Genomic DNA, 44705 nt, shown 5'->3' with positions numbered 1-44705 from the left:
AGCCATCATGCGCAAGCTCGTGATCCTCGCAAACGCCCTCCTCAGAGATCAGCGTCCATGGGTCAACTTTCCTTCTTGATCAACACGGATACTCTAGCTGCAACTGCTCGGCAGTCACGCGCTCGCAGACAGCAATCTCTTTCGTACCTTTTCCCGACCGATCAAGGGCAGCAGATCCTTGAGTTCTGGTCCGCTCTCGCGACCGGTGAGTGCCAGGCGCAAGGGCAGGAAAAGCTGGCGACCCTTGCGACCGCTCGCCTGCTTCACAGCGGCGGTCCAGTCCTTCCAGGTGCTCTGATCCCAGGGCTCTTGCGGCAAGAGCTCTGCCGCTGTCGCGCAGAACTTAGGGTCTTCGATGCGTGGGGCAATGCTCCCGCGCACGACCTGGTACCATTCCAGAGCGTCCTGCCGACGCGCCAGATTCCCTCTAACGGCCTCCCACAGTGCGGCACCAAAATCGGTGCGGCCGGCCTCGCTGAAGGTCTCCGCGACGGCCTCGTATGGCAGCTGCTGCAGAACACGGGCGTTGAGCGGCTCCAGTTCCTGGGGATCGAACTTGGGAGTCGCCCGACCGAAACGGCTGATGTCGTACCCCGCAACCAGGGACTCCATCTCGGTATGCGCCTCGATGGGGTCCGAGGTGCCCAGTCTTGCCAGGTAACTGTTGAGCGCCATGGGCTCGAGGCCCTGCTCTCGCAGGGAGGCCAACGAAAGCGAGCCGAGGCGCTTTGAGAGCCCCTGCCCGCTTGCATCGGCAATCAGCGGCAAGTGCGCGAACACCGGCACGCTGCCGCCCAGTGCCGTGAAGAGCTGAATCTGCACCGCCGTATTCGCCACATGATCCTCGCCACGCAGCACGTGGGTGACACCCAGCTCGATATCATCGACCACGGAAGAAAGCGTATAGAGCGGCCGGCCATCTTCACGCAGCAGCACGGGGTCGGAGAGATGCTGGCCGCCGAAATGCTGCGGACCGCGCACGGCGTCTGCCCACTCGATCGCGCTGTGGTCCAGCTTGAAGCGCCAGTGTGGCTTGCCCCCTGCGTCGAGCAGCGACTGCTTCTCGGCATCGCTCAAGCCTAGGGCAGCGCGATCGTAGATCGGCGGCCGTCCCGCTTTCATGGCGAGCTTGCGCTTGAGCTCCAGGTCTTCGGCCGACTCCCAGCACGGGTAGAGGCGCCCGGCCTCCTTGAGCCGTTCCACGGCATCGGCGTAGCGCTCCATGCGATCGGACTGGCGCGCCGTTTCGTCCCAGGTCAAACCCAGCCAGACTAGGTCCCTGCAGATGGCCTCTGCGTAGACCTGCGTAGAGCGTTCGCGATCGGTGTCGTCCAGCCGCAACAGGAAGGTGCCGCCTTCCTTGCGGGCCCAGAGCCAGTTCAGCAGGGCAACGCGGGCATTTCCGACGTGAAGCAGCCCGGTGGGGCTGGGAGCGAAGCGAACCTTCATCCTGTTCGCTCCCTCAGGCCGGGCCCTTGAAGGCATTGGTCACTGGATAGCGGCGATCGCGCCCGAAAGCGCGCGAGGTGACCTTCACACCCGGCGCTGCCTGCCGGCGCTTGTACTCGGCATTCTCCAGCAAGCGCCATACCCGGTTCACCACTGCACGGTCATATCCGCGCTCCACGATCGCATCCACGCTGGCTTCCTCCTCGATCAGGCCGCGCAGGATGGCGTCGAGGTCGGCATAGGGAGGCAGGCTGTCCTCGTCCTTCTGGTCCGGGCGCAGTTCGGCGCTGGGCGCCTTGGTGATGATGCGCTCGGGAATCACCATGCCCTCGGGGCCGAGAGCGTCCTTCGGCTTGTTCGCATTGCGCCAGCGCGAGAGCGCATAGACGCTCTGCTTGTAGACATCTTTCAGGACATTGTAGCCACCGCACATGTCGCCGTAGAGCGTGGCATAGCCGACGCTCATCTCCGACTTGTTGCCGGTGGACAGCACCATGTGGCCGAACTTGTTGGAGAGGGCCATGAGGCTGATGCCGCGCGCCCGGGCCTGGATGTTCTCTTCGGTCACATCGACTGGCAAACCCTCGAACAGCGGCTTGAGCATGGTGTCGAAGGCCTGCATGGCGGGCCCGATGTTGATTTCATCCAGACGGGAGCCCAGCAGCCGCGCGCACTCTGCCGCATCCTCCAGGCTGTCCTGGCTGGTGTAGGGTGAGGGCATCATCACGCAGTGCACCTGCTCCGCGCCGAGGGCATCCACTGCCACCGCAGCCGAGAGGGCGGAATCGATGCCGCCGGACATGCCGATCACAACGCCGGGGAAGCCGTTCTTGCGCACATAGTCGCGCAAGCCCAGTTGCAGCGCGCGATAGAGCGCCTCGTGACCTTCCGCCGGAGCTGCCTGCTCCCCTTCGCGGCAGACCCAGCCCTCGTCATCCCTATGCCAGTCCGTCAAGGAAAGCTGTTCTTCGAAGGCGGGAAGCAGCACGCGGAGGGAGGAGTCGGCCCCAAGCACGAAGGAGCTGCCATCGAAGACCAGTTCATCCTGGCCGCCGACCTGGTTCACGTAGGCCAGGGGGAGTCGGCTTTCGGCGATGCGATTGAGCGCCACTTGCTGGCGGACTTCCAGCTTGCCTTCCTCGAACGGCGAGCCGTTCGGTACCAGCAGAAACTCCGCGCCGGACTCCTCCAGACACTCGACGACTTCCGGGAACCAGATGTCCTCGCACACCGGCACGCCGATCCGCACGCTGCGGAAGTTGACGGGACCGGGCAGCGGTCCTTGGGTGAACACCCTCCCCTCGTCGAACACGCCGTAGTTGGGCAGATTGTGCTTGTAGCGCACCGCTTGGATACGACCGGCATCGAGCAACAGCGCTGCATTGAACACCTTGCCCCGCAAAGGCCAGGTGGCTTCGGCATCCTCGCACCAGGGCGCACCGATCAACAGCCCGGGGCCGCCGTCGGCGGTTTCCAGCGCCAACTCTTCGATCCCCGTGCGCACCGCGGCGAGAAAAGCGGGCTTGAGCACGAGATCCTCAGGCGGATAGCCGGATACGCAGAGCTCACTCCCGACCAGCAGGTCGGCCTGCTGCGCTGCGGCTTCTTCGCGCAATGCACGCAGGCGAGCGAGATTGCCGGGCACGTCGCCGACTGTCGGGTTGAACTGAGCCAGGGCGATGCGAAGGTGATCGGTCATAGGAGCCCGTGTCGCAGGTGAAGGCGGGTGGGTTCAAGCAGGAAAGATGTGCACTTCCGGCGGCACCAGTCGGCGGCGCACAGTAGCGTCCGGTCCATCAGCGGCGCAGGAGGAACTCGCGGCCAACCTTGACCCGCGGTTGACCGTCGTACTCGACAATGTCCGCCGTGGCGTAGGTTTCGGTCCAACGGATAGGGAGAAAACTACCGGTTCCGATCACATCCACCGGCACCTTTGCCTCGGACATGACCCGGCACTTCTTCGGCCCGAAGCCGCTGGATGCCACGATCTTCACCTTGGGGAAGCCGGCCTCATCAAGGACTTCACGCATCCGCCATATGGCGGCCGCCGACACGCCCGGTCCGACGAGATAGCGCAGCTCCTCCTCGGTGCGATAGCCGCGCACCGCCTCGGGCACATGACGTTCCAGCACCGCGTAGGAGGCGGTGGGATCGAGGCCTTCCAGATAGCGGCTGCCTGCCACGTCGAGGCGCACGGAGAGTGTGCCGGCCGCTGCTCTGTCAGCGAAGTGCCGGCAGACCTCCAGGCTGTCGGTCACTTCCTGCGCGAAGTAGTCGACCAGCACGGTCATGGGAGCATCGGGAAAGCAGCTGTCGAACATTTCGGCTGCGCGCAGCGTCGAACCGGCATAGCCGATAATGGCATGCGGCATGGTCCCCAACCCCTTGGGCTGGTCGAAATAGTGGGCCGTGGCATCGGTCGCGTTGCCGATGAAGCCGACGGCATTCACCTTGCGCTTCGCCCGGGCGGAACCGACTGATGCGGCGTAGGCCATCAGCTCCGCCATCTCCGTACCGGCACAGTGGCGCGCATCCATGGCAAGAAAGGCGACGCCCGGCAGATCGGCGCACATGGAAAAGGCATTGTGCGCGGCAACGCAGGCCGGCCCCAGCTTCTGCAGTAGCAGCGTTTCCAGGTCGACCAGGTGATAGAAGGGCCCGGAGACATAGAGGATCGGTTCGCCGGCCCCGACCCACTTGCCCTCGGGATAGCGCTGGTCGATCTCGAATGTCACCCCGCGCTCCCGTCCGATCGCCTCGAGCCACTCGATCGCCAACCGCGGCGCCGAGACAACGGGTCGGCGCATGAAAAGCGCATAGGTCACACGGGCATCGCCGAACTGACCGACCACCGCCTTGGTCTTGCGAAAGTAGACGTCGGTCCAGGCACCGATCTGCTCATCGGTCCGGGGCCAGACGGCGCCGTTCGTCGCCGCTTCCTGCGCCTTCACCTCGTCGGGCATGGACCCTGTCTCCGTGATCTGCGTCCGTTTATTCGCCGGCGACGCGCGCGACCGGCGTGTCCTGGCCGCGTGCCAGGCGTTCGGACTTCAGTTCCTCCGCGATGAGGAACGCCAGTTCGAGAGCCTGATTGGCGTTCAGCCGCGGATCGCAGTGCGTGTGGTAGCGGTCGCCCAGCATGGCATCGTCGATGGCCTGGGCCCCGCCAAGGCACTCGGTCACGTCCTGACCGGTCATCTCGAAATGCACGCCACCGGCATAGCTGCCCTCGGCGCGATGAACGGCAAAGAAGCCGCGCACCTCTTGCAGGATGCGGTCAAAGGGGCGCGTCTTGAAGCCGCTGCCCGACTTTACCGTGTTGCCGTGCATGGGATCGCAGGACCAGACGACATGGCGCCCCTCTTCGCGCACCTTGCGCACCAGCGCCGGCAGATGCGCCTGCACCTTCTCCGCGCCCATCCGCGAAATCAGCGTCAATCGTCCGGCTTCATTCTGCGGGTTCAGGGTGTCGATCAGGCGCAGCAGCTCGTCAGGATCCGTGGTCGGGCCACACTTCAGACCGATGGGGTTCTGTACGCCACGCAGGAACTCAACATGCGCGCCGTCGAGCTGCCGGGTCCGATCGCCGATCCAGAGCATGTGCGCCGAGCAGGCGTACCACTCGCCCGACAGGCTGTCGACACGGGTCAGGGGCTGCTCGTAGTCGAGCAGCAGCGCCTCATGGCTGGTGTAGAAATCGGTCTCGCGCAGCTGCTGCACCGTGTCAGGCGTCACGCCGCAGGCCTGCATGAAGGCCATGGCTTCGTCGATGCGCTGGGAGAGCTCTTCGTAGCGCCGTCCCTGCGGACTGCCGGCCACGAACTGCAGGTTCCACTGATGCACCTTGTGCAGATCGGCAAAGCCGCCCTGGGCAAAGGCGCGCAGCAGATTGAGCGTGGCCGCGGCTTGATTGTAGGCGCGCAGCATACGCTCGGGATCAGGGGTGCGCGCTGATTCCGCGAAGTCGATGCCGTTGACGATGTCGCCGCGATAGGCCGGCAGTTCGACACCGTCCTGCACCTCCACGTCCGACGAGCGCGGCTTGGCAAACTGCCCCGCCATCCGCCCGACCTTCACAACAGGGCAGGCAGCCCCGAAGGTCAGCACCACCGCCATTTGCAGGAGTACCCGGAAGGTGTCCCGGATGTTGTTCGGATGGAATTCGGCAAAGCTCTCGGCGCAGTCCCCGCCCTGCAGCAGGAAGGCCTTGCCTTCGGCCACGTCCGCCAGGGACCGTTTCAGGTTGCGCGCTTCACCGGCAAAAACCAGGGGTGGATAGTTGCTGAGGGTTCCGCGGACCGCTTCGACGGCTTGCGGTTCGGGATAGGCGGGCACCTGCCGGATCGGCTTGCTCCGCCAGGATTGGGGTGACCATGTCTGTGTCATAACGCGAACCTCAGTACTGTCCGTTCGCCGCCGAAACCGCAGGCAGGCGGCACTCCTCAAGCAGTCTTAGACACTGCGCCCCTGTGAATCCAGCGGGAATAGGAGCCTGCGGGGGCCTCCTCGGGGCTCCCTGGCTCCGGCATGACCTCAAAGGGGCCAGAACAAAGGTATCAGCGCGGAGGCGACGAGCCAGAGCAGTATGTTAAGTGGCAGGCCGACTTTCACGAAATCGCTGAAGCGGTAGTTGCCGGCATGATAAACGAAGGTGTTGGTTTGATAGCCAATGGGGGTCGCGAAACAGGCAGATGCCGCAAACATGACCGCAACGACGAAAGGGCGCGGATCGACGCCGAACTGCTGCGCCACGCCGACGGCAATCGGCACCATCAGGACAGCAATGGCGTTGTTCGACACCATCTCGGTGAGCAGAGAGGCCATCAGATAGATCATCGACAGGGCGATGAAGGGCCCGAAGGGGCCGGCCAGGGCCAGCATGCCCTCAACCAGCAACAGCACCGCCCCGGTCTGTTCCATGGCAACGCTCAATCCGAGCATTCCGAAAATGAGCAGCAGCAATCGCCATTCGATCGCTTCGTAGATCTCGTCCGGCCGCACGCAGCCGAGAACGACCACTGCCACCGTGGCGATAATGGCCAGCCCGGCGATGGGCATGATCCCCAAGGTCGCCAGCAGCATGACCCCGGCGATGGCCCCAACGGCCAGGGGGGCGCGCCGCCGGCGCAGAGGCCGTGTGTGCACCTCGTTCAGGTTCAGCAGCAGGCCGTCTTCCACCAGCCGGTGAATTCCTTCGGGTGGTCCCTCCAGGAGCAGCGTATCGCCGAAACGCAGCGACAGACGTTCGAAGCTCTGCGAAAGATTCTCGTGCTGCCGGTGGACCGCGATCACAAACACGCCGTAGCGGCGGCGCAAGTAGAGGTCGACGATGGAGCGGCCCACCAGTCGCGACCCCGGACCGACGATGCCCTCCATGACGACCGCCTGCTGGGTGGAGACAGGCTCCAGTTCCACCTCGCCGTCGCCCGGAAAGGCGAGTTTCCCGGCAGCGCGCAGCCCCATCACCTCGCGGGCATGGGTTTGCAGCACCACCCGATCACCCGCCTCCAACTGTACGCCGGTCAGATCACGCATCCGATGGCGCAGCGAGCGGTCATCCCGGATGATATCGATCACGACGCCAGCCGGATTGCGCATAAGTCCCGCTTCCGCCAGCGTCTTGCCGACAGCCTTCGACCCCTGCAACACCAGCCCTTCAGCAAGGAAGCGCCGCTGCGAGCCATCGCCTAGCAGTGCCGCCAGGGAAGGTCGGTCCGGCAGTAGAATGCGGCCGAACACCGCCAGGTACAGCCCGCCCACCGTTGCCATGATGAGCCCCAGACCGGTGATCTCGAACATGCCGAAGGCTGCCAGTCCCTGCGCCTGGGCGGCGCCGTCTGCCAGGAGGTTGGTGGAAGTGCCGATGAGCGTGCAGACGCCGCCTAGAATGGCGGCGTAGGACAGCGGGATCAGCAGCCGGGTCGGCGCAACGCCGATTGTGGCGGCCAAGCCGATCACCACCGGGGTCATCACAACGACCACAGGCGTGTTGTTCATGAAGGCGGAGAGCGGCATCACTCCGCCAAGCAGCACAACGATTGCCAAGCTGTGGGAATGCTCTGCCAGAGCCGAAACCCTAAGGCCCACCCACTCGATGACGCCGGTTCGATCCAGTGCGGCGGACAGCACAAACATGCAGGCGACCGTGATCGGGCCGCTGTTTGAAAACACGGGAAGCAGGTCGTCAGTGCGCAGCACGCCCGCCAGGAGGAGCACGGCCACGGCCGACATCGCGATGACGTCGGGCGGTGCCCACGCACGCGCGAAGGCCACGAAGACCCCTGCCGTCACCAAAAGCACGAAGAGGGCGTCGACACCGATACCGGCAATGGCCAATCCGCAGATTCCTTATTCGGAACCGGCCTGCGGCCGGCGAAACCCGACGAGCATGTTAAGTTCTTTTGTTGCTGTCGAGAGGATTCGGCTCAATTACCCTTGGGCTCGGCAACGGGCTCGCGCATAGTCACGAACTCCTCGGCCGCCGTCGGGTGAATGCCGACGGAGGCATCGAAATCGCGTTTGGTCGCGCCTGCCTTGATGGCGATGGCCACGCCCTGGATGATCTCGGCGGCGTCCATGCCGCCCATGTGTGCACCCATCACCTTCTGGGTTTTCCGGTCGACGACCAGTTTCATGATGGTGCGCTCGTCACTGCCAGACAGCGTATGCTTCATCGGGCGGAACTCGGTGCGATAGACGTCGATCTCGCGATGCTGCTCACGCGCCTGGGCCTCGGTGAGACCCACACTGGCCAGAGGCGGCTGGCTGAATACTGCCGAGGGAATGTTTTCGTAGTTCAGTTCCGTCGACTGTCCCTCGCAGAGCGAGCGCACGATAGCCATAGCTTCGGCAATAGCGACCGGCGTCAACTGCAGCCGGTCTGTCACGTCACCGATCGCAAAAATTGAAGCAACATTCGAGCGGAAATAGGGGTCGACCTTGACCGCTCCCCTGGCGGTCAGGGCGACACCGGCCTCTTCGAGACCCAACCCATCCGTATTCGGCTCCCGCCCAATGGCGTAGAGCACCTGATCGAACTCTTCTCGGGTGCCGTCGGAGAAATGCACCAGTCGTCCGCTCTGCGTCTCCTCGATGCGGGAGACATTGAGGTTGAAACGCAGATCCACTCCCTTTTTCGGCATCTCTCGGGCCAGAAACTCCCGCAGGTCCTCATCGAAGCCGCGCAGGAACAGGGGGCCGCGATAGACCACCGAGGTCTTGCTGCCGAGACCGGCAAAGATCCCGGCAAACTCCACGGCTATGTAGCCACCGCCCACCACGAGGATGCGCTCCGGCTGCTTGTCCAGGAAGAAGATGTCGTCGGAGACCAGCCCCAGTTCCTGACCCGGCTCGTCGGAGCGAGACGGCACACCGCCGGTGGCCACAAGAATGCACTCAGCGGTGATTCGGCGCCCCTGTACCGACACCGTGTGGGAGTCGACCAGAGTCGCCCGGCCCTCGACGATTTCCACGCCGACCTTGGTCAGCAGGTTCTCGTAGATGCCGTTGAGGCGGGCAATCTCGGCATTCTTGTTGGAGATCAGCGTCGACCAGTCGAAATCACTGTCCCCCACCGTCCAGCCGAAACCGGCTGCCTGCTCGAACTCCTCGCTGAAGTGGCTGGCGTAGACCATCAGCTTCTTCGGCACGCAGCCGATGTTGACGCAGGTGCCGCCCAGATGGCGCTCCTCGGCCACCGCCACCCGCTTGCCCGCGGCAGCGGCCATGCGGCTGGCGCGCACGCCACCGGACCCGGCCCCGATGACGAAGAGGTCGAAATCATAGCTGCTCATGGTCAAACTCCCGGCGGACAGGCTGCGATGGCTGAGGCAGTGGCGATCGCCCAAGGGGCGGTGCATTGCTCCAGCGGGCGCATCAGTAAGGGATGCGGTCTTCCTTTTCCAGCCATCGACGCATGGCCTGCTGCGCCTCGGCTTGAAGGTCACGGCGCGTGGTGAGCAGGCGTTCCTCCGGGGGCTTGGGAACTTCCTGGTATAGCCAGTCGTCATCGAAGCCTACGGCTGCGGCATCGTGACGATCTGCCGCGTAGGTCAGGCGCCCCAGACGGGCCCAATAGATCGCTGCCAGGCACATGGGACAGGGCTCGCAGCTGGAATAGATCTCGCAGCCCTCAAGATCGAAGCGCCCGAGGGCCTGGCAGGCGTTGCGGATGGCGACGATCTCGGCGTGGGCCGTCGGATCACACGACGAAGTCACCCGGTTCCAGCCTTCTGCGATGATCCGGCCATCCTTCACGATCACCGCGCCGAAGGGGCCGCCTTCATTGGCATCGGTCTCGTCGAGCGAAAGACCAATGGCCCGGCGCAGAAACTGCATTTCAGCGTCAGTCATTCTTCCAAACGCACCAGTGCCTTGCCATCGTTCTCGCCCGCGAGCAGCCGCAGAAGCTGGCGCGGTGCGCTTTCCAGGCCCTCGCCGATGTCCTCGCGCACGCGGATCTCACCCGCCCGATACCATTCGCCTAGCTGATCCACCGCTTCCTGCAGCCGGTGAAAGTGATCGAGCACGAGAAAGCCCTGCATGCGGGCGCGCTTGACCAGTATGGCACGGTTGTAGCGCGGCCCTTGTGGCGGCGGCGTGCTGGAGGGAATCGCCATGGTGCCAACGACGACGATGCGGGCGCCGACGTTGATCTGCTCCATCACCGCATCTGAGATCGCACCGCCAGTGTTGTCGTAGTAGACGTCGATGCCGTCGGGCGCCGCTGCGGAGAGGTCGGCGGCCAGATCCGGACTTGCCTTGTAGTCGATTGCGGCATCGTACCGGAACTCCTCGCGGCACTGAGCGACCTTGGCCGGACTACCGGTGAAGCCGACAGTGCGGCAACCAAGGACCCGTGCCACCTGCCCCACGATTGAGCCCACCGAACCGGCAGCGGTCGAGACGGCCACCGTTTCGCCGGCCTGGGGCTGGCCCACGGTAGTCAAGCCGAGATAGGCGGTAAGCCCGGTCATACCCCAGAGGTGAAGGTTGTATGAGAGGGGGCCGTCCGCGGGGTCAGCAATCCGGTCGATGTCGGAACCGTCCGACAACGCCCATTCCTGCCAGCCCTGACGGCCGCTGACCCACGTGCCTTCCGGGTAGTCGGGATGGCGCGATGCCATCACCTGACCGACAGTGAAGCTGCGCATCACCTCGCCCAGAGGAACCGGCGGAGAGTAGTTGGGGCCCTCGGCGATCCAGCCCCGCATGGCCGGATCGATCGACAGCCAGTGCACGCGCACCAGGAACTGGCCTTCGCCAGGTTCGGGAACGCTGCTTTCCTCCAAGCGGAAGCAGTCCTCGGCGACCGCGGGAACCGGCCGGCGGGCCAGGACCATTCGGCGATTGGTGGTCGTCATTATCCCCTCCCCCTTCGAACGAGAACCCGCCGCCCGACATGGGCAGGGCGGCGGGTGATGAAGGCCTTACAGGCCCATGCACATGTACTTGATCTCAAGGAAATCATCGATGCCGTATTTGGAGCCTTCGCGGCCGACACCCGATTCCTTGACGCCGCCGAACGGCGCCACTTCCGTCGAGATGATGCCGGTGTTGATGCCGACAATGCCGCTTTCCAGGCCCTCGCCAACCCGCCAAATGCGGCCGACGTCGCGGGCATAGAAGTAGGACGCGAGACCGAACTCGGTATCGTTGGCCATGGCGATGCCTTCCTCTTCCGTCTCGAAGCGGAACAGCGGCGCCACGGGGCCGAAGGTTTCCTCCTTGGTCACCTTCATCTCGGTGGTGACACCAGTCAGCACGGTGGGCTGAAAGAAAGTGCCGCCCTTGGAGTCGGCAGCGCCGCCGATGGCAACCTGGGCACCCTTGGCGACGGCGTCGGCAATGTGCTCCTTCACCTTCTCCACGGCGGCCCCGTCAATCAGCGGACCCTGGGAGACGCCCTCTTCGAGGCCATTGCCCACCTTCAGTTCCTTCACCTTGGCGGCCAGCTTTTCCGCGAAAGCGTCATAGACGCCCGACTGCACCAGAATGCGATTCGCGCACACGCAGGTCTGTCCGGTGTTGCGGAACTTGCTCATCATCGCGCCTTCCACGGCCGCATCCAGATCGGCGTCGTCGAAGACGAGGAAGGGCGCATTGCCGCCCAGTTCCATGGAGACCTTCTTCACGGTCGACGCGGACTGCTCCATCAGGAGCTTGCCCACCTCGGTCGAGCCGGTGAAGGTGATCTTGCGCACGATGGGGTTGGAGGTCATCTCGCCGCCGATGCCCTTGGCAGAGCCGGTGACGACGTTGAACACCCCGGCCGGAATGCCGGCCTGCTCAGCCAGTTCCGCCATGGCCAGCGCAGAATAAGGCGTCTGGGTCGCCGGCTTGATCACGATCGTGCAGCCTGCCGCTAGGGCCGGGCCGGCCTTGCGGGTGATCATCGCGTTGGGGAAGTTCCAGGGCGTGATCGCGCCGACAACGCCCACCGGCTGCTTCACCACGACAATGCGCTTGTCGCTTTGGTGCTGCGGGATCACGTCGCCGTAGATGCGCTTGGCCTCTTCGGCGAACCATTCGATGAAGGAGGCGCCATAGGCGATCTCACCTTTGGCCTCGGCCAGGGGCTTGCCCTGTTCCAGAGTCAGCAGGAGGCCCAGATCGTCCTGCTGCGCCATCATCAGGTCGAACCAGCGGCGCAGGATGTTCGAGCGCTCCTTGGCCGTCTTCGCACGCCAAGCCGGCAGGGCCCGGTTTGCCGCCTCGATGGCGCGGCGCGTCTCGTCGGCGCCCATATCCGGAATGCTGCCCAGGACTTCCCCGGTGGCCGGGTTGGTCACGTCCTTGACCTTGCCGCTGTCGGCATCAAGCCAGGCACCGTCGATGTAGCACTGCTGACGGAAGAGTTTGGGATTGTTGAGTTGGGGGGCGCCGTTCTCGGCAGCCTTGGCAAGTGTCGACATGGTCTTTCCTCCTTGGAAAAGCGAGGCTGAAACAAGCACAGCAGGACCAGCGCGGTCCCGACTGTTGGCGATGATAAAACGCGGTCGCGAGCCGGCAAGACCGGCGGTCAGCCGAGCAGCGCAGCGGTATCGGGTACGATGATTGCGAAACGATCCGATAAGGCTGCCAGCTCGGCCCGATGCAGCGCGTCTGCGCTCAGCACGCCGCCCTGGCCATCGGGAAGGTCCCGCGTCGCACAGGCATTGGCGACCACGGTGGTCCCGTAGCCATGATCGAGCGCCGAGCGAACGGTCGAACTGACGCACATGTGGGTCATGAAGCCCGCGACGATCAAGGTTTTTACCCCGGCTGCCTTCAGCCGTTCGTCCAGATCGGTGCCGGCGAAGGCATTGGGCAGGCGCTTTTCCACGATCGCTTCCGTCTCGCCGGGCGCGACAGCCTCGGCGATCTCAAACGCCGGCGTGGCCGGATCGAAGGCACCGCCGGCAGCGCCGCGGTGCTTAACGAGTATGATGGGGGAGCCTGCGTCGCGCGCGGCTTGGAGAAGACGGGCCCCTTCCTCCAATGCAGCCTCGACACCGGTCAGGCCCAGGGGGCCGCTGAGATACTGCTTCTGGGCGTCGATCATGATGAGCGCGCTCGACGCAAGCGCATGCGGCTGTGCGGCACCGCCAGCCATTTCCATCAGGGTCTTCGGTAATGCCACGATTTCCTGCCTTCCCCTTGCTGCGATTGCGGAAGGCTAGAGCAAAGTGGCCGGCAGGGAAACGGGGCAAAACGAGCGGCGCATGCGCCGCTCGCTCTTTCCTGCAAGCCCCTCGCGTCTGCCGGAAGAGCCGCAAGCTGCGGCTCCGGCAGGCGCTTTTGGGAAAGGCTCAGCGTTGGTTGGAGAACTCGTCGACCTCGCGTTCTGCCTCTTCCTTGCTTTTCCCGTAGAGCTCCTGAATCCGGCCCACGAGCTGATCACGCTGGCCCTCGATCACATCCAGATCGTCGTTGGTCAGCTTTCCCCACTTCTCCTGGGCCTTTCCGCGCAGCTGTTTCCAGTTTCCGGCAAGCTTGTCGCTGTTCATTCCGGTCTGTCCTCCATTGAATAAGCGGCCGGTACAGTGCGGCCTCCAAGTGGGAACATGCCTGAGCCCTTCGAGGTTCCATCCACGCACTCGGTGCCATGGCCCCGGCTGGAGGAAATTGCGGCGGTAGGAAACTGCGGCTGGATGACCCGGCTCAATCTGGTGCGATGGTCTCAGCCTCGATCCAGTCGAGAAACTCCTGATTCCCGCCGATCACGGGCAAGGCGAGCACACAAGGGCAGTCGTAGTCGTGCCAGTCCCGCACGAAATCGGTCACCTTCGAGACAAGATCTGCCCGTGTCTTGGCCAGCAGCACCACCTCGCTGCCCTCCTCGATTGCCCCCTGCCAGCGATAGATCGGTGTCATCGGGCCGAGCACGTTGGCGCAGGCGGCCAGCCGTTCTTCCACCAGCGACCGGCCCAAAGCGCGCGCCTTCTCCTCGTCGTCGTAGGTAATATAGATCAATGCGGCATCGGCCATTTTGCATCACACTCCTTCAACGCGGCATGGCGGCAATCTGCTCCAGCAGGCCTTTCGCGGAGGTGAGATCGTAGCCGGCGGCTTTCGCCTGCGTCATTATGGCCTCGGCGCTCTGGCTGCCGTAGCGGGCTTCGGCAAGGGCCCAGAGCAGAGTGCTGCGCATACCCGAACGACAATGCGCCAGAACCGGGCCGCCTGCCTGGTTCAGCACGGCGCGAAAGGCTTCGACCACCTCGGGACTCAGGGTGTCCATGGTCACCGGAACGTGATGGTAACTGAACCCCATGTCTTCAAAGATGCACCGCGCCTCGTCCGCACTGGGCTGGCCCGCTTCTTCGCCGTCCGGCCGATTGTTGACGATTGTCACAATTCCGTGGTCGCGCAGGACGTCGGCGTCGGCCTCAGTGATCTGCCCGGCAACGTAGAGGCCCTCGTCGAGTTTTGTCAGTGTGGTCATCGGCTCCCCTTCTCTGGGTCGGGTGGTTTGGATGCAGCCTCTCAGCCGGCCGGCTTTGCAGGACTGAAATACATTGGATCAGGCAACAAAGGCGAGCATGCGACATTTGGCTCCAGGGTCAAGGAAGGTCGCCCGCGCCCAGATGAGGGTCCTTGTAATGCGCCGGCGGCGGCGCATCTGAGCATTGTTGCGCTGCAACACAGTCTGTTGGCAGCCTGATCATACTGCGGAACGGCAGTGAAGGAGAAGACCTGGCATGGAGAACTTCACCCCTGTATCGGCTCTGATTGGTGGAGCTTTCATCGGACTTTCGGCGTCACTGTTGCTCCTGTCCTTAGGACGCATCGCTGGCATCAGCGGCATTGTCGGCTCGCTCTTCACAGCCGGGCGAAGTGGGGCGCCATGGCGCGTTCCCTTCGTGATCGGTATCCTGCTTGGGCCGTTCTTGGTGATGATCATCGGACCCGCGCTGAACGCGGCTCCACCCGAGATCATCATTGAAGCCAGCTGGCCGATCATTGTGCTGGGCGGACTGTTGGTGGGCTTTGGCACACGCCTTGGCAGCGGATGCACCAGCGGGCACGGCGTCTGCGGCGTTGCTCGATTGTCACCGCGCTCATTGGTAGCGACGGGCCTTTTCATGGCTGCCGGCGCTGCCGTGGTGTTTGTCGCACGCCACGTGATTGGAGGCTGACAATCATGCTCATCCCCTTTGTAGGGCTTTTCGCCGGCCTGCTGTTCGGCATCGGCCTGACCGTTTCCCAGATGGTGAATCCGGAGAAGGTGCTGGCCTTCCTCGATTTCGGCGGCATTGCGACCGGCACCTGGGACCCCAGCCTAGGCTTGGTGATGGGGGCCGCGCTGCTGTTCGCCGCACCGGGCTTCTATATCGCCCGGCGTCGTGAGGCACCGATCCTGGGCGATCGATTTGAGATTCCTCAGCGCCGTGACCTCGATGGCCGATTGATTGGCGGTGCGTTGCTGTTCGGTGCGGGGTGGGGTCTGGTCGGCTACTGCCCCGGACCGGCGATTGCCGGTCTTGCCTTCGGGCGCATGGAAACAGTGATCTTCGTGGTTGCCATGCTACTGGGCATGCTCGCCTATCGGCGTCTGTCCGCTCCGGGACGGGATGTCGCCTACGGTCAATGACAAAAAACCCGGCAGGGATGGTCCTGCCGGGTTCTTCGTTGGTCGGAGCGGCGGGATTCGAACCCACGACCCCCAGTCCCCCAGACTGATGCGCTACCAGACTGCGCTACGCTCCGTCACTTGGGGGCCGAACACGATGTCGTTCGGCTGGCTTCTATATAACGACCCGGCCCCGGTCTGACAACGCTCGCCCTGCCGCTTTTCCGGGGTGTTTGATGGCTAATGCAGAAAACTAATTACGTGCCCTAACACGCTAAAAACAGGAAATATCCAAGATGTGAACCCGGCCTCGGGTCCCAGGCGTTTCAGCGCGCGGCCTGCAACAGGCCCTGGACCTCTTTAAGTTCACGCAGCACCTCGCCCAGTTTCGCGCGCTTGTCGTCCTGCGCCGGATCCGTTTCGGGCGGCGCCACCGGGCGTTTCTCCTCGCCCTTGACGATGGCCTGAACCCCGTTCTCCTTCAGAAGCTTCTGTACGCCGCGGATGGAGAATCCGTCTTCACGCAGCAGGTCACGAATGCGACGCAGCAGTTCGATGTCTTCCGGGCGATAGTAGCGGCGGCCACCGCCGCGCTTGAGTGGTTTGACCTGCGGAAACTTGGTTTCCCAGAAGCGCAGAACGTGCTGCTCTACCTCCAGCTCCCTCGCAACCTCGCTGATGGTGCGAAAGGCGGCGGCGGATTTTCCGTCTTGGCGTAGGGCGCTCATAAACTCTCCGGCCTTCAGGCCCGACGGCCACTGTTGATGCGATTCTTCAACACATGAGAGGCGCGAAACACCAGGACCCGACGGGGCAGAATGGGCACTTCTTCACCAGTCTTGGGATTTCGTCCGATTCGCTCACCCTTCTCGCGCGATGTGAATGTGCCGAATGAGGAAATCTTGACCAGTTCTCCGCGCACCAGAGCGTCGGACATCTCGTCCAGAACCATTTCAACCAGTTCCGACGATTCGTTGCGGGACAACCCCACCTCCTGGTAGACGGCTTCCCCCAAGTCTGCACGCGTGATCGTTCGCCCAGCCATGCCCGCCTCCGTGTGACTTTTCAAAACGTTATCGCAAGGCGTTATAGCGGTCAATCATGCTTGAGGCCCGTGACTTTTCCGGGAGCACAGGATGACCGCAGGTACCTGATCGATGGGAGAGCCGGTTGTTACCAGCGAATGACGGCCGAGCCCCAGGTGAAACCGCCGCCCATGGCTTCCAGAAGCACCAGATCGCCCTGTTGCAGACGGCCGTCTCTGCTCGCTTCGGCCAGCGCCAGGGGAATGGAGGCTGCCGAGGTGTTGGCGTGCTTGTCCACTGTCGCTACCACGCGATCACGCGGCAGGTTGAGGCGCTTGGCCATGGCCTCGATGATGCGGATGTTCGCCTGGTGCGGCACGAGCCAGTCGATGTCGCCCGGGGTCAGGCCATTGTGCTCCAGTGCCGTGTCGATGGCTGCCGCCATCTTGACCACGGCATGGCGAAACACTTCGCGGCCCTGCATGCGCAGCAGGCCGGTGGTCTGTGTCGAAGATGGGCCGCCGTCCACGTAGAGGGCGTCGTGATGCCGACCATCCGAATAGATGTGGGTGGAGAGAACGCCGCGCTGGCGATCGGCGCCATTAAGCGGCTGAGCGGAAAGCACCACGGCCCCTGCCCCGTCACCGAACAGCACGCAGGTCGAACGGTCTTCCCAGTCGAGGATGCGGCTGAAGGTTTCCGCGCCGATGACCAGGACGTTGCGGGCCTGACCGGCGCGCACGAAGTTGTCCGCCACAGCCAAGGCATAGACGAACCCGCTACACACGGCCTGGACATCGAAGGCCGCCCCACGGGTCATGCCCAGCCGGGCCTGCACCCGTGTTGCCGTTGCCGGGAAAGTCTCGTCCGGCGTCGATGTGGCACAGATGATAAGGTCCAGATCCTCGACCGGCATTCCGGCGGATTGCAGGGCATCCTTGGCGGCTGCCAAAGCAAGATCCGAGGTCACCTCGCCTTCAGCCGCAATGTGGCGCTGGCAAATCCCGGTGCGATCGCGGATCCAATCGTCGGAGGTATCGAGGCGGGCTGCCAGATCCTGGTTGGTCAGGATGTTTTGTGGCAGGTAGGAACCACAACCCACAATAACGGAACGCTGGGTCATCAGACAGCTGCCGCCTGTACCTGTGGATTGCTCAGCACGTCTGCCACCCCCTCAAGATCCTTACGCATCGCGTCCAGAAAACCGTGCCGGGCCAGATCGACGGACACGCCGATGGCGTGGGCAAAGCCCAGGGCGTCGGTTCCCCCATGGCTTTTCACAGCTATGCCGTTCAAGCCGAGAAAGACAGCTCCGTTATAGCGCCGCGGATCGACACGCTTGCGCAGCTTGTGCATCGCCGGCCGGGCCAACAGATACCCCAACCCCGCCAAGAGCGAACTCCGGAAGGTGCGCTGCAGGAACTCGCTGTACAGCGTTGCCGTGCCTTCCGCGGTTTTCAGCGCCACATTGCCGGTAAAGCCGTCGGTCACCACGACGTCCACCGTGCCCTTGGCGATGTCATCACCCTCGACAAAGCCGACGAAGGTGCCTGGCAGCGACAGGTCGCGCAGAATGGCGGCCGCTTCCTGCAGGGTCTCTCCGCCCTTCATGTCCTCCGAACCGACGTTGAGGAGCGCATAGGTGGGCTCAGGGATGCCGAGCACACTGCGGCAGAAGCAGTTCCCCATGACCGCGAACTGGACCAGGTTTCGTGCGTCGCAGACCACGTTGGCGCCCAGGTCGAGCATCACCGTTTCCCCACGCAATGTGGGGAAGAAGGAACTGATCGCCGGCCGATCCACTCCCGGAAGCGTGCGGAGCGCGAACTTTGCCATAGCCATCAGCGCACCGGTGTTTCCACCGGAGACGACCGCATTGGCCTGGCCATCGCGCACGGCATCGATTGCAAGCCGCATGGAGGACTTGCGCCCGCTCCGCAGCGCCACGGAGGGCTTTTCATCGCTCGCCACCACAGAGTCGGTGTGCACGATTTGAGAGACACCGCGCAGCTTCCGCATCCGGTCGATCAGGGGGCGCAGATCCCCTTCCCGTCCGAAAAAGAGAAACTCCGTATCCGGATGGCGCCGCAGGGCCAAGTTGGCGCCGCGCACAACGGCGGACGGGGCATGATCCCCGCCCATCGCGTCCAGTGCCAGAGTGAGCCGACCACCCACGACCATGGCCTAGTGCTGCGGCGTCCGTGGCATCACACCGGACCGATCAAAAATCGCTCTTGGGCTCCAGAACCTGACGGCCCCGGTACATACCCGATTTCAGATCGATGTGATGCGGACGCCGCAACTCGCCGCTGTCCTGGTCCTCGACATAGGACGGAGACTTGAGGGCGTCGTGGGCGCGACGCATGTCGCGCCGGGACTTGGAAACTTTTTTCTTAGGTACTGCCATGATTCTACTCTCGCAATAAGCGCAGACCACCCCAGCGGCGGCGCGCCGTTAGTTACAGAAAATACTCCGCTGTCACAAGCCCGACGCTGACAGCCTTACGGGCATGCTGCTACTGCTTCAACTTCCGGGCAAGCTCTGCAAAGGGACTGGCTTCGCTTTCCCCGTTTGCGGCTGCGCCCCACTCACCCTCAGCCGAGGGAGCATCGGCATGCCGCGGATAGGGATCCAGTCGTTCGGCGAGAAGTTGCACCAGAAGCTCCCCAAGGTCAAAGGTGCCGTTGGCATAGAGTTCCGGTCCAAGCGGCTCGATGCCATCTTCTTCCGCGAGGGAGAGATCAATCTCAGTTGCCTCGGACCCTTTGTGCTCCAATGCAAAACTCTCGAGGAAGCTGTCCTGCACCTGCACAGGGAGCGGCGTGAGCGTCGCAATGCAGGTCTGCGTGACGTCGGCGGTCAGGGAGCCGGAGACCTTCAGCGCAGCGCCTCCGCGAACGCGCCGCACCGCCAGTTCCCCTTCCAGGCGATCTATGCCTTGAAGCCTAAGGCGTTTGGCCAGCGCTGAACGCTCCTCTTCCTCGGCGGCGATCTTGTGCCGGCTCTCGCGGTCACCGATCTGGGCCAGTACGAGTGGTCGGGTGAATTCGTTGGATTTGGTTTCTGACATGATCCTTGCTCGTGATCCTTGGCTCGGCTGTGCCTGCGCCGATCCTCCGACACACCTCGATCCCCAGATGCTCTGCGTCAAGACGTGAGGGCTTGTTGTGCCACAGCCTCTGGGGCTGGCGGAGCGGCGAAATGAGGCTTGCCTTGCAGAAGGGCAGCTCGATCCTGCTGGGCGAGCAGCCCGTCCGTCTTCCTCATGTAGTGCGCCAGTTCCTCGAGCACAGCATCGGAGGGCGCTGTCGTGGTGCCGTAGACGTTACGGACGAGCGCCTCCCGGAGGCCGTTCATTTCAGCGCTGTCCAGGCCGTCGTCATAGGCCTTCGAGCGCCCATAAAAGGCTTCACCCATCCGCTTGAGCTTGGGGCCGACCTTCAGGTCGCCAACCCCGCTTTGTCGCAAGGACTGGTCCATATCGAAGATCAGCGTGTCGAACAGCGTCTGGCGCAGCCCGGCGGCCGCTTCACCGTCCTGCCGCAGCCGGCGCATCACCAAGGCGGTGTGCAGCAGCAGCATCTCGAAACGTCCGTCGGTCGAATCCGGAACGCCGCATGCTGTATAGAACTCCGGGCAGCGCGCTTGATGGACGATGCTCTCGTACAGCGCACGCGCCGGCTCCTCTACCGGATTGCCGGGAAATACGCGCTGAAACAGTGATCGCATCATGACGTCTGGGCCCTTATAGTCTTGCCGAACCTTGAAATGGCCGAGCGGCCGGGGTTAATCAAGCGGCGTAACAGTCATTTTGCGGCCGCGGTGGCGGCGGAGTAGAGTCCATGACATCTTCGAGAGGTCCAGCTTCCACACGAGGGTTGGTGCGCGCCGGCCTTGTCGGCCTTGCCCTGGCGGCAACGCTGGCAGCCTGCAGCCCCAGGGTGGACAACCGCGGCATGCGCTTCGATCCGGACGTCGTGGCCGAGGTCAGACCCGGCATGTCCACCCGCGACGATGTGCTCTACATTCTCGGCACCCCCTCCACCATTTCGAGCTTTCAGGGTCCGGTCTGGTACTACATCGGACAGCGGACCGAGAAGGTGGCCTTTTTCGATCCGGAGGTGACGGAACGGCAGGTCGTGGAAGTGCTGTTCGACGAGACCGACCGCGTGTCTCAGGTGAACCTCTTTGGCCTGGAGGACGGCCAGGAGGTTGAACTCGTCGAGCGGGAGACCCCAACCGAGGGCCAGGACATCACCATCGTGCAGCAGCTCCTGGGCAATCTCGGCCGCTTCAACACCGACTGACCCCGGCCTAAACGCGCAACCGGGCGGCGGCGATCGGTCCCCGATGGGCTTCGCTGAGGCCGTCCGGCAAGGCATCGGGCGCAAACCAGCCCGCCTCGCGGATCTCGTAGTTCAGGGAGATCGGCTCCGGCACGCCGACCGTTCCGGAGAAGAAGAGCTCGAGGTGCTTGCGCTTGGCGATCGTCCTGGCTTCCAGCAGACGCAGGCTCGCGCCCTCGAGGCCCGTTTCCTCCCGCAGTTCGCGTAGCAGTCCCGCTTCCGGCGTTTCTCGCGCCTCGATGAAGCCGGACGGCAGCGCCCAGCCGTTCCTGGCGTGCCAGAGATGGCGCAGCAGCAGTACCCGGCCGCGGGGATCGAAGAAGACGCCCAGAACCGCTACGGTGAAACGGTCGTTCAGTCCGGCCACGGCCGTGCGGCGCAGGCCCGGCGGACAGGCCAACCAGAGCCGGCGGGCCAGGGTGTGGCCCCGAGACGTGTTCTGTGCCATCGGCATTTCCTCCAAACCCTCACACCCCTATGTAGCAGCGGTCCGGCCTTTCAGGAGACAAGAGACATGACGGAGCCTTCATCTCGAACCGAGCCTCCGCTCGCGCCGCGCCGGCGCCAGACCTCAGTGGTGCACGGGATCACCTTGGTCGACGACTATGCCTGGCTGCGCGATCCGTCGTGGCAGGAGGTTATGCGTGAACCGGAGCGGCTAGACCCGGAGATTCGCGCGTACCTTGAAGGGGAGAACCGCTGGGCCAATGCGGTGCTGGCACCGACGGACGGATTGCGCCAACAGCTGTTCCAGGAACTCAAAGGCCGCCTGAAGGATGATGACGCCTCCGTGCCCCTCTCCGACGGGCCCTGGCAATATTATTCCCGCTTTCGACAGGGCGGGCAGCACCCGCTGCTTTGCCGTCGACCACGCGATTCGGAGTCTGGAGAAGAAATGCTTCTCGACTGTGATCGCCTGGCCGAGGGAAAGGCCTTCTTCGACCTGCACGCAGCCGCCCACTCGCCCGATCACCGCCTTCTCGCCTACGCGGTCGACGAGGCCGGTTCAGAGTATTGCCGCATTCGCATTCGCGACCTGGCAAGCGATCGGGATCTTCCCGAGGTGCTGGTCGATGGCAGCGGCGATCTGGCCTGGAGCAGCGACGGTCGCTTCCTCTTCTACGTGATGCTCGACGCCCAGCACCGGCCGTGCAAGGTGCTGCGCCACCGCATTGGCAGCGAACCGGCCGAGGATGTCCTGATCTATCAGGAAGCGGATGCCGGGTTCTTCGTCGGCCTCTCCACAACCAGCTCCCGGCGCTTCATCGTCATCTCGGCTCACGATCACGTGACCAGCGAACTCCATCTTATCGATGCCGACCTGCCGGAGTCCTCACCCCAACTGGTCGCCCCCCGGGTCGCAGAAGAACGCTACAGCCTGGAGCATGACGCCCCGCGCAACCGCTTCCTGATCCTGACCAACCGGGAGGACGCCGAAGACTTCAAGCTAATGGAAGCCCCGGAGGACAGCCCGGGACGGGAGTCCTGGAGCGAGATCCTGCCGCACGAAGCCGGGCGCCTGCGACTCGATCTGTTGCTTCTGCGCGACCATCTGGTGCTGCTCGAACGCCGTCATGCACTCCCCTGCCTCTTCGTCATGCGCCTATCCGACGGCGAGAGCCATGAGGTGGCCTTCGATGAAGCTGCCTACGCCCTGGGACTGGTCCCGGGCTATGAGTACGACACGGCGAGCCTGCGTTTCGTCTACTCTTCTCCCACAACACCTCAGCGCACCTGGGACTACGACCTGAACACCAGGGCACGCGTGCTGCGCAAGGAGCAGGAAGTCCCCAGCGGGCACGATCCGGCAGACTATGTGGTGGAGCGGCTGGAAGCGCCGGCTGAGGACGGGGAGAAGATCCCCATCACTCTCCTGCGCCATCGCAGCACTGCACTGGACGGCTCGGCGCCGCTGCTGCTTTACGGCTACGGTGCCTACGGACTTTCGATTCCCGCCGCCTTCCAGCCCAATCGGCTGAGTCTGGTCAACCGTGGCTTCATCCACGCCGTCGCGCACATCCGCGGCGGCACGGACAAGGGCTGGGCCTGGTACCGATCGGGCAAGCTGGAGCACAAGGAGAACACCTTCTCCGACTTCACGGCCGCGGCCCGGCACCTGATTGAGCAGGGCTATACGCAGCAGGGACGGATCGCCATCCAGGGCGGAAGTGCCGGCGGCATGCTGGTGGGAACCGTGCTCAACCGGGCGCCAGAGCTGTTTCATGCCGCCGTGGCCGAGGTCCCCTTCGTCGACGTCCTCAACACCATGCTCGACGCCTCCCTGCCGCTCACGCCGCCGGAATGGAACGAATGGGGCAATCCTCTGGAGTCCCCGCAGGCCTTCGAGCGCATCCGCAGCTATTGCCCCTACCAGAACGTGGCCGAGCGCCCCTATCCACACATTCTGGTGACGGCCGGCCTGACCGATCCGCGGGTGACCTATTGGGAGCCGGCGAAGTGGGTGGCAAAGCTGCGGAGTTGCATGCCGGCCGAGCGCCAGCTCCTGCTCAAGACCTATATGAGCGCCGGACATGCCGGGGCCGCCGGTCGTTTCGACAAGCTGGAGGAGGTGGCTCTGGTCTATGCCTTCCTGCTACTGGTCTTTGACATGACCGAGCAGAGGGCGCTTAGACCGGATCGCATTCAATCTGAACCACATGGTTTCAGATCGAATGCGTGAATCCGGTCTAATGTCAAAGAGGTAGTGCAGATTCACGCGTTCAACTTGGATCGCAAAGCGATCCTTATTGAACGCGATCTGCACTACGCCGTAGCGGGGCGTTCGCGTCCCGGCGCGTCGTTGTAGCCTAAGGCGCGCAGAGCGGTGGCGGCGATATCGTCCGCCGTCAGGCCCGCCCAGGCCAGCTGCTCTGCCGGCTTGCCGTGATCGATGAAGCGATCGGGCAGGCATAGGGGCCGCAGCTTCAACTGCCCGCTGTCCAGCAGACCCTCGGTAGCAAGCTGTTGCATCACCTGGGTGGCGAAACCGCCCACGGCGCCTTCTTCCAGCGTGATCAGGACTTCATGCTCGCTTGCCAGGCGGCGCAGCAGGTCGTGATCAATGGGTTTGGCAAAGCGGGCATCGGCAACCGTGGTCGACAGTCCCTTGGAGGCCAGGGTTTCGGCGGCGGCCAGGGCCTCACCCAGGCGTGCGCCATAGGAGAGAATGGCGATCTTGGTGCCCTCGCGCAGCACCCGTCCCTTGCCGATGTCCAGGACCTGACCGCGCTCAGGCAGGTCCACTCCACTGCCCTCCCCGCGCGGGAAGCGCAGTGCCGAGGGACCCTCGTCCAACGCCGCCTGGGTCGCCACCATGTGCATCAGCTCGGCCTCGTCAGCGGCCGCCATGAGGACGAATCCCGGCAGACAGGCGAGATAGGAAATGTCGTAGGATCCCTGGTGCGTCACACCGTCCGCACCGACCAAGCCGGCGCGGTCGATGGCAAAGCGCACGGGCAGCTTCTGGATCGCCACGTCGTGGACCACCTGATCGTAGGCCCGCTGCAGGAAGGTCGAATAGATGGTCGCAAAGGGCCTGTAGCCCTCGCAGGCCAGACCGGCGCAGAAGGTCACGGCGTGCTGTTCGGCAATGCCGACATCGAAACAGCGCTCGGGAAAGCGACTGCCGAACTTGTCCAGGCCGGTCCCCGATGGCATGGCTGCGGTCACAGCCACGATTTTCTCGTCCCGCTCCGCCTCGCCGATCAGAGCCTGCGCAAAGACCCCGGTGTAGGAGGGTGCCTGGGGCTTGGGCTTGGCCTGCTTGCCGGTGACCACGTCGAACTTCACAACACCGTGGTACTTGTCGGCGGACTCCTCGGCCGGGGTGTAGCCCTTGCCCTTCTGCGTCACGACGTGCACCAGGATCGGTCCGTGGCGCTCCAGATCACGCACATTGCGTAACACGGGTACGAGCTGTGACAGGTCGTGCCCATCCACCGGCCCGACATAGAAAAAGCCGAGTTCCTCGAACAGCGTCCCCCCGGTGATCAGTCCGCGCGCGTACTCGTCGAAGCGCTCCGCCGCGCTTTTCAGCGGGCCAGGAAAACGCCGCGTCAGCTGCTTGCCCACGGAGCGAACCGAGTGGAAGGACTTGGACGAGATGATGCGAGAGAGGTGGCCGCTCATGGCGCCGACCGGGGGCGCGATAGACATGTCGTTGTCGTTGAGCACGACAATAAGCTTCGAGCCGCTGGCCCCGGCGTTGTTCATCGCCTCGTAAGCCATGCCGGCTGACATGGCGCCGTCGCCGATCACTGACACCACCCGCCAGTCCCCGCCGGCCATGTCGCGGGCCACGGCATAGCCAAGGCCGGCCGAGATCGAGGTGGAGGAGTGGGCGGCGCCGAAGGGATCGTACTCGCTCTCGGCCCGGCTGGTGAATCCCGAGAGACCGCCAGCCTGGCGCAGACTGCGGATGCGATCACGCCTGCCGGTGAGAATCTTGTGCGGATAGCACTGATGTCCCACGTCCCAGATCAGCTTGTCGCGGGGCGTGTCGAAGACGTAGTGGAGCGCGACAGTCAGTTCGACGACGCCGAGACCGGCGCCTAGATGCCCGCCTGTCACCGACACGGCATCGATCAACTCGCTGCGCAGTTCGTCCGCCAGACGCGGCAGTTCGCCTTCCTCCAGCGTGCGGAGATCCTGGGGCAGGCGGACGGTATCGAGTAACGCTGTCTTGCTCATGCTCTCGTATCGGTTCGTGTCTCAGAGGCCCAGAGGGCGCACAATCGCACCTCTTGGCCCCTCATGCAAAGAAGAGCGCGGACGCGCCGCTCGGTTTCCCCGCGCACCCGGCTGTGCAGCATTCAGGCCTGGCGCGTGAGAACGAAGTCTGCGGTCTGGCGCAGTGTTTCGGCCGACGGACCGAAAGGCGTCAGCGCCTCCTTGGCCCGGTCCACGAGCGTTTCGGCGCGGCGACGCGCCCCCTCCACTCCCAGATGGCCGACAAAGGTGGCCTTGCCGGCGGCGGCATCCTGGCCCACCGGCTTGCCCAGCGCGTGGGCGTCGCCCTCGGCATCTAACAGATCGTCAACGATCTGGAAGGCGAGCCCCAGCGCCTGTGCATAGCGTTCGAGAGCCTTTGTGTCCGAATCCTCGGCTGCGCCGAGGATGGCCCCGGCGCGGCAGGCTTCCACGATCAAGGCGCCAGTCTTGAAGGCCTGCAACTCCTCGATGCCCGACAGTTCAAGTTCGGCCCGCTCGGCTGCGAGGTCGATGGCCTGTCCGCCGATCATTCCCCCCAATCCGCCGGCCCTGGCAAGACTGGCGACCAAGCGGCAACGCAAGGCAGCGTCAGGATGGGTGGCGGGGTCCGCAAGCACCGCGAAGGCCTCGGTCAGGAGGCTGTCACCCACCAGCACGGCGGTCGCCTCGTCATACGCCCGGTGTACCGTCGGCCGCCCGCGACGCAGTTCGGAATCGTCCATGGCAGGCAGGTCGTCATGCACCAGCGAATAGCAGTGCAGCATTTCGAGGGCTGCGGCCGTCCGCAAGGCGCGGGCATCCGGGACTTCAAAAAGCCGCGCTGACTGAAGGAGCAGAAACGGCCGCAGACGCTTGCCGCCACCCAGCGCTGCATAGCGCACGGCCTCCTGCAATCGGCGCCTCGGCCCGCGCTCCGGCAGCGGCAACAGGCGGTCCAGTTCCGCCTCGACCAGCGCCGCGTCGTGCCTCAGGCGTTCCAACATACGCGGCTGCCTTTCCCCCTATTGGCTTTCGAAGGGCGAGGTGGTCGGCGTGCCGTCAGACCCAAGCCCAATACGTTCGATCTTGGCCTGGGCTTCCTGCAACTTCTTTTCACATTGCTGCTTCAGGTGGGCGCCACGTTCATAGGCCTCGATGGCCTCGTCCAGTCGGCCTTCACCGCTTTCCAGCCGCTTCACGATATCCTTCAGCTCTTCCAGAGCCTCTTCGAAGCTCAGCTTGGTAACGTCTTCCTTCGCCACGGGCGCGGCCGTTGCAGGGGTTTCAGCCATCACTCGGCACTCCCGGATTGTCGCTGTGTCCTTCAGGGTTCAGGCGGCAAGCAGCGCACCAACGTGCGCCGCGGCGCTGCGCCCCAATGCATCCAAGTCGTAGCCCCCCTCCAGCGACGACACAAGACGCCCCCGGCAGGCATGGTTGGCGACCGCGAGCAACTCCGAGGTGGCCCAGGCGAAATCCTCCTCGAGATAGCGCAGGCTGGCCAAAGGGTCGTCTTCATGGGCGTCGAATCCGGCGGAAATCATGATCAGATCGGGATCGAACGAGACCAGGCGCGGGATCGCCTCTTGCGAGAAGGCACTGCGAAAGGCTTCTGAGTTCGCCATTGGGGCCATGGGAATGTTGAGGATGTTCTCGGCGCAGCCGCGCTCGCTGCGCAGCCCGGTCCCCGGATAAAGCGGCGACTGGTGCAAGGAGATCAGCAGCAGGTCCGGGTCGTCCCAGAAGGCCGCCTGGGTTCCATTGCCGTGATGAACGTCAAAGTCGATCACGGCAATGCGATGCAGATTGTGCACGGCGCGCGCCTGCTGGGCGCCGATCGCGACGTTGGAAAAGAGGCAGAAGCCCATCGCCTTGCTCGGCTCGGCATGATGACCGGGTGGCCGCACGGCACAAAAGGCGTTGTCGGCCTCGCCAGCGATCACCGCATCGACGGCGGCACAAACGGCCCCCGCCGCACGAAGGGCAGCCTCGCCGGAGCCGGGAGACACGGAGGTGTCATTGTCCAGTTCGACCACGCCGTCGCTTGGAATCAGGGCCAGGAGTCGCTCGACGTAGTCTGCTGGGTGCACACGCTCGAGCTGTTCGCGGGTGGCCCGGGGTGCTTCGCGTCGCTGCAGGGAGGAAAACTCCCGCCCTTCGAGCGCACTCAGGACAGCCTTGAGTCGTGCGGGGCTTTCAGGGTGGAAGCGCCCCATATCATGCCCGAAACAGGCCTCGTGGGTGTATAATAATGTGCTCACTGTTGCCTCACTGGAGATACCTGCCGCGCCTGGTGCAGTTTACGCTGCTGGCGCCGTCTTGAGCCACCTGCTAACACGATGCGCTTTCTTGTCACAGCGCAGTCAGGATCGGGAACAGGCCGTTGGCGGAAGGAACAGCAGTGAAGGGCGCGGGGATTCTCCCCTCCCAGGCGATCCGCGCCTTGATCGAGAGCCGCGAGATCACTTCGCCACATCCTGGCCTAGCCGAACAGGTGCAGCCCGCCAGCCTGGACTTGCGCCTGGGCCCCCTGGCCTATCGCGTGCGCGCGTCCTTTCTTCCGGGGCCCGGCCGCAAGGTGGCCGAGCGGATCGACGAACTGGCGATGCACGAGATCGACCTCCGGCGCGGGGCGGTGCTGGAGACCGGGTGCGTCTACATCGTGCCGCTGCAGGAGCGCCTGGCGCTAAACGGGCGGATCGCCGGCATGGCCAATCCCAAGTCCTCCACCGGCCGGCTGAACGTCTTCACGCGCCTCATCGTCGATGAAGCCGGCGCCTTCGACATGGTGCCGGCCGGCTATCAGGGGCCGCTCTATGCCGAGATCGCGCCCAACGCCTTTCCCATCCTGGTGCGCGAGGGCGCGCGGTTGAACCAGCTACGCCTGCGCCGCGGCTCGCCTAACGTGGGTGATCGGGCGCTGGAGAAACTGCATGAGGAGGTGGGGTTGCTGGGTGACGAGGCCGCCGCGCAGATCCGCAAAGGCCTCGTCTTCACCGTCGACCTGCAGGCGACCGAGGGCGCACCCGTGGGCTATCGCGCCAAAAGCCACACCGGCGTCATCGACCTGGATCGAATCGGCCACTATGACCCGCGCGACTTCTGGGAGGCCCTGCCCGGCAGCCGTCGCGGCGACCTCATTCTGGATCCCGACGAGTTCTACATCCTAGCCTCACGGGAATCGGTGCGCATTCCGCCGGCCTATGCCGCGGAGATGATCCCCTACGACACCCAGATCGGAGAGTTCCGGGTGCACTATGCCGGCTTCTTCGACCCCGGCTTCGGTTGGAAGGCCGAGCGTGCCGGCACCCGGGCGGTGCTGGAAGTCCGCTCGCACGAGGTGCCCTTCGTGCTTGAGCATGGCCAGGCAGTGGGTCGACTGGTCTACGAACGCCTCGCGGCGGAGCCAGACCAGCTGTACGGCGCCGGCATCGGCTCCTCCTACCACAGCCAGGGGCTCACCCTGTCCAAGCACTTCCGCAGCTGGAACGGGGCCTGATCGGCGCTGCCCCTGTCAGCGCAGGCGCAGCGCGAACCAGGCCAGGGCGACCCAGCCGCCGAGGAAGGCAAGCCCGCCTAGGGGCACGACGGCCCCCAGCCAGCGCGGTGCGCCCAGGGCCATGGCGTAGAGCAGGCCGCAGAACAGCAACGTCCCGACGGCAAAACTCCAACCGGCAATCTGCAGGGCCAACTGCGTGCCGTCCCGGCTCAAGAGCGCAACGCCGATGAGGGCCAAGGCGTGGAACATCTGGTAGCGCAGACCGGTGTCGATCCAGCCCAGCGCCTTGGCATCGAGGCGCCCTTGCAGCCCATGGGCCGCAACGGCGCCCAGACCCACGGCGAGGAAGCCGCTGATTGCCGCCAGCAGCAGCCAGATGCGCATGGCAATCGCCTCTTAGCGGCTAAAGCGCCCCGGTGAGAGGGCTTCGGGGTCGACACCGGCGGCGGTCAGATAGCTCGGCAGGGCTTCCTTGCGCACCAGCGCGGCCGCAAGAGCGGAGGCTCCGGGCGAGGTCTGAATGCCGTAGCCGCCCTGCCCCGCCAGCCAGAAGAATCCCTCGGCCTCGGGATCGAAGCCGATCACCAGCGAGCCATCGGGCGAGAAGCTGCGCAGTCCGGCCCAGGAGTGCTCAATGCGTCGCACCGGCAGGTCCACTGCCTGCTGAAAGCGGTCCACGGCAAGCGCGACATCCAGTTCCTCAGGCCGGGCATCGCAGGGCTCGGTCGGGGTGGCATCCGCCGGTGAGACCAGCAGTTTGCGGGTTGCTTCAGGGCGGGAGTACCAGGTCTCTCCGCAGTCGGCCATCAGCGGCCAGCGCGCCGAGCCAGGCTCTCCCGGCGCTCCGTCGATGATCAGCGCGGTCCGACGCTTCGGCTGGATGCCCAACGGCCTGACACCCGCCGCCTCGGCGGTCAGGTCGGCCCAGGCGCCCGCCGCATTTATCAGAACTGGCGCCTCGAAGCGGCCCGCGGGTGTCGTCACTTCCCAGACGCCGCCCTTGCGCACCGCCGATTCCAGTGGGGCACGAAGCTGCATCTGGCCGCCGCGTGCGCGGAAGAGGCGCAGGAAGCCCTGATGCAGCGCCGCAACGTCGATGTCCTGCGCGTCCGACTCGTAGCCGGCCGCAGCGACCGCTTCGGGGCGCAACAGGGGCACCAGTTCGCGAGCGGTTTCGGGACTGATTGCCTCCATGCCGACCGAGGCGGCCAGTTCCTTCTCAAGAGTGGCTTCCTGCCCAGGGTGCGCCAGCATCAGCACCCCGCGTGGGCTGACCAGCGGCGTGTCCGCGAAACCCTCCGGCGGGCCGAGGAAGAACTCCCGGCCGGCGATGGAAAGCGCGCGCACGTCGGGCGGACCGTAGTTCACGATGTACATGGCCGCTGAACGCCCGGTGGAGTGATAGCCGGGCTGCTCCTCGCGTTCGAGCAGCAGGACCCGTGCATCCCCGGCCAGGCGGGCGGCGGCGGAGGCGCCGGCAATGCCGGCGCCTACGACGATGATGTCATAGCTTTCGCTCATAACGTCCTCAGAATGCGACCTGATCGCCGCCCTTGAGATCGAGCAGGGCGCGCGCCTCGGCCGGCGTTGCGACCTCAAGCGACAGGTCCTCGACGATACGGCGGATCTTCGCCACCTGGTCTGCGTTGGACTTGGCCAGTTCGCCCTTGCTCACGTAGATCGAGTCCTCGAGGCCGACGCGCACGTTGGCGCCCATCACCGCCCCCATGGTGCAAAGCGGCATCTGGTGCCGGCCTGCGGCAAGAATGGACCACTGGTAGTCCTTGCCGAAGAGTTTGTCGGCGATCCGGCGCATGTGCATGAGGTTCTCGGGATCGGGGCCGATGCCGCCCAGTATGCCGAAAATGGTCTGCACGAAGAGCGGCGGCTTGACCAGCTTGCGGTCGAGGAAGTGGGCCAGATTGTAGAGGTGACCCACATCGTAGCACTCGAACTCGAAGCGGGTGCCGCATCCCTCGCCCAATCGCTCAAGAACCTGCTCAATATCCTTGAACGTATTCCGGAAAATGAAGTCCCGGCTGTTCTCAAGGTGCTTGCGCTCCCACTCGTGCTGGAAAGAGGGATACTTGTCGAGCAGCGGGAAGAGACCGAAGTTCATCGAGCCCATGTTGAGCGAGCACATTTCCGGACTGGCCTTGAGCGGGGCTGCCAGGCGCTCTTCCAGGGACATGCCGTGACCGCCGCCGGTGGTGATGTTCACCACCGCATCGGTGGACTGCTTGATGCGCGGCAGGAACTCCATGAAGACCGCCGGATCCGGAGTCGGCTTGCCGTCCTTGGGATCGCGGGCGTGCAGATGCAAAATCGACGCGCCGGCCTCCGCCGCGGCCACGGCCTCCGTCGCGATCTCGTCCGGCGTGATGGGCAGATGCGGAGTCATGGTTGGCGTGTGGATCGAGCCCGTCACGGCGCAGGTGATAATGACCTTGCGGCCGGCAGGCTTGGCGGTTTCGGCGGTGGTGGACATGGGCGACCTTTCGTTTCCTCAGGAGTCTTTTGACAGCAGCACGCAATCGCGTGCGCGGATGCGCAGTTGCACGGCCGCGCCGTCACGCAGGGGCTGCTCGTCGATCGGGTTGATGACCTGCAGACTGGTGCCCAGCGCGTCGACAAAATAGCGTGCCGCCACACCCTGATAGTCCAGGGCCCGCACCTTGCCGTCAACGACGGCCGTGCCGGACTCGGGCGTATGATGCTCGGCCAACAGGATCCGTTCGGCCCGGATGACCACATCGCACAGGGTTCCGGGCGCAAATCTGCTTTGCTCTTCGACCGGCAGCAGCGTTCCATCCGGCAGCCGGATGCCCTCAGCCTCCACGGTTCCCTGCAGCAGATTGGCATTGCCCAGGAACTCGGCGACGAAGCGCGAGGCGGGATGATTGTAGATCTCCTCCGGATGCCCCTCCTGCTCCTTCAGGCCATTGCTCATGACCACGACCTTGTCGGACAGAGCCAGGGCCTCCGCCTGATCGTGGGTCACGAATATCGTGGTGATGCCCAGCTCGCGCTGGATGCGCTTCAACTCGACCCGCATCTCCTCGCGCAGGTTGGCGTCCAGGGCGCTGAGCGGTTCATCGAGGAGCAGCACGTCCGGCTCGATGACCACCGCACGCGCAAGTGCGATGCGCTGCTGCTGCCCGCCTGAAAGCTGTGCGGGGAAGCGCTTCTCCACGCCGGGCAGGCGCACGATTTCCAGGGCACGGGCGACGCGCTCGCGAATCTCGGACTTCGGCACATTGCGATAGCGCAGGCCGAAGGCGATGTTGTCGTAAATGGTCTTGTGGGGAAACAGGGCATAGTTCTGGAACACGAGTCCCAGGTTGCGCTTGTGGATCGGCACAGAATCGATGCGCCGCCCCTTGATCCATATTTCGCCGCTGCTCGGCTGCTCCAAGCCGGCCACCATGCGCAGGATGGTGGTCTTGCCGCAGCCCGACGGGCCAAGGAGTGTGAGGAAGGAACCGGCTTCCACCGTCAGATCGACGCCTTTGACGGCTTGTACTTCGCCGAAGTTCTTGATGACGCGCTTTAACTCGACGGCGCCAGCGCTGCTCTCGGCCATGCCAGGTCCTCAACTCAGATCGATATGTTCACACGGGAAGGCGCTCGCCCTGACCCGCCGGGAACGGTCGGTCCAGGGCGAGCATTTCTGGCTTCCTCAGGCGCCGCGTTCGATGCGGCCCCAGGTCCGCTTCCAATCGGCTTCGTTCGACGTCCAGTACTCGGGGTCGGCGAAGGTGAGATTGTCCAGCGTGCCAGTGGGATCGTAGGCGGGAAGTCCCTCCACCTTCTCGGTCATCTCGACCTTGTTCGGATCGAGAGACGGTGGATAGTTCTGCCCTTCCGCGACGGCGATCGCGGTCTCCGGCTCCAGCATGAAGTTCAGCAACACCTCGGCCTCTTCCACCGGCGAGCCCTTGAGCACCAGCATGGATTCCATCCAGGCATAGCTGTTCGGCGGGTCGATGTAGCCGATGTTGTGGCCCTGCTGCTGCAGCGCGGCGACGCGGCCGGACCAGGCCTCGGTGACCACGATTTCTTCCTTGGCCAACAGGTCCATGAGCTCCGCGCCCGAGCCCCAATACTTCAGCAGGCCCTCACGGTGCTCGCGCAGCTTCTCCCAGACAGCATCGATATCCTCGATGTTGTTGGGATCCTGGTCGGTCTGCAGCGCCGCATACCAGACGCGGGTCTGCCAATCGGACCAGCCGCCGATCTTGCCCTGATGGTCCGGGTGCAGCAGCAGATTTGCGCCCATCTCCTGTGCTTCTTCGTCGGAGATGTAGTCACGGTTGTAGGCGATGCCGGTGGTGCCGTAGTCGTAAGGCACGGCCGAGAGGAAGTCCGGCGACACCTTCCGGAAGGGGGCGACCAGCGCATCCATCACCAGTTCCATGTTGGGGATGTTGTCGAGGTTCAGGTCGACGCCCATGTCGGTGTCGATCCAGCGCTTGTACCAGGCCACGCCGGAGGAGTGGACCAGGTGATAGTCGCCGACCTGGCCTGCCCGCACGCCGGTCAGGACCTCTTCCTCACCGCCGAAGGTGCGATCGAGAACGGTGTTGCCGGTGGCCTCCTCGAAGGGATTGAAGGCGTACTGCCGCAGCGCTTCGGAGACGACACCGCCCCAGCCATCGAAGCGAATTTCCACCCCTTCAGCGAAGGCCTGACGGCTGACGCCGCCCAGCACGCCGCCGGAGACACCTGCGGCAACGCCGGCCAAACCCAGCATCCGCATGAAGCTGCGGCGCTCGAGATCGCCGTTCAGGTAACGCTCACGCAGTCTTTCCAGACGCTTTTTACTATCCATTTCAGCCTCCTGTTATTGGACCGGTTCAGTATCGCCCGCGGTACGGCATCACAGCCGCCCCCGGGCAAAAGCACGGGCAGCCGCCCCGGCAAGCAGCGGCAGTCCGACGGTTATCACGATCATCACCGTTCCCAACGCATTGATCTCCGGGCTGATGGAATGACGCAGCATGCCGAAGATCTGGGTCGGCACCGTCTCCACGCCCGGCGGGCGCCAGAACAGGGTGCCGGTGATGTTGTCGAAGGAAATGGTGAAGGCGAAGAGCAGGCCGGCGAAGACCGCCGGCATCAACAGCGGGAAGGTGATCTGGAAGAAAGTCTGCACGGGATTGGCGCCCAGGGAGCGCGCCGCATCCTCATAGACCTTGCGAATCCCCACCAGGCGCGCCTGCACCACCAGGACCACGAAGGGCAGCGCGATCAGCACATGCCCGGCCAGCAGCAGCACCAAGCTGCGCGGCTGATCCAGCCAGCGCATGAAGAGCAGTAGGCCCACCGCCAGCACGGTCTCCGGTACGAGCACCGGGGAAATCAGCAGCGTGTTCAGGAAGTTGGTGCCACGCACGTTGTACCGCATCAGCGCCAGCGAGGCGAGAATACCGAGGGTTGTGGCGATGACGGCGGCCGCGATGCCCATCAGCATCGAGGTGCGAAATGCGCGTACCACGGGCTCATTGTCGGCCAGGGCCTCGAACCAGCGCAGGGAGAAGCCCTGGATTGGAAAGCCGCCAAACTGCGCATCGTTGAAGGAAAGCACCACGACGATGGCGATCGGCGTGAACATGAAGAGGTAGACCAGCAGGGTGTAGAAGCGAATAAGACTCCAGGTGCGCATCGTTCTGCCTCCTCAGTTCAGGCTCTTGTAGAGCCGGCTGAGGCCCATGAAGCGGCCGTAGATCACCACCAGCGATCCGAGCAGGACCAGCAGCACCACGCTCAGCGTCGCACCCATCGGCCAGTTCAACTCCATCATGATGGTATCGTAGATCAGGTTGCCGAAGAGGAAGTTGTCGGGTCCGCCGAGAATGAGCGGCGTGACATAGCTGCCGCCGGCCAGCACGAAACAGAGCAGCGAGCCGGCTGCCAATCCCGGCAGCGAGAGTGGCAAGGTGACTTCGCGAAAGGCCTGCCATTCGGTGCAGCCAAGGGTGCGCGCCGCGGAAACCAGGTTCCGATCAATGCCTTCGAGGCTCACGTAGATGTTGAGGATCATGAAGGGCAGCAGAAAGTGCACCAGGCCCATCACCACCGTGGCCTCGTTGTAGAGCAGGCCCAGCGGCTCATCGATGATGCCCAGCCAAAGCAATGTGGCATTCACGATTCCCTGGGATCCGAGCACATGCACCCAGGACAGCTGGCGGATGATGAAGCTGACCCAGAAGGGCAGGATCAGCAGCAGCATCAACAGCCACTTATGGCGGTAGGTGGTGTTGGCGATGAAGTATGCCGGCACAAACCCCAGCAGCACGCAGACCAGGGTCGTGATGGCGGAGATCCGCAGAGTCTGCCAGATGGCGTAGTGGTAGAAGCTGTCCTGGAAAAACCAGCGCCAGTTCTCGAACTGAAAGGCCGGTCGGTCGACGGCAACGTCGATGTACTCGTAGAAAGTGAAGACGAAGATGATGGCCATGGGCACGACCATCAGCAGGAACAGCGCCAGCAACGCCGGGGCCAAAAGCACCCACGGCCGCGCGTCAAACCCCTCGTCCTGCGCCAAGGCTTTCGCCATTGCGCTCCCCATTCCTTCTGACGGTCTCTTGCGGACCGCAGCCCCATTACAGAACGGAGCCTCGACATTCTGCAAATAGATAGCAAGAATGCCTGACATAGCGTTAGGCTATGAGGGTGGTATGCAGGTACAGGAAACTTCAGGGGAATCGATTCCCGAGCGACTGAGCCGGGAGTTGGATTGGAACCTGCTTCACACCTTTATGGTGATCGTCCAGGAAGGCAGCATCACCCGAGCAGCCGACCGCTTGCTGCTGCGCCAGCCGAGTGTGAGCAACGCCCTCAAGCGCCTGGAGGCCCAGCTTGAACGGCGCCTGATCGATCGCAACCGTGGGCGGTTTCAGCTGACCGAGTCAGGGCGACTGCTCTACCGTGAGTGTGTGGAAATATACGGCAGCGTCTCCCGCCTCGCCGTGATGCTGCGCGACTCCCGTGAAACCGTGGCCGGCGAGATCTCCATCGCAGCGGCAAGTCATGTGGTCTGCCCCTTCTACGACCAGGTTCTCAGCGGCTTCCAGGCTGCCCATCCCCAGACCAGCTTCTCCGTGGAGATCTCGACCTCGTCGCTGGTTCAGCACGCCGTGTTGCACAAGGGTGCGGCGCTCGGTTTCTGTCTGGTCAGCGACCCAAGCCCGCGGCTCAACTACGAGCATTTCTTTCGCGAGCACTTCGGCTTCTTCTGCGGCCCCAGCCACCGGCTGTTCGGGCGCCGGGGTCTCTCGCTTGCGGCCCTCAGGGGCGAGGCCTTCGTATCCTTCAAGACGGATCAGCTTTCCGACGCCTTGCGGCCCGTGGCTCTCTTGCGTGAACGGGCAGGGCTTGGCGGGCGCATCGTCGCAACCTCCTCCCACCTCGAGGAGGTGCGTCGCATGATCGTGGCCGGGCTGGGTATCGGCCCGCTGCCCATCCACGTGGTGGAGAAGGACATGCGCGACGGCCTGCTCTGGCGCCTGCCGCCCTACGAGGAACCGCCGGCCATCGACATCTACCTGGTGACCAACCCGCGCATGCATCACAGCCGGGCCGAGTCGCTTTTCCTGCAAAGCCTGCGACAAAGGATCACCAGCCTGCCGCTGTCGGCACGCACCTACCCGCCGCAATAGTCCGGGTCAGTCCAGTGGTTTGGCATCGGGAGCAAGGAAGGCCCGGCTTTCGGCAATGGCCTCGGCCAGGCCAACGCGTTGCGGCGTCACACCTTCGGGAAAAGCGCCAAATAGCCGTGAGGGCATCATCGGGTCGAGCAGGACGAACACCCCATGGTCATCGGCCCGGCGCACCAGCCGCCCGAAGGCCTGACGCAGTTTCAGGCGGGTCAGCCGATCGTCATAGCGCCGGCCGTCGAACTGCTTGCGCCGGGCCTTGTGACGCAAATCCGGGCGCGGCCAGGGCACACGATCGAAAACAATGAGCCGCAGAGCGCGCCCCGGGACATCGACGCCGTCTCTCACCGCATCGGTGCCGAGCAGGCAGGAGTCGGGCTCCGCCCGGAAGATCTCCACGAGGGTGGAGACGTCCATCCCGTCCACATGCTGCGCCAGGAGCGACAGGCCGGCCTGTTCCAGTGGCGCGGCAATGCGCCGGTGAACGGCGCGCAGGCGGGAAATCGCGGTGAACAGGCCGAGTCCCCCGCCGCCGGCCGCCAGAAAGAGTTCTCGCAATGCGGCTGAAACCTGGTCCAGATCGTCCTTGCGCACATCGGTGACAATGAACACCCGGGTCTGGGAGGCATAGTCGAAGGGCGACGGCACACCCGCGCGCACCGAAGGATTGGGCAGATGCACCGCACCGACGCGCATCTCAGCCGCATGCCAGTCGGCTTCAGGCTCTCCGCTGCGGTCGGTCAGCGTGGCTGAGGTGATGAGTGCCCCGTGAGCGCGGGACAGCACGCTGCGGGCCAGCGGCAGCGTCGGGTCGATCCAATGGCGATGCAGCCCAAGGTCGATTTCGTTGCCTTCGATCCGGTCGACGGCAAGCCAGTCGACGAAGGTCTCGGAGGGTGGCTGCTCGAGGGCTTCCAGCATGGCGCACCAGGCCTGCACCGGCAGCAGCAGGCGCCGTTCCAGGGAGCGTGCCAGGCCCTCGATCCGCCGGCGCTGATCCACCTCCAGGGTTTCGGCCTCCTCGTCGAGGCGGCGCTGCAGTTGGGTGGCGATGCGCTTGGCGGGGTCCAGGATGGCCTGGAGGTCCGCCAGCAACTCATGGGCCGCCGTGAGCAGATCTTCCGATACCGGATGAAGCTCGCATTCCAGCGAATAGCCCTCACCCGCCTTCTCGGCGCGCGCAAAGACCTGGCTGCGCACGGCGAGAAGGAAATGCTCGCAGGCGCCATCGGCCCCGCCGTCCGCAAGACGTCCGTGCCAGCCCTCCTGGGGCAGGCACCGGGCGGCGCGCACTAGGAAATCGAGCGACTGCTCCAACGGCCCCCCGTTGTCCAGCATGTCCTCCATGCGCCGGCGCAGCCCGCGCATGCGACTTGCACCGCCGCCGCGCCGGGAGTCGGCTCCGAGCAGCCATCGTCGCAGTTCGGCGGTTTCCTGGCCGGAGAGGTGCGCGGCAAAGGCATTGTCGGCGGCATCGAAGAGGTGGTGCCCCTCATCGAAGACATAACGCAGCGGAATGCCGCCCTCCTCGCCCCCACCGAGCGCGGCCTGCACCATCACCAGGGCATGATTGGCCACCACCAGCTCCGCCGTGCGGGCCCGGCGGATCGACTTCTCGATGAAGCACTTGCGCCAGAACTCGCAGGCGGAATGGATGCACTCGCCGCGTCGGTCCACCAGACCGGCCAGCCGGCCGCGCCCTATGATCTCAACCAGCCAGCCCGGGAAGTCTCCGCCGGCGATGTCGCCATCACGGGTGCGCAAGGCCCAGCGGGCAACGAGGCCCAGGGGAATCGCCGCCTCGCCAGCCTGCGCCCCGCTGACCTGGGGCACGCGTTCTGCATAGTTGAGCAGGCAGAGATAGTTCTCCCGGCCTTTGCGGATCACCACCTTGCGGCGTTTCTCGCTCGTCTGGGGGTAAAGTCGATCCAGTTCGCCATCGATCTGCTGCTGCAGATTGCGCGTGTAGGTCGACAGCCACACCGGCGCTTCGTTGCGCTCGGCCCAGAGGCTGGCCGGGGCGATATAGCCGAGCGTCTTTCCCACGCCGGTGCCTGCTTCGGCCAGAACCAAGCGTGGCTCTCCCTCTGCTTCCCGCGGCGCAAAGGCGGCGCAGGCCGACGACGCATAGTCCGCCTGCTGGGGCCGCGCCTCAGATTCGTCGCCCAGGAGCTCGGCCAGGCGCTGCCTGGCCGCGGCCGGCTCCACGGGAAAGTGCCCGGCTGGCTGTTCGGGGGCATGTTCCGACCACTCGCCCAGCCTCTCCCAGACACGAAAGCCTGCGCCAATGCGCGGCGCCTCGGCGCTGCTGCCAATGCCCAGCATGCGCATCACCCAAGGTCCCCACAGCCAACCGGCCCGGGTCATTGTGAAGGCAATCCCCGCCGCCTGAGGATCCCCGGAAGGCCCGCGTGCCTGCAGCTCTCGCAGCAGCAGGCCGGCCGCCTGTCGCAGGGACAGCGCCTGTGCCTCCTCGTCCTTTGGCAGCGGCAATCCCAGTGCCAGGGCGAGCCCGCGCGGGGTCGGCGCGCAGAAAACGGCCGGCCGCGTGAAAGCAAAAAGCTCGAGCAGATCGTAAGCGTGCAGCCCATCGAGGTTGAGCCGTCGCGCCGTGGCCCGAGCGTGAACCAGCAGCACCGGGTCTGCCACCGCCCGGCGCGCCGCCTCCGGCAGCGAGAGGGTTTCCAGCACGCCCTGCGGCGTCAACCAGACAGCGGCACTCACGCCGGCAATCAGCACCGGCGGAGGAGCGGCAGAGGGGGGCGTGGGCTCCAGGGACATGAGAGCGGGACTATACTGTGCCGTTGTGCCCTGGTCAGGTGCAGATGTTCAGTCGGGCCAGGGTATCGCTCAACCGAAAACCTGTCCGTCGCGCAGCTGCAGCGTTCGATCCATGCGGCCGGCGAGTTCGAGATTGTGCGTGGCGATCAGGGCAGCCACGCCGGACCCCTTTACCAGCTTGGTCAGCAGATCGAACACCTCGTCCGCCGTTTCCGGGTCGAGGTTGCCCGTCGGCTCATCCGCCAGCACCAGCGATGGCCGATTGATGATCGCCCGGGCCAGGGCGACGCGCTGCTGCTCGCCGCCGGACAGACGGCCAGGCCGATGCTCGATGCGGTCGCCGAGGCCAACGAGATGCAACAACTCCTTGGCATCATTGGTGGCGTCGCGGCGTTTGCGCCCGGCGATCATCTGCGGCACCACCAGGTTCTCCAGCGCCGAGAACTCGGGCAGGAGGTGATGATACTGGTAGACGAAGCCGATACGCCGGCGCCGGATGGCAGTGCGCTCACGATCGCGCAGCGCGGCGACGGCTTGACCGGCGATCTCCACTTCGCCGCTGTCCGGCGTTTCCAGTAGGCCGGCAATATGCAGCAGGGTCGATTTCCCCGATCCCGAGGGGCCGACCAGGGCGGCCAGTTCGCCGCTGTAGAGGCTGAGGTTGATGCCCTTCAGGATCTCCAGGCGTTGGTCGCCCTGGGCATAGAACTTGGTCACCTCCACCAGGCGCAGGCGCACCTCTGCCCTACTCATAGCGCAGTGCCTCCACCGGATCGAGGCGCGCCGCCCGCCAGGCCGGCAGCAGGGGTGCCAGGAAGGAGATGAACAGCGCCATCGCCACCACCTCGAGCACTTCCCGGGGGTCGCGCTGTGCCGGCATGCTGGTCAGGAAATAGACCTCGGGATTAAAGACCTGGGTGCCCACCACGGCTTCCACCCAGCCCTGGATGGTCTGGATGTTGTCGGTGAAGACGATGCCCAGGGCGACGCCCAACAGCGTGCCGAAGAGGCCGACGGCTGCACCGCTCATGAAGAAGACGCGCAGGATCGTGCCGCGCGTGGCTCCCATGGTGCGCAGAATGGCAATGTCGCGGCCCTTGCCCTTCACCAGCATGTACTGGCCCGAGAGGATATTGAAGGCGGCCACCAAGATGATCAGCGACAGGATGACGAACATCACGTTCCGCTCGACGGCGAGCGCGTTGACGATCGACGAGTGTGCTTGCTGCCAGTCAACGGTGCGCCAACCGGGGCCGAGTTCCTCGTCGATCACCCCGCGCAACTCCCAGACGCGCTCGGGATCGTTCACGAAGATCTCGATGGCGTTGGCGGCTTCCGGGTAGCGGAAGAAGATCTGCGCCTGATCCAAAGGCATGTAGATGGTCGAGAGATCGAACTCGTACATGCCGATCTCGAAGAGCCCGGCAATGGGGTAGGCCTTCATCCGAGGCACCGTGCCGATGGCGGTCTCCGACCCCTGCGGACTCAGCAGGGTTATGTCCCCCCCTGCCCCGACACCCAGTTGCTGGGCCAGGCGGCTGCCGGCCAGCAGCCCGCCGTCACGGCCGAAGTCCGAGACCCGGCCGGCGATCACCTTGCTGACGAGCTGCTGGCGCCGTTCCAGGTCTTCCGGCGCCATGCCTCGGACCTGGGCACCCATGGCCCGGTCGCCGGACGTCACGATCACCTGCGACTGGATGAGCGGCGTGGCAAGCCTGACCCCCTCCAGATCCTCCAGGCGCTGTGCGACGTCTCGATAATCGCTGATGGCCTGGGAATCGTAGTAGGCCGTCAGATGGCCATTCACGCCGAGAATCCGGCTCATGAGCTCGATGCGGAAGCCGTTCATCACCGCCATGACGATGATGAGAGTGGCCACCCCCAGGGCGATGCCAAGCAGCGAGAAGACCGCGATGACCGAGATGAAGCCTTCCTGCCGGCGGGAGCGCAGGTAGCGCAGTGCCAGCAGACGCTCGACGGCGCCAAAGATCATCCGCGGGCCACCGTTAGGTTGTTGGCCGTGATCTTGTTGATCGCAGCTTCGAAGCTCAATTCTTCCTTCTCTCCCGAGGCGCGGCGTTTCAACTCCACGGTGCCGGCCTTGACGCCGCGCGGGCCAATGGTGAGCTGCCACGGCAGTCCAATCAGGTCCATCTCCGCGAACTTGGCGCCGGCCCGTTCGTCACGCTCATCATAGAGCACATCGAGACCGCTGCGACCCAGAGCAGCATAGGCATCCTCGCCCGCCTTCGCGCAGTCGCTGTCACCCGGCTTGAGGTTGATCAGCCCCACGTCGAAGGGGGCCACCGCATCCGGCCAGATAATGCCTGCTTCGTCGTGGCTCGCTTCGATGATGCCGCCGGCCAGGCGCGACACGCCGACGCCGTAGGAGCCCATGTGCACCGCGACCTCATCACCCTCGGGCGTCGCGACGCGTGCGCCCAGGGGTTCCGAGTACTTGCTGCCAAAGTAGAAGATGTGTCCCACCTCGATGCCCCGACCTTCATAGCGCCGGGCCTCCGGCACCTCCTTTTCGAAGGCCGCTTCCTCGTGCTTCTCGTCGGTGCGGGCATAGAGCTTGGTGAAGTAGTCGACGACCGAGCCCACTTCCTCCGGATTGGCGTAGTCGATTTCCCGGCCCAGTACGTCGACGTCCAGGAAATCCCGGTCACAGAAGACCTGACTTTCGCCCGTGTCTGCCAGGATGATGAACTCGTGGCTGAGGTTGCCGCCGATCGGTCCGGTATCGGCCTCCATGGGAATGGCCTTCAGGCCAAGGCGCGCAAAGGTCCTGAGATAGGCGACAAAGAACTTGTTGTAGGACTGCCGTGCCGCCTCGAAATCCAGGTCGAAGGAATAGGCATCCTTCATGAGGAACTCACGGCCACGCATGACACCAAAGCGCGGCCGGACCTCGTCGCGGAACTTCCACTGGATGTGATAGAGCAGCTTCGGCAGGTCGCGATAGCTCCGGACCGAGTGGGCGAAGATGTTGGTGATCAGTTCCTCGTTGGTCGGCCCGTAGAGCATGTCACGCTCGTGCCGGTCCTTGATGCGCAGCATCTCCGGACCGTAGGCATCGTAGCGGCCGGACTCGCGCCAAAGGTCGGCCGACTGGATGGTCGGCATCAGCACTTCCTGACACCCCATGCGATCCTGCTCTTCACGCACGATCTGCTCGATCTTCTTCAGCACGCGAAAACCCAGCGGCAGCCAGGAATAGATGCCGGCCGACGCCTGGCGCACCATCCCGGCGCGCAGCATCAGGCGGTGGGAGACGATCTCCGCCTCCTTGGGAGTCTCTTTCAGGGTCGGCAGGAAGAACGCGGAACGGCGCATGGATGCCTCGGATGGACGCTGTTGAAGGGTGGTTTTCCGTACTGCGGCGGAGAGTAGGCAAGCTCCCTTATCTTGTCCACGCATCCCTGGACTCGACCCACGCCTTTGAACGCCCCCCATACTAGCGGGCTACTGCAGTTTGTCCCGCCGCCACTGCGCCAAAACCTCCGCGGACTCTGCCTCCTGCAGTGGCGTGCGCCGCGCCGGCGGTTGGCCATCGATCCAGCCGCCAAAGCCGATTTCCACCAGCGGCCCACTGCCGTCCGCGCCACTGACGTTCACCTGTCCGCGGTCCCGAACCTGGGGATGTGCCAGCACCTCTTCAGGCCCCAGGAGCGCCTGAAAGCAACAATCGACCGCATTGAGAAGTGCTTCCCAATCGCGGAGCGGCCGGCTCTTGAACAGAGCGGCGACTTCCTCGATCAAGCCGTTCTGTGGCAGCGGTTCGTCCTGGCGGGCCATCCAGTTCTCCTGCCCGACCGCCGTGCAGAAGTTGGCCCAGAACTTGGGCTCAATGGCGCCGAGGGAGACAAAACGGCCGTCCGCACACTGATAGATGCGATAGAAGGCCGCGCCGCCGTTCAGCACGCCGGCTTCCCTTTGCGGGGCTTCGCCGCGCAGCGCACTGGTCATGGGGATGGCCTGCCAGGCCAGAACTGTCTCGGTGAGGCTGATGTCCAGGCTGGCACCTTGCCCGCTGCGCGTCCGGCGAAAGAGTGCGGCGAGGATGGCGCTCACCGCCTGCAGCGCCGAGGCGTGATCGGCGACTGGGGGAAAGGCCGCCACAGGCCGCTCGGCCGTACCGCTGGCGATCAGCCCGCCTCCCAGGGCGAGATAGTTGATGTCATGGCCGCCGCGCGTGGCCAGCGGTCCGGTCTGTCCGAATCCGGAGAGCGCGCAGTGGATCAGGTCGGGCCGCAGAGCCTGCCGGCGCTCAGCGCCAAAGCCCAGCTTGTCCAGGGTCCCCGGGCGATAGCTTTCCAGCAGCACATCCGCCGTGGCCAACAGCTCCGCAAAGCGGGCTTTGCCCTCCTGGCTTTTGAGGTTGAGGCGCAGCACGGTCTTGCCGGTGTTCACCAGCTTGTACCAGGCCGAGATACCATCCGGATCCTGCGGCCCCAGCCTGCGCATGGGATCGCCGCCGAGCGGCTCCACCTTCACCACGCTTGCGCCGAGATCGGCCAGCATCTGGCCGGCGGCTGGCCCGGGCAGCCACTGCGACAGATCGATGACGCGCAGGCCCTCCAGCAGGTCGCTCATTGCCGAACCACGTCCTGCAGCGGCTCGAGGCCAGCGTCCCAGGCCGGCTCTGGTCCGAAATGCTCTACCAGGAAATCGATGAAGGCCCGCACCTTCGGCGCCAGATGACGGGCATGAGGATAGACAGCATGCACACCCAGGAGGGCTGGCCGATAGTCGGGCAGCAATGGCTTGAGACGACCGGCCACCACATCCGGTCCGGCAATGAAACTCGGCACCAGCGCAATACCCTGCCCCGCCACACAGGCGGCGCGCAGCAGATCACCGTTGTTGGCGCGCAACCGGCCGCCGATGCGCACCGAGGCCGGTCCATCCGGCCCGTCGAAACGCCACTCGTCCCCGCTGGCAGAATAGCTGTAGCTGAGGCATTCATGCTGGGCGAGATCGGACAGCAGTGCCGGTCGGCCGCGGCGCTCCAGGTACTCGGGCGCAGCAACCAACAGCATGCGGCAGGGGGCGATGCGGCGGGCGATCAGGCTTGAATCGGTTAGCCGGCCGATGCGCACTGCCAGATCGTAGCCCTCCTTCACCAAGTCGGCTTGGCGGTCCTCCAGGGAAATTTCGGCCGAAATCTCCGGGTAGCGGCGCATAAAACTCTCGAGCGC

Annotated in this window: 44 protein-coding genes and 1 tRNA gene (1 of these 45 running past the window's edge); 6 read left to right on the top strand and 39 right to left on the bottom strand. The window is 64.6% G+C overall.

What is annotated here, in order from left to right:
- Positions 1–114 precede the first annotated feature (114 nt).
- The 13 genes from gltX to ABZ720_RS14870 all read right to left on the bottom strand — a co-directional run bounded on the left by gltX (position 115) and on the right by ABZ720_RS14870 (position 14374).
- Positions 115–1449, bottom strand: coding sequence for a glutamate--tRNA ligase (gltX, locus tag ABZ720_RS14930; protein ID WP_366556325.1), 1335 nt, complete (start codon positions 1447–1449; stop codon positions 115–117).
- Between the two features lie 13 nt (positions 1450–1462).
- Positions 1463–3148: an NAD+ synthase gene (locus ABZ720_RS14925; protein WP_366556324.1), complete on the bottom strand. Its 1686-nt coding sequence runs from the start codon at positions 3146–3148 to the stop codon at positions 1463–1465.
- A 97-nt stretch (positions 3149–3245) separates the two neighbouring features.
- Entirely contained in the window at positions 3246–4412 is a 1167-nt protein-coding gene (locus ABZ720_RS14920; protein WP_366556323.1) for a beta/alpha barrel domain-containing protein, read from the bottom strand.
- 28 nt (positions 4413–4440) lie between these two features.
- Positions 4441–5835, bottom strand: a complete 1395-nt coding sequence (locus tag ABZ720_RS14915) for a class II 3-deoxy-7-phosphoheptulonate synthase (protein WP_366556322.1) — start codon at positions 5833–5835, stop codon at positions 4441–4443.
- Between the two features lie 147 nt (positions 5836–5982).
- A complete protein-coding gene (locus ABZ720_RS14910; protein WP_366556321.1) occupies positions 5983–7785 on the bottom strand; it encodes an SLC13 family permease in 1803 nt (600 codons plus the stop codon).
- A gap of 89 nt (positions 7786–7874) precedes the next feature.
- A complete protein-coding gene (gene gor, locus ABZ720_RS14905; protein WP_366556320.1) occupies positions 7875–9242 on the bottom strand; it encodes a glutathione-disulfide reductase in 1368 nt (455 codons plus the stop codon).
- An 82-nt stretch (positions 9243–9324) separates the two neighbouring features.
- Positions 9325–9801, bottom strand: coding sequence for a nucleoside deaminase (locus ABZ720_RS14900; RefSeq protein WP_366556319.1), 477 nt, complete (start codon positions 9799–9801; stop codon positions 9325–9327).
- Positions 9798–10811 (bottom strand): NADP-dependent oxidoreductase, encoded by a 1014-nt coding sequence (locus tag ABZ720_RS14895; RefSeq protein WP_366556318.1) that lies wholly within the window; start codon positions 10809–10811, stop codon positions 9798–9800. Before ABZ720_RS14895 ends, ABZ720_RS14900 begins: the two co-directional genes overlap by 4 nt.
- A 66-nt stretch (positions 10812–10877) precedes the next feature.
- Entirely contained in the window at positions 10878–12362 is a 1485-nt protein-coding gene (gene gabD, locus ABZ720_RS14890) for an NADP-dependent succinate-semialdehyde dehydrogenase (protein WP_366556317.1), read from the bottom strand.
- Between the two features lie 107 nt (positions 12363–12469).
- Complete coding sequence (locus ABZ720_RS14885) at positions 12470–13069, bottom strand: cysteine hydrolase family protein (RefSeq protein ID WP_366556316.1); 600 nt, start codon at positions 13067–13069, stop codon at positions 12470–12472.
- A gap of 169 nt (positions 13070–13238) precedes the next feature.
- Positions 13239–13436 carry a CsbD family protein gene (locus ABZ720_RS14880; protein WP_366556315.1) on the bottom strand — a complete coding sequence of 66 codons (198 nt, stop codon included), beginning with the start codon at positions 13434–13436 and terminating at the stop codon, positions 13239–13241.
- 154 nt (positions 13437–13590) lie between these two features.
- Positions 13591–13917 (bottom strand): divalent-cation tolerance protein CutA, encoded by a 327-nt coding sequence (cutA, locus tag ABZ720_RS14875; RefSeq protein ID WP_366556314.1) that lies wholly within the window; start codon positions 13915–13917, stop codon positions 13591–13593.
- A 16-nt stretch (positions 13918–13933) separates the two neighbouring features.
- The gene (locus ABZ720_RS14870; RefSeq protein ID WP_366556313.1) at positions 13934–14374 is read right to left on the bottom strand and encodes a protein tyrosine phosphatase family protein; all 441 of its coding nucleotides are present in this window, start codon (positions 14372–14374) and stop codon (positions 13934–13936) included.
- 256 nt (positions 14375–14630) lie between these two features.
- On the opposite strand from ABZ720_RS14870, the gene ABZ720_RS14865 reads away from it, so the two are divergent.
- Entirely contained in the window at positions 14631–15068 is a 438-nt protein-coding gene (locus ABZ720_RS14865; protein ID WP_366556312.1) for a YeeE/YedE family protein, read from the top strand.
- Positions 15069–15073: 5 nt separating this feature from the next.
- Positions 15074–15523, top strand: a complete 450-nt coding sequence (locus tag ABZ720_RS14860; RefSeq protein ID WP_366556311.1) for a DUF6691 family protein — start codon at positions 15074–15076, stop codon at positions 15521–15523.
- Between the two features lie 39 nt (positions 15524–15562).
- Here ABZ720_RS14860 and ABZ720_RS14855 read toward each other — a convergent pair.
- The 8 genes from ABZ720_RS14855 to ABZ720_RS14820 all read right to left on the bottom strand — a co-directional run bounded on the left by ABZ720_RS14855 (position 15563) and on the right by ABZ720_RS14820 (position 20260).
- Positions 15563–15639, bottom strand: a tRNA-Pro gene (locus ABZ720_RS14855).
- Between the two features lie 189 nt (positions 15640–15828).
- Positions 15829–16230, bottom strand: a complete 402-nt coding sequence (locus tag ABZ720_RS14850; RefSeq protein ID WP_366556310.1) for a MerR family transcriptional regulator — start codon at positions 16228–16230, stop codon at positions 15829–15831.
- 14 nt (positions 16231–16244) lie between these two features.
- On the bottom strand, positions 16245–16547 hold the full coding sequence (locus ABZ720_RS14845; protein ID WP_275822438.1) for an integration host factor subunit alpha: 303 nt from the start codon (positions 16545–16547) through the stop codon (positions 16245–16247).
- A 128-nt stretch (positions 16548–16675) separates the two neighbouring features.
- The gene (locus ABZ720_RS14840; RefSeq protein WP_366556309.1) at positions 16676–17650 is read right to left on the bottom strand and encodes a beta-ketoacyl-ACP synthase III; all 975 of its coding nucleotides are present in this window, start codon (positions 17648–17650) and stop codon (positions 16676–16678) included.
- Positions 17650–18702 (bottom strand): phosphate acyltransferase PlsX, encoded by a 1053-nt coding sequence (plsX, locus tag ABZ720_RS14835; RefSeq protein WP_366556330.1) that lies wholly within the window; start codon positions 18700–18702, stop codon positions 17650–17652. The genes ABZ720_RS14840 and plsX overlap by 1 nt, the downstream gene beginning before the upstream one ends.
- 46 nt (positions 18703–18748) lie before the next feature.
- Positions 18749–18934, bottom strand: a complete 186-nt coding sequence (gene rpmF / locus ABZ720_RS14830) for a 50S ribosomal protein L32 (RefSeq protein WP_366556308.1) — start codon at positions 18932–18934, stop codon at positions 18749–18751.
- A 109-nt stretch (positions 18935–19043) separates the two neighbouring features.
- Complete coding sequence (locus tag ABZ720_RS14825) at positions 19044–19598, bottom strand: DUF177 domain-containing protein (RefSeq protein WP_366556307.1); 555 nt, start codon at positions 19596–19598, stop codon at positions 19044–19046.
- Positions 19599–19675: 77 nt separating this feature from the next.
- Entirely contained in the window at positions 19676–20260 is a 585-nt protein-coding gene (locus ABZ720_RS14820) for a ubiquinol-cytochrome C chaperone family protein (RefSeq protein ID WP_366556306.1), read from the bottom strand.
- Between the two features lie 110 nt (positions 20261–20370).
- Here ABZ720_RS14820 and ABZ720_RS14815 point away from each other — a divergent pair, with 110 nt between their 5' ends.
- The gene (locus ABZ720_RS14815; RefSeq protein ID WP_366556305.1) at positions 20371–20835 is read left to right on the top strand and encodes an outer membrane protein assembly factor BamE; all 465 of its coding nucleotides are present in this window, start codon (positions 20371–20373) and stop codon (positions 20833–20835) included.
- 7 nt (positions 20836–20842) lie between these two features.
- On the opposite strand, the gene ABZ720_RS14810 is transcribed toward ABZ720_RS14815, so the two are convergent.
- Positions 20843–21322 carry an NUDIX hydrolase gene (locus ABZ720_RS14810; protein ID WP_366556304.1) on the bottom strand — a complete coding sequence of 160 codons (480 nt, stop codon included), beginning with the start codon at positions 21320–21322 and terminating at the stop codon, positions 20843–20845.
- Between the two features lie 66 nt (positions 21323–21388).
- Between ABZ720_RS14810 and ABZ720_RS14805 the strand changes: the two genes are divergently transcribed.
- The gene (locus ABZ720_RS14805) at positions 21389–23554 is read left to right on the top strand and encodes a S9 family peptidase (RefSeq protein WP_366556303.1); all 2166 of its coding nucleotides are present in this window, start codon (positions 21389–21391) and stop codon (positions 23552–23554) included.
- Between the two features lie 83 nt (positions 23555–23637).
- On the opposite strand, the gene dxs is transcribed toward ABZ720_RS14805, so the two are convergent.
- The 4 genes from dxs to ABZ720_RS14785 all read right to left on the bottom strand — a co-directional run bounded on the left by dxs (position 23638) and on the right by ABZ720_RS14785 (position 27824).
- Positions 23638–25563 carry a 1-deoxy-D-xylulose-5-phosphate synthase gene (dxs, locus tag ABZ720_RS14800; protein ID WP_366556302.1) on the bottom strand — a complete coding sequence of 642 codons (1926 nt, stop codon included), beginning with the start codon at positions 25561–25563 and terminating at the stop codon, positions 23638–23640.
- Positions 25564–25685: 122 nt separating this feature from the next.
- Positions 25686–26567 carry a polyprenyl synthetase family protein gene (locus ABZ720_RS14795; protein ID WP_366556301.1) on the bottom strand — a complete coding sequence of 294 codons (882 nt, stop codon included), beginning with the start codon at positions 26565–26567 and terminating at the stop codon, positions 25686–25688.
- A gap of 18 nt (positions 26568–26585) precedes the next feature.
- Positions 26586–26855, bottom strand: a complete 270-nt coding sequence (locus ABZ720_RS14790; RefSeq protein ID WP_366556300.1) for an exodeoxyribonuclease VII small subunit — start codon at positions 26853–26855, stop codon at positions 26586–26588.
- Between the two features lie 39 nt (positions 26856–26894).
- Positions 26895–27824 carry a histone deacetylase family protein gene (locus tag ABZ720_RS14785; protein ID WP_366556299.1) on the bottom strand — a complete coding sequence of 310 codons (930 nt, stop codon included), beginning with the start codon at positions 27822–27824 and terminating at the stop codon, positions 26895–26897.
- Positions 27825–27964: 140 nt separating this feature from the next.
- Between ABZ720_RS14785 and ABZ720_RS14780 the strand changes: the two genes are divergently transcribed.
- Positions 27965–29062: a 2'-deoxycytidine 5'-triphosphate deaminase gene (locus tag ABZ720_RS14780; protein ID WP_366556298.1), complete on the top strand. Its 1098-nt coding sequence runs from the start codon at positions 27965–27967 to the stop codon at positions 29060–29062.
- A gap of 15 nt (positions 29063–29077) precedes the next feature.
- Here ABZ720_RS14780 and ABZ720_RS14775 read toward each other — a convergent pair whose 3' ends face one another.
- The 7 genes from ABZ720_RS14775 to ABZ720_RS14745 form a co-directional block, all read right to left on the bottom strand.
- Positions 29078–29446, bottom strand: coding sequence for a DUF423 domain-containing protein (locus tag ABZ720_RS14775; protein ID WP_366556297.1), 369 nt, complete (start codon positions 29444–29446; stop codon positions 29078–29080).
- Positions 29447–29458: 12 nt separating this feature from the next.
- Positions 29459–30583, bottom strand: coding sequence for an NAD(P)/FAD-dependent oxidoreductase (locus ABZ720_RS14770; protein WP_366556296.1), 1125 nt, complete (start codon positions 30581–30583; stop codon positions 29459–29461).
- A gap of 7 nt (positions 30584–30590) precedes the next feature.
- A complete protein-coding gene (gene kce, locus ABZ720_RS14765) occupies positions 30591–31550 on the bottom strand; it encodes a 3,5-dioxohexanoate:acetyl-CoA acetone transferase (RefSeq protein ID WP_366556295.1) in 960 nt (319 codons plus the stop codon).
- 18 nt (positions 31551–31568) lie between these two features.
- A complete protein-coding gene (locus tag ABZ720_RS14760) occupies positions 31569–32645 on the bottom strand; it encodes an ABC transporter ATP-binding protein (RefSeq protein ID WP_366556294.1) in 1077 nt (358 codons plus the stop codon).
- A 96-nt stretch (positions 32646–32741) separates the two neighbouring features.
- Entirely contained in the window at positions 32742–33893 is a 1152-nt protein-coding gene (locus ABZ720_RS14755) for an extracellular solute-binding protein (protein ID WP_366556293.1), read from the bottom strand.
- Between the two features lie 48 nt (positions 33894–33941).
- Positions 33942–34727 carry an ABC transporter permease gene (locus ABZ720_RS14750; protein WP_366556292.1) on the bottom strand — a complete coding sequence of 262 codons (786 nt, stop codon included), beginning with the start codon at positions 34725–34727 and terminating at the stop codon, positions 33942–33944.
- 12 nt (positions 34728–34739) lie between these two features.
- Entirely contained in the window at positions 34740–35621 is an 882-nt protein-coding gene (locus ABZ720_RS14745; protein WP_366556291.1) for an ABC transporter permease, read from the bottom strand.
- 121 nt (positions 35622–35742) lie between these two features.
- On the opposite strand from ABZ720_RS14745, the gene ABZ720_RS14740 reads away from it, so the two are divergent.
- Positions 35743–36723, top strand: coding sequence for a LysR family transcriptional regulator (locus ABZ720_RS14740; protein WP_366556290.1), 981 nt, complete (start codon positions 35743–35745; stop codon positions 36721–36723).
- 6 nt (positions 36724–36729) lie between these two features.
- On the opposite strand, the gene ABZ720_RS14735 is transcribed toward ABZ720_RS14740, so the two are convergent.
- The 6 genes from ABZ720_RS14735 to ABZ720_RS14710 all read right to left on the bottom strand — a co-directional run.
- Positions 36730–39444, bottom strand: a complete 2715-nt coding sequence (locus ABZ720_RS14735) for an ATP-dependent DNA helicase (protein WP_366556289.1) — start codon at positions 39442–39444, stop codon at positions 36730–36732.
- Between the two features lie 126 nt (positions 39445–39570).
- Entirely contained in the window at positions 39571–40254 is a 684-nt protein-coding gene (locus ABZ720_RS14730) for an ABC transporter ATP-binding protein (RefSeq protein ID WP_366556288.1), read from the bottom strand.
- Positions 40247–41494 (bottom strand): lipoprotein-releasing ABC transporter permease subunit, encoded by a 1248-nt coding sequence (locus tag ABZ720_RS14725; protein ID WP_366556287.1) that lies wholly within the window; start codon positions 41492–41494, stop codon positions 40247–40249. Before ABZ720_RS14725 ends, ABZ720_RS14730 begins: the two co-directional genes overlap by 8 nt.
- Positions 41491–42840, bottom strand: coding sequence for a proline--tRNA ligase (gene proS / locus ABZ720_RS14720; protein ID WP_366556286.1), 1350 nt, complete (start codon positions 42838–42840; stop codon positions 41491–41493). The genes ABZ720_RS14725 and proS overlap by 4 nt, the downstream gene beginning before the upstream one ends.
- A gap of 129 nt (positions 42841–42969) precedes the next feature.
- Complete coding sequence (locus ABZ720_RS14715) at positions 42970–44100, bottom strand: CaiB/BaiF CoA transferase family protein (protein WP_366556285.1); 1131 nt, start codon at positions 44098–44100, stop codon at positions 42970–42972.
- A protein-coding gene (locus ABZ720_RS14710) for a LysR family transcriptional regulator (protein ID WP_366556284.1) crosses the window boundary here: on the bottom strand, positions 44097–44705 show its 3' portion. The gene runs 327 nt beyond the window's last position; the window shows 609 of its 936 coding nt (coding positions 328–936); the start codon falls outside the window, past its right edge; it ends in the stop codon at positions 44097–44099. Before ABZ720_RS14710 ends, ABZ720_RS14715 begins: the two co-directional genes overlap by 4 nt.

This window comes from Aquibaculum sediminis, from assembly GCF_040712085.1.
Lineage (GTDB): Bacteria > Pseudomonadota > Alphaproteobacteria > Kiloniellales > DSM-21159 > Aquibaculum > Aquibaculum sediminis.
Note: the sequence above shows the minus strand (reverse complement) of the source record. Positions and strands in the feature narration are given on the sequence as shown.

Excerpts from the sequence above, each read along its gene's own strand:
- ABZ720_RS14860 (WP_366556311.1), top strand. The coding sequence starts at position 15,074 with ATGCTCATCCCCTTTGTAGGGCTTTTCGCCGGCCTGCTGTTCGGCATC.
- ABZ720_RS14865 (WP_366556312.1), top strand. The coding sequence starts at position 14,631 with ATGGAGAACTTCACCCCTGTATCGGCTCTGATTGGTGGAGCTTTCATC.
- ABZ720_RS14850 (WP_366556310.1), bottom strand. The coding sequence starts at position 16,230 with ATGAGCGCCCTACGCCAAGACGGAAAATCCGCCGCCGCCTTTCGCACC.
- ABZ720_RS14870 (WP_366556313.1), bottom strand. The coding sequence starts at position 14,374 with ATGACCACACTGACAAAACTCGACGAGGGCCTCTACGTTGCCGGGCAG.
- cutA (WP_366556314.1), bottom strand. The coding sequence starts at position 13,917 with ATGGCCGATGCCGCATTGATCTATATTACCTACGACGACGAGGAGAAG.
- ABZ720_RS14895 (WP_366556318.1), bottom strand. The coding sequence starts at position 10,811 with ATGACGACCACCAATCGCCGAATGGTCCTGGCCCGCCGGCCGGTTCCC.
- ABZ720_RS14825 (WP_366556307.1), bottom strand. The coding sequence starts at position 19,598 with ATGTCAGAAACCAAATCCAACGAATTCACCCGACCACTCGTACTGGCC.
- ABZ720_RS14820 (WP_366556306.1), bottom strand. The coding sequence starts at position 20,260 with ATGATGCGATCACTGTTTCAGCGCGTATTTCCCGGCAATCCGGTAGAG.
- ABZ720_RS14750 (WP_366556292.1), bottom strand. The coding sequence starts at position 34,727 with ATGCGCACCTGGAGTCTTATTCGCTTCTACACCCTGCTGGTCTACCTC.
- ABZ720_RS14755 (WP_366556293.1), bottom strand. The coding sequence starts at position 33,893 with ATGGATAGTAAAAAGCGTCTGGAAAGACTGCGTGAGCGTTACCTGAAC.
- ABZ720_RS14880 (WP_366556315.1), bottom strand. The coding sequence starts at position 13,436 with ATGAACAGCGACAAGCTTGCCGGAAACTGGAAACAGCTGCGCGGAAAG.
- rpmF (WP_366556308.1), bottom strand. The coding sequence starts at position 18,934 with ATGGCAGTACCTAAGAAAAAAGTTTCCAAGTCCCGGCGCGACATGCGT.
- gabD (WP_366556317.1), bottom strand. The coding sequence starts at position 12,362 with ATGTCGACACTTGCCAAGGCTGCCGAGAACGGCGCCCCCCAACTCAAC.
- dxs (WP_366556302.1), bottom strand. The coding sequence starts at position 25,563 with ATGAGCAAGACAGCGTTACTCGATACCGTCCGCCTGCCCCAGGATCTC.
- gltX (WP_366556325.1), bottom strand. The coding sequence starts at position 1,449 with ATGAAGGTTCGCTTCGCTCCCAGCCCCACCGGGCTGCTTCACGTCGGA.
- ABZ720_RS14745 (WP_366556291.1), bottom strand. The coding sequence starts at position 35,621 with ATGGCGAAAGCCTTGGCGCAGGACGAGGGGTTTGACGCGCGGCCGTGG.
- ABZ720_RS14920 (WP_366556323.1), bottom strand. The coding sequence starts at position 4,412 with ATGCCCGACGAGGTGAAGGCGCAGGAAGCGGCGACGAACGGCGCCGTC.
- ABZ720_RS14810 (WP_366556304.1), bottom strand. The coding sequence starts at position 21,322 with ATGGCACAGAACACGTCTCGGGGCCACACCCTGGCCCGCCGGCTCTGG.
- ABZ720_RS14915 (WP_366556322.1), bottom strand. The coding sequence starts at position 5,835 with ATGACACAGACATGGTCACCCCAATCCTGGCGGAGCAAGCCGATCCGG.
- ABZ720_RS14840 (WP_366556309.1), bottom strand. The coding sequence starts at position 17,650 with ATGACCCAGCGTTCCGTTATTGTGGGTTGTGGTTCCTACCTGCCACAA.
- ABZ720_RS14805 (WP_366556303.1), top strand. The coding sequence starts at position 21,389 with ATGACGGAGCCTTCATCTCGAACCGAGCCTCCGCTCGCGCCGCGCCGG.
- ABZ720_RS14815 (WP_366556305.1), top strand. The coding sequence starts at position 20,371 with ATGACATCTTCGAGAGGTCCAGCTTCCACACGAGGGTTGGTGCGCGCC.
- ABZ720_RS14775 (WP_366556297.1), bottom strand. The coding sequence starts at position 29,446 with ATGCGCATCTGGCTGCTGCTGGCGGCAATCAGCGGCTTCCTCGCCGTG.
- ABZ720_RS14725 (WP_366556287.1), bottom strand. The coding sequence starts at position 41,494 with ATGATCTTTGGCGCCGTCGAGCGTCTGCTGGCACTGCGCTACCTGCGC.
- ABZ720_RS14790 (WP_366556300.1), bottom strand. The coding sequence starts at position 26,855 with ATGGCTGAAACCCCTGCAACGGCCGCGCCCGTGGCGAAGGAAGACGTT.
- ABZ720_RS14715 (WP_366556285.1), bottom strand. The coding sequence starts at position 44,100 with ATGAGCGACCTGCTGGAGGGCCTGCGCGTCATCGATCTGTCGCAGTGG.
- ABZ720_RS14770 (WP_366556296.1), bottom strand. The coding sequence starts at position 30,583 with ATGAGCGAAAGCTATGACATCATCGTCGTAGGCGCCGGCATTGCCGGC.
- ABZ720_RS14925 (WP_366556324.1), bottom strand. The coding sequence starts at position 3,148 with ATGACCGATCACCTTCGCATCGCCCTGGCTCAGTTCAACCCGACAGTC.
- ABZ720_RS14795 (WP_366556301.1), bottom strand. The coding sequence starts at position 26,567 with ATGTTGGAACGCCTGAGGCACGACGCGGCGCTGGTCGAGGCGGAACTG.
- ABZ720_RS14740 (WP_366556290.1), top strand. The coding sequence starts at position 35,743 with ATGCAGGTACAGGAAACTTCAGGGGAATCGATTCCCGAGCGACTGAGC.
- gor (WP_366556320.1), bottom strand. The coding sequence starts at position 9,242 with ATGAGCAGCTATGATTTCGACCTCTTCGTCATCGGGGCCGGGTCCGGT.
- ABZ720_RS14900 (WP_366556319.1), bottom strand. The coding sequence starts at position 9,801 with ATGACTGACGCTGAAATGCAGTTTCTGCGCCGGGCCATTGGTCTTTCG.
- ABZ720_RS14760 (WP_366556294.1), bottom strand. The coding sequence starts at position 32,645 with ATGGCCGAGAGCAGCGCTGGCGCCGTCGAGTTAAAGCGCGTCATCAAG.
- ABZ720_RS14845 (WP_275822438.1), bottom strand. The coding sequence starts at position 16,547 with ATGGCTGGGCGAACGATCACGCGTGCAGACTTGGGGGAAGCCGTCTAC.
- kce (WP_366556295.1), bottom strand. The coding sequence starts at position 31,550 with ATGTCCACCACCGCCGAAACCGCCAAGCCTGCCGGCCGCAAGGTCATT.
- ABZ720_RS14730 (WP_366556288.1), bottom strand. The coding sequence starts at position 40,254 with ATGAGTAGGGCAGAGGTGCGCCTGCGCCTGGTGGAGGTGACCAAGTTC.
- proS (WP_366556286.1), bottom strand. The coding sequence starts at position 42,840 with ATGCGCCGTTCCGCGTTCTTCCTGCCGACCCTGAAAGAGACTCCCAAG.